Raw genomic sequence first — 55,294 nt, forward strand, 5'->3', positions numbered from 1 at the left:
TCCTGCGCCCGGGCAGGGCGGTCGGGTTCCGGCAAGGCGGGGCGATGGGCGAAGTCGTGGCTGTCGTCGTCCTGCGGCCGTGCAGGGCGGTCGGGTGTGGGCACGGCTGGGGCACGGACAGGGGCCAGGCTGTTGTCCTCCTGAGGCCGGGCGGCCGGATCGCGCATGCGCAAGACGGGGGCGCGGGCGGAGGCTGGGCCGTCGTCGCCCCGCGCCGAGTCGGTGCCGCCCGCGTCGGCAAGGGCCGGGACGTGTTCGGCGAGCAGGCGGTGGGTCCATTCGTGGCGGGGGGCGTGCCACAGGCGTTGGGTGGGGCCCGATTCGATCACGCGCCCCGAGCGCAGGACGAGGACCTCGTCGGCGAGGGTACGGACCACGTCCAGGTCGTGGCTGAGCAGGACGACCCCGATGCCGCGGGCCGCGACCGACGCCAGCTGGTCGACGATGCCGCGCTTGGTGAGCGCGTCCTGGCCGGTGGTGGGTTCGTCGGCGACGATGACGCGGGCACCGAGGAGGAGGGCCTGGGCGAGCACGACGCGTTGTTGCTGGCCGCCGGAGAGCTGGTGGGGGTGGCGACGCACCAGGGCTTCGGCGTCGGGGAGTTGAGCGGCCGCCAGCGCTTCGCTCACCCGTTCCCGAGCCGCCGCGCGACGCTGTGCGCGGGGCAGGTGACGTACCTGGGCGCGGGCGATGTCGTCGAGCAGCGCGCTGACGCGGCGGGCCGGGTTGAGGACCGCGGCGGGGTGCTGAGGCACGTACCCGACCGGGCCGTCACCGGGCCGGCGCACCTCCCCGGTGACCCGGGCGCCGGCCGGATACTCCCCCAGCAGCGCGAGGCCGGTGGTGGTCTTGCCGCTCCCGGAGGCACCGACCAGGGCGGTCACCCGGCCGGCGAGCACCCGCAGGTCCACCCCGTCGACGATGGCCCGGCCGGCGATCTCCACGCGCAGGTCACGGATCTCGGCGACCAGGTCGGTCTCATGGCTCACGGGCGGCGCCCTTTCTTGTCCAGTGCGGCGTCGAAGAGCAGGTTGGTGCCCGTCGTCAGCGCGACGATCAGCAGGGCGGGCACGACCACGGCCCAGGGCTGGATGAACAGACCCGTGCGGTTGCGGTCGACCATGACCGCCCAGTCGGCGGCGTCCGGGGCGACCCCCACGCCGAGGAACGCGGCCGTGGACACCAGATACAGCACGCCGGTCAGCCGGATCCCGGCGTCCGCGGCCAGGGTGCGCAGGGCGGAGCGGCCGACGTAGCCGACGGCGACGCGCCACCACGACTCGCCCTGCATGCGCAACGCCTCCACTGCGGGCCGGGCCGCCGCCTCGGCCGCCGCTGCCCGTACGATCCGGGCCGCGTCGGGCACGTTCACCAGCGCGACGAGCAGCGCGAGGCCGGCCGCGCCGGGCGAGAACACGGACGCCACCAGCAGGATCAGCAGCAGCGACGGTACGGCGAGCAGCACGTCCAGCGGCCGCATCAGCAGCTCCTCCAGCCACCGTGCGCGGGTCACCGCCGCGGCGAGTCCGGCCGGCAGGGCGACGAGGTAGGCGAGGGACGTCGCGGCGAGCGCGGTCAGCACGACCGTACGGCCGCCGTGCAGCACCTGCTGCCAGACGTCCCGGCCCACGAAGTCGGTGCCGAGCCAGTGGCCGCCCCCGAGCGTGAAGGAGACGCCGCGCGGGCCGGGGTCACCGGCGAACACGGGCCCCAGGAGGGCGAGGAGCAGGGGGACCGCGACGACGGCGAGGCCGAGTACCAGCCGGCGCGGCGCCCTCACGCCGCCACCCCCGCCCGCGGCGTCAGCCGGTACGCCACCACGTCCGCACCCAGGTTCAGTACGACGGTCAGCACACCGAACACCACCGCCAGCCCCTGCACCACCGGCACGTCCCGCTCGGCGACCGCGTTGAGCAGGACCGTGCCCAGGCCGGGGATCACGAAGAGCGCCTCCACGACGATGACGCCGCACAGCAGCCAGTCGACGGTGCGGGCGAGTTGCTGAGCCGCCGGGGCCAGCGCGTTGGGCAGGGCGTGGGCGTAGCGGACACGGGCGCCGGTGACGCCGTAGCGGCGGGCGTGGGCGGCGTAGGGCGAGGCGAGGGCGTCGACCATGCCGGCCCGGACCAGGCGGGACAGGGAGCAGACCGGGCGGGACAGCAGGACCAGCACCGGCAGGACGAGCACGGCCGGGTGGCCGAGCAGGTCCGTGCCGTAGCCCACCGCCGTCGGCGGCAGCCAGGCCAGTTTCAGCGCGACGAGGGTCACCAGCAGCACGCCGAGGGCGAATTCGGGCACCGCGTACACGGCGAGTGTCACGGAGCTGACCAGCCGGTCGATCAGCCGCCCCTCGTGCCGGGCGGCCAGCACGCCGAGCCCGAAGCCGAGCGGGACGAGCAGGGCGACGGTGAGCGCGGCCAGCAGCAGGCTCGGGCCGAAACCGTCCGCGATGTACTGGGCCACCGGACGGCCGGAGGTCAGGGAGGTGCCGAAGTCGCCTTGCAGCAGGCCTGCGGCCCAGCTCAGCAGCCGTTCGTGAGCGGGCCGGTCGAGGTCCATGGCCTCGCGGATCGCCGCGATGCGGGCCGGGTCGGGCTGGTCGCCCGCGAGGGCGACGGCGGCGTCGCCGGGGAGGGCTTCGGTTAGGGCGAAGACCAGAAGGACCACGGCGAGTGTTTGGGCGAGGCCGAGGGTGAGGCGCCGGGCGACGAAGGAGCGGAGGCCGCCGGGCGCCGCGCTCGACGTACGGCTGCCGTGCCGTCGTGGCTTGTCGCGCCCCGCGGCGGAGCCGCAATTGGATTCAGCCCCGCGCCCCTTCACGTCAGTCACGTCAGCCATACTTTGTCGAAGCGGGCCCAGTCGAGGGTGTTGGCGGGGGCTTTGGTCTCGACTCCCCTGACACCGCGGGCCGTTCCGATGATCCAGTCCGCGAAGCCCCACACCAGGAACCCGCCCTCGGCGTACAGCCGGCGCTGCATCCGCTCGTAGACGGCGGACCGCTCGGTCTTGTCGCGGGTGGACTGCGCCTGCTGGTAGAGGGCGTCGAAGTCCTTGTGCCGCCAGTGGGTGGCATTGGTCGTGGAGTCGGTGAGCAGCCGCTGGGAGATGTGGGCCTCGATCGGCATGGCGCCGGAGCGGTAGCAGCACAGGGTGCCACCGTCGAGGATGTCGCTCCAGTAGGAGTCCTTGCTGCCCATCTTCACGTCGATCGTGACGCCGGCCTTGGCGGCCTGGTCGCGGAAGATGCCGGCCGCTTCGGTGAAACCGGCGGCGACGGCGGAGGTGTCCAGGGTGACCTCGAGCTTCTCGGCGCCTGCCTTCTTCAGCAGGGCGCGGGCGCGGTCGAGGTCCTGCTCGCGCTGGGGCAGACCGTCGGCGTAGTACTCGTAGCCCTTGCCGAACAGGTCGTTGCCGGCCTCGCCCGCGCCGGACAGGGCGCCGGCGACGAGTTCCTTCCGGTCGGCGATGAGGAAGAACGCCTCGCGTACCCGCCGGTCGTCGAAGGGCGGCCGGTCGGTCTTCATGCAGAACGCCTGCATGGCGCTGTTGCGCAGCCGCACGATCTCGATCTGTCCCCTGCCCTCGTGGGCGCGTGCGGTGGTGGGGTTCAGTTCGTGGGCGTACTCGACCTGGCCCGCGAGGAGGGCGTTGACGCGCGCGGACTCCTCGTTGGCGACCACGAACTCGAGTTCGTCGAGGTAGGGGGCGCCGTCCCAGTAGTCCTCGTGGCGGCGGAGGACGGCGGAGCGGCCGGGCGCGAAGGAGACGAAGCGGAAGGGGCCGGAGCCGATCGGCCGCCGGTCGAAGTCGGTCGCGTGCTCGGGGACGATGTAGGCGCCGAACGCGGCCAGGACGTTGGGGAATTCGGCCGTGGGGCGCTTGAGGACGAACTCGACGGAGCGCTCGCCGGTGGCGCGGCTGGCGTCGAGGTCGATGGGTTCCAGGGACGCCTTGGCGCGGAACGCTTGCTTCGGGTCGGCGATACGGCGGTAGCTGTGGAGGACGTCCTTCGCGGTGACCGGCCTGCCGTCGTGGAAGGCGGCCTCGCGCAGGGTCACCTGCCAGCGGTCGAGGGTCTTGTTCGGCTCCCACTTGGCGGCGAGGCGGGGACGGGCGGAGAGGTCGGCGTCGTAGTCGGCGAGCTTGTCGTAGAGGGCCTTGGCGCGGGCGACGTCGGCGAACAGGTTGGCCAGATGCGGGTCGAGGGTCTCGCTCGCGCCGCCGCCGGCGAAGGCGGCGCGCAGCCGTCCGCCGCGCTTCGGCTTGTCCCCGCTGCCGCTGTCCGTCTTGTCGTCCGTGCCGCCGCCGCAGCCGGTGAGGGCGAGGGCGGCGGCGCCGGTGGTGGCGGCGAGGAAGCCGCGTCGGCGCAGGCCGGGAAAGTGTGCGTCGTGCATGGCTGGTCCTTCGTGTCCTTCGGGTCAGGGAGTGTGGAGGCGGGCGACGACGTGCAGCCGGTCCCCGTCGGTGGTGGTGCCGGGCAACTCGCCCTGGCGCCAACGGGGTTCGGTGCGCGGGCCGGGGCCGTCGTGCAGTTCGAGCACCTCGAAGCCGTGCGCGGTGAGGAAGCGCCGTAGCTCCTGCGGGAACAGCAGTCGCCAGGCGGAGTGCTGTGCGGCGGGCGGGGAGCCGTCGTCCGTGGTCCAGACGCGGGTACGGCGGAGCAGTTGGGCGGTGCGGTCGACGGTCAGCGTGGTGTCCGACCGGTAGGCCGTGCCCTGCCAGGCGAACTCGTCGACGACCGGCCGGTCGAGCAGGTCGGTCCGGCCGAGGAAGTACGCGCCGTTGCGCATCTCGGCGACCAGCAGGCCGCCCGGGGTGAGGGCGTGGCGGCAGGAGGCCAGGAAGCCGTCGAGCTGGTCGTTGGTGTGGCAGTACAGCAGGGAGCTGTCCAGGCAGACGACCGCGTCGAAGGTGTCACCGCCCAGGTCGAAGCCGTGCAGGTCGGCCCGGACGTACGCGGGGCCGGGATGGCGGGTGCGGGCGTGGGCGAGCATCGCCTCGGAGAGGTCGGCGCCGGTCACGGTCCGGCCGGACCGGCGCAGGGCCGCGGCGTCGCGGCCGGTGCCGCAGCCCACGTCCAGGACGCGCCGCCCGGCCCCGTGGCGGCGCAGACAGTCCTCCGTCCACCGGGCGGCCAGCCGTTCGGGGTCGGGGAAGCGGGCCTCGTAGAGCTCCGGGTGGTCGGTGAGGAGGTTGCCGACCACACCGCCGCGTATGCCGCTCATGCGACGCTCCGCTCGCGCACCGGCTCCGCGGGGGCCGGCATCGCCCCGCGGCGGTACAGCCATGCCACCGCGCCTGCCGAGAGCAGCCCGAACAGCGCGCAGCAGACCCACGGCAGCCACGGATGTCCGTCGCCCTCGCCCGTGTCCATGGCCCAGCCGACGGCCGTGTTGCCGAGGGCGGCGGCAACGCCCGAGACGACGTAGAAGATCCCGAAGTACGTGCCGGTCAGCTCGGGCCGGCCGAAGCGCGGGATCAGCTCCATCACGAACGGCTGCGCGATCATGATGCCGAGGTAGAGCAGCAGCGCGCCCGCCAGCACGGGCACGGCTCCCGCCATGAGGGCCGGCGGCAGGAAGGCGAGCCCCATCACCGCCAGCCCGACGGCTATCCAGCGTGCCCTGTCCCCACGGGACTTGAGACGCTTGGTGATCCTCAGCTGAAGCGCGAGGTTGGCGATCGTACCGACGAGGAAGACGATGCCCGCCGCCCCGTCCCAGCCGGTCGCCTCCCTGGCCCCGGCGGGCAGCAGCAGATACAGCTGGTTCTCCAGGGTGAACATGCCGACCATGGCGAGCGCGAAGGCCACGAAGGGCCGGTTGCCGAGCACTTCGCGCCAGTCCCCGAGGACGCCGCCGCCGCTCGGCTCGACCTTCCGCGCGGGCAGGACGAGGGCCTGTGCCACCGTGAGGACGGCGAAGATCCCGGCCGCGGTGAGCGCGGACGTGCGGAAGTCGACGAGGAGCAGGGCGCTGCCCAGCAGCGGGCCGATGAGCGCTCCGGTCGTGGCGAACACGTTGAACAGCGCGAACGCCTCCGCCTTGCGCTCTCCGGCCTCCTGCGCGAGATACGCCCGCACGGCCGGGTTGAACAGCGCCCCCGCGAGCCCGCTCAGCACGGAGGCGGCGAGCAGCACCGCCAGCCCGTCGCCGAGCGCGAACAGCGCGAACCCGAGGGTGCGCAGGGCGCAGCCCGCGATGATGACGCCGCGTGCGCCGAGCCGGTCGGAGGCGGAGCCGCCGATGATGAACAGGCCTTGCTGGCTGAGGTTGCGGACGCCGAGGACGATGCCGACGACCGCCGCCGACAGGCCCAGGTTCTCGGTGAGGTGGGTGGCGAGGTAGGGGATGAGCAGGTAGAAGCCGGTGTTGACGCCGAGCTGGTTGACCAGCAGGAGCCGCACGGCGAGCGGGAAGCGCCGTATCTCATGCCACGTCCGCACGGGCCGCCACCTCCTCGACGCCCAGGCCGGCGAGGCCACTGGTGCGGACGACGCCCTCGGCGCCGCCGATACCGGTCCACGGGTCGTGGGCGAGCAGCAGATGCCCGTCGAGGTCGGTCCAGCGGGCCCGATCGGCGAGGTGGACGGCGGGGGCGAGTCCGAGGGTGCTGGCGGTCAGGCAGCCGAGCATCAGGCCGGTGCCGCTGCCCTCGATCAGCCCGGCGACGCGCAGGGCCGCGTGCACGCCGCCGCACTTGGCGAGCTTGACGTTGACTCCCTGGACGCGTCCGGCGAGACGGCGGACGTCCTCCAGGGTCACGGCGTCCTCGTCGGCGATGACGGACAGCGGTGCGCGCTCCGCGAGGGCACCCAGGGCGTCCGGGTCACCGGGCGGGACGGGCTGCTCGACGGCCTCGACGCCGAGGTCGGCGAAGCGCGGCAGCAGGGCGCCCGCCAGCGCCACGGACCAGGCGCCGTTGGGGTCGAGGAGCAGCCGGGCCCGGGGAGCGGCGTCGCGGATGACACGGACGCGCTCGATGTCGTCCTCGGGATCGGGGGCGCCCGCCTTGACCTTGATGACCTCGAAGCCGCTCGCGGCGAGACGCCGGGCCTCGGCCGCCGCCCGGGCCAGGGCGGTGATGCCGATGGTGCGGGCGGTCGCGGCGACGGGCGGGGCGGTGGCCCCGAGGAGACGGTGCACGGGGACGCCCGCGCGCTTGCCGGCCAGGTCGAGCAGGGCCGACTCGACGGCGGCGGTGACCGCGGGCGGTACGTCACGGGCGGGCGGTTCCCCCGCCCGCAGGGCCTCCAGCGCGCTCTCCGGATCGGCGAAACGGCTCAGGTCCACGGCGGAGAGGAGCCGTACGAGCGTCTTGGTGCCGAGCCCGTAGTACACGCTGGTGACGGCCTCGCCGTGGCCGCGCAGGCCGTCGTGCTCGACGGTGAGCCACACGGCGTCGCGTGCGGTCATGGTGGAACGGGAGATGCGCAGCGGCTCGGCGAGTTCGAGGCGTACGGTGCGCAGGCTGGACTTCACGGGCTCTCTTTCTGCTGCGAGGCGGGGGCGGCGAGCGGGTCGCTGACGCGGGTGCAGCGGACCCAGCCGGCGGCCTCCGCCGCGTGCGGGTGCGGTATCTCGACGGGCCGGGTGGCCGCGGCGGCCGGGTCGAGGCCGTGGGCGGCGGTGAAGTCGTCGTCGTAGACCGTGCCGAGGTAGCGGTGCGGGCCGTCGGGGAAGACGGTGGCGACGACCGCCCCGGGGTGGACGCGGGCGGCCCAGGCGGCGACCCGGGCGGCGGCGCCGGTGGACCAGCCGCCGCTGACGAAGGCGCCCCGCGCGAGCCGGCGGCAGCTGTCGACGGCCTCGGCCGGGCCGACCCAGTGGACCTCGTCGAAGGCGTCGTAGGCGACGTTGCGCGGGTGGATGCTGCTGCCCAGGCCGCGCATCAGCCGGGGCCGGGCGGGCTGGCCGAAGATGGTGGAGCCGGTGGCGTCGACGCCGATGAGCCGCAGGGCGGGCCAGTGCCGGCGCAGCGGGCCGATGATGCCGGCGCTGTGGCCGCCGGTGCCGACGCTGCACACCAGGATGTCCAGATGGTCGAGCTCGACGGCGATCTCGGCCGCCAGGGAGGCGTAACCGGCGGTGTTGTCGGGGTTGTTGTACTGGTCGGGCCAGTAGGCGCCGGGCAGTTCGGCCAGCAGTTCCCGCAGCCGGGCGAGGCGCGCGGCCTGCCAGCCGCCCCGCTCCGCAGGACGGTCGGCGATCTCCAGCCGCACCCCGTGGGAGCGCAGCAACTGGCGCATGGAAGGCTCCAGTTCCCGGTCGCCGACGAGCACGACGGGATGGCCGAGGGCCTGTCCGGCGAAGGCGAGCCCGATGCCGAGGGTGCCGGAGGTGGACTCCACCACCGGGGCGCCTGGCAGCAGTTCGCCGCGCTCCCGGGCGCCCAGCAGCATCGACACGGCGGCCCGTGCCTTCATCCCGCCCGCGGCGAGCCCTTCGAGCTTGGCCCAGAACCCGGGGTGCGGGCCCGGCAGGTCGGAGGTGATGCGGGCCAGGGGGGTACGGCCGACCAGGGAGAGTAGCTCCCGTCGCGCGGCCGGTCGCAGCGCGGTCGCGGTCATCGCCCGCCTCCCGGACAGGAGCCGTCGTAGCGGTGCAGGACACCGGGGCCGCCGTCGAGCCAGAAGAAGGGGTACGGCTCCGCGCACACCGCGCTGACGCCCTGCCCGAGGAAGCGCGGCAGCACGGCGCTCCCGGTCTGGGCGAACATCACCAGCTGTTTGCCGTGCTCCAGGGCGTGCCGCCGCAGCGGTTCGAAGGTGCCGTTGCCCAGGGTCATGCCGGAGACGAGCAGCGCGTCACACCGGCCCGCCTCGGCGAGGGCGTCGGCGACGACCGGCTCGTCCCACTCGGTCGCGCCGCCCTTGAGGTCACACGGGACGTAGCGCAGGTCGCGCGAACGCAGCGCCTCCAGGAGGGAGTTCACCACCCCCACCACGAGCACGGTGGCACCGGGCGGCAGGTCGAGCAGGCCGACGACCACCTGAGCCCGGGCCCGGGACTTCGCCAGGGACGACCCTGCGGGCAGCGGGACGGGGTCGGCCCCGTTCTCCGGGGTGTGCGGCAGGACATGCGTCAGATAGGCGTCGAGGGCCGCCACCCGCACCGCCGGAAGGGGATGGTCCAGCAGCCGGGCCACGTCGGCGCCCACACATTCCTCGACCGCGCTGTCGGGCAGCGCCCCGGGTTCGACCGCGCAGGAGCCGACCGCCTCGGCGAGGCGCAGGCTGAGCACCTCGTTGCGGTAGCCGGTGCCCCGTCCGGCGTGCCGGACGGCCTGCCGGGTGGTGAAGGCGACGGCGACGCGCAGCGTGCCCGGGTCGGGCCCGAGGGCCCCGGCGCGCACCTGGTCCACGAGGCCGTCGTACGAGGCGCGGGTGCCGGTGAGGGCGGTCATCGGATCACCAGTCCCGCCCGCAGCCCGTCCAGCAGGGTCTCGACGCGCGCGCGGGCGCCCAGTCCGTCGGCGTCGCCCGCCATGACGTGCCCCAGGTACTCGTTGTTGCTGCCCGCCTCCTGCACCGCCCTTCCTGGTTCGGCCAGTTGCGCCTCCAGCACACCCGGCAGGTCGCGCACGCCCTCGCCGTCCAGGGCTTCGAGGGTGCCCGAGGAGTCCGGCACCAGGAAGCCGACGGCGGCGCTGCGCAGCCCGGTGTCCGTGTGCCGCAGGTCGGGTGCGCGCCCCAGGGCGACGTCCACGAAGGCGGCGGCCAGGTCGATCCCGGTGACGTGCCGGACGAGCTCGGTGATGCGGTTCCCGGCGGGCCGGGGGTTGACCTCGACCACGCGCGGCCCGGCGGAGGTCAGTTTGATCTCCGTGTGCGCCACGACCCCGTCGGTCAGCCCGAGGGCCTTGAGGGCGGCCAGCGCGGTCTGTTCGGCGGCCTCGGCGTCGGCGAGGGGCAGCGCGGCCGGGAACATGTGCCCGGTCTCGACGAAGGCGGGCGCTCCGCCGACGCTCTTGTCGGTCACGCCCACCACATGGACCGCGCCCGCGTACGACACCGTCTCGACGCTCACCTCGGGGCCGTCCAGCAGCTCTTCGAGCAGCACCACGGGCGTCCGCCGCTGTCCGCGGGCATTGACCGGGAAGTCGGCCAGGGCCCGGCAGGCGGCGGCGAGCTGCGCCTCGTCGTCCACGCGGCGCACGTACATGCCCGCGCACAGGTCGACGGGCTTGACGACCAGCGGGTAGCCGATGTCCCGCGCGGCCCGCGCGATGTCGGCCCACTCCTCCCGGACGGCGAAGCGCGGGCCCGGGACTCCCGCGTCGGCGAGGACGCGGCGGGTGGCGTCCTTCCGGCAGGCGTTGCGCACCGCCTCGGGCCCGGGGCCGGGCAGACCGAGGCGCTCGGCGATCCGTGCCACAGCCGGCAGGTAGTAGTCGCAGGACGTGACGACCCCGTCGAAGCCGAGCACCCCGTGCAGCCGCTCGACCTCGGGCAGCAGCGCCTCGACGTCGTTGGTGTCGGCGGTGATGACGTTGCGGGCGCCGAGCAGCGGATGGGCCGTTCCCTCCGGGGCCGAGCGCAGGTAGTGGTGCAGGTCACGGGTGAGGAACGTGAACGCGTGCCCGTTCTCCCGGATCGCCCGCGGCAGCAGCCGGCTCATGGACCCGACCCAGCTCTCGACCACCAACAGATGAGCCACAACTCCCCCTTTCAAAAGGTTGCCACCCACAGACGCTATCGATAATCATTTTCATTGTCATCTTCTTGAGTGAAGTTTCCCGGAGACCCTCTTGACTCGTTCTCTGCGCCGCACCGCACTGCTGTGCGCCCTCACGGCCGCCACAGGCCTGCTCCCCGCGGGCCCGGTCCGGGCGGCCGAGCCGCCCACGCCCCTCCGCTTCTCCGCCTGCCCGGACTCCGTCCCCCGCCCGGCGGCACCGGACCGTGTCGAGTGCGGACGGCTCACGGTGCCGCTGGACTGGCACCACCCCTCCGGGCCGCGCATCGAGGTGGCGGTCTCACGGGTCCGCGCCTCGGGCACCGCCGCCGAACGGCGCGGCACCCTGCTGGTCAACCCCGGTGGCCCGGGCGGCTCCGGCCTCCCCTACGCGGTCACGAAGCGGGCCAAGCTCCCCGAGAGCGTGCGGCGTGCGTACGACGTGGTCGGCTTCGACCCGCGCGGCGTCGGACGGAGCACCCCGGTCTCCTGCGGCCCGATGGGCGGCCTCTTCGACAGCCCGGGCAGCGACCCGGTGCCGGCCGGGCCCCGGGCGGAGCGGGCGTACCTGTCGTCCCTGCGCTCCCTGGCCGACGACTGCGCGACCCACGCGGGCCGCCTGCTGCCCCACCTGTCCACCGAGCAGACGGCGTACGACATGGACGCGATACGCCAGGCCCTCGGCGAACCACGGACGAGCTTCCTCGGCGTCTCCTACGGGAGCTGGCTCGGCGCCGCCTACACCGCCCGCTTCCCGCACCGCGTCGGCCGGATGGTGCTGGACAGCGTGGTGGGGCCGTGGGGCTGGTACGACTTCGACGTGATCCAGAGCCGGGCCCTGCTGCGGCAACGTGACACGTTCTTCGCCTGGGCCGCCGGGCATTTCGGACTGGGAGAGACTCCTGCCGAGGTGCGTGCGTCGTATCTGCGGGTGCGCCGGGGGCTGGCCGCGCGGCCCGTCGCGGGCTTCGGCCCGGCGGAGTTCGACCGGGCCGTGTACCGCGCGCTGGGCCGCACCGAACGCTGGGAGGGCCTCGCCGACGGACTGCGCGGCTACCTGGCCGACGGCGAACCGGACGGGCTGCGCCCGGCCGGCGCCTTCGACAGCCCTGAGTCACAGAACTACGAATCGGCCAACCGCGTCGTCAAATGCGCCGACGGGCCGGGCCCCAGCCCTCGCGACATCGTCACGGACATCCGCCGCACCCGGCGTCTCGACCCGCAGCCGATCCTGACGGGCATGGAGGCGAGCGCCTGCGCCTACTGGCACCACCGGCCCGGCCACCGCACCCCGCTCGGCAGTCCGGACGCGCCGCCGGTCCTCCTCGTCGCCTCCGCGCACGACCCCGTCACGCCCGTCGAGGGTGCCCGCGAGCTGCGGCGCCTGCTGCCCGGCGCACGCCTGGTCACCCTCGAGAACGACTACTCCCACGGCGTGTTCGCGAGCCGGGGCGACACGTGTGTGGACGACGCCGTGGCGGCCTATCTGGTGCGCGGAACCGTGCCGTCGGCGGACGTGCGCTGCACGGGCCCGGGTCTGCCGGCGGTCCGGTAGCGAGCGCCGGCCTCAGGACTCCTTCCACACCAGCACGGTCAGCACCGCGTTCGCGACGGTGACCGGCGCGGCGGCCTGGCTCAGCAGCCGCACCCGCATACTGCGCCCCGAGGCGAGCCGCTTCGTCAGGGGCACGACGACGAAGCTGCCGCCGCCGGTCCCGGCGATCTCGTGGATCGGATGGTCCGCCCGGTGCTCGTCGCCCTCGTACTCCGACATGCGCGCCTGCACGACCGCACCCGCCGGCAGATCGCCGATCTGGAGGCTGAGGGTCCCGCTGAAGCGGGCCGGGCCACGGGCGAACACGCTCCCGCCGGTGGCGTGGTGACCGGTCTCGTCGGTCCACTCCGTGGTGAACTCGACCGAGTCCCAGGCGCCGGGCGCGAGCTCGTACTCCCCGGCGACACCTAAGTTGACGTACTGGGGCATGGGGTCCTCTCCTTCCCACCGGCCCGCCGGGAGGGCCAGGGCGTCGGCGACATCACGGCGGAAGTCGGCCATGTCGAATCCGCGCGGGTCGACCTTCCAGTCGCTCCATTCCAGGTGGCCGATCGCGCTCTTGTGGCCCCAGCCGTGCGCGCGGCAGACCGCGGCGGTGGCCTTGACCATGGCGAGGTACTGCTCGGGCGGCCACGGGTCCTTGCCGTCGCCCTTGTTCTCGCATTCCCAGCCGTAGAACCGGGCGTTGCCGTCGACCGCGCCGGCCGAGCCGTCGTGCTCGTGCGTGGCGGGCGGGTATGTGCCGTACGACTCTCCTATGACGGCGTTCAGCACGTCACCGTCACCGCCGCCGGCGTGGTTGGCACGGCCGTTGCCGGTCAGGTGGACGACACCGTCCTTGGTGATGCACCCGGTGGCGAGCGGACCGGGCAGGGCGCTGTGGCCGTGGTAGATCAACTCGACGACGTCCGTACCGGGCCCGGTGACGGTGTGATGGATCATCACACCGTGCACGGGACCCCAGGGGCCCTTGTGATTACGGTTGTTGGTGCGCCAGCCGCCGACCTCGTGGACGGCGCAGCCCTCGGCCTTCAACGCGGCGACGAGCCGGGTGGCGGTGAGTGGTGTGGCCATGCGTCGGTCCTCCGTTTCGGCGCGCTCGCGCCGGTCCGAAGACTGCGGGCCCGGCGGCGGAGCGTGCCTGCGGAACGCTTCGCCCGAACCTGCCCTGGAAACTCGCCAGGCCCTCACTCACCATTGTTCCGCCGCTCGCTGCCTCCCTCACCTCGCCGTGCCCCCGCACACAAATTCGGCGGGATTACGCCCCTGCCGCGGCAGGGGGCAGGGGCTCTGTCAGTGGCCCGGCGTAGGGTCCGCTGCCATGAGCATCCCCGCCGCCGAGGAGTCCTGGGCCCGCATCGACGCCTGGCTGACCCGGCACGCTCCCCTCACCGACCGTGAGGACGGGCTGCCCATCACCCCGGGCATCGCCGGGAGTTCCACGCTGCCTCGTGTTCTGGCCGACTTCGCGGATGCGCTGGAGGGCGGCCTCCCGTTCCAGGGCCGGATCCCCCTCGCCGTGGACGGAAAGCTGCTGTGGGAGGAGGAGAGAACCGTGCCCGCCGACCCGGTCTCCCCGCTGAGCCACGCAGGCGGGCTCGCCGAGCCGGAGTCGGACCCGCCCTTCCCGCACAGGCCGGTCTTCCCGCACCAGGCCGAAAGCGCGGGGCCGGCACCCACGCAGGCGGTCGCCGAGAGTGGGACGCAGAGACTCTTCTTCGTCCGCACCGGCCGTCCGCGTCCCGAGCCGCTCCCGGACCAGCCGGACGTGGCGTTCTGCGCGGGGCTGACGCCGGGCGAGATGCTGCGCCGACTGGGCGCTGTTCCCGACACCGTCCGGCCGCGCGACCGCCGGCAGGCCCAGCGGGCGGTGGGGTCGGCCTGGGCCGCGCACCGGCCGCTGGTCCGTGCGGGCGCCGTCGACGGATGGGCGTACGCCACGATCGAGGGCGGCGCCGCGCAATTCGCCCGGCCCGAAGTGCTGCGCGCCCTGTCCGCCGGCACACGGGCGGTGATCCTGACCAGGCGGGGCCCCGAGGTCGCTCTCACCTTCGCGGAGGACGGCATCCCGTGCCCTGAGGAGGAAACCCGGCGCGTCATGTCACCACGAGAGGGCAACCACGTCGGCGGACCGTGGGCGCGGCGCCTCGGTGTGGACCTCTGGCCCGGATCCACCGCCGCCTACACCGGCTTCCTGGCCGTCCTGGAAGGGGAGTTCGGGATCGCCTACGACCCTGACGCGGAGGGGCCGCAGGAGCTGACCAGCGCTCTTGTGCTGCCCCTCCTGGACGACCTGCCGGAGCGTGAACCCGAGGCGTGCGTAAGGGACTTCGACCTGTCCGGGCTCGTGGAGCGCACCCCGCCCCGGCGGCTGCGCACCGCCGTCGCGGCCCAGCTGGCCCGGCTGGCGGCCGAGACGCACCTCGACACCCACCCGGAGGTGACGGAGGCCCTCGACCGGATCCGGCTCGGTCTGCCGGTCGACTGCGACCAGCATGATCCCCTGGCCCTGCGGATCCGGACCCTGGCCGCGGAGGTGCACGCGACCAGGGCGCTGCTGTCCGGCGGCGACGGCGGGCCCGTGTCCGAGGACGACCTCACCGCATGGGTCGCGCGAAGCGACGCGGCCGACGCGCTACGGGCCTTCCTCCGGCTCCCGTTGCCCGTCGCCGCCGAGGCGGTCCTCCAGCGGCGGATCTCCCTCCACTGGCGGGACGAACTAGCCGCCGACCTCGTGCCCGCCGTCCCGTGAGACCAGGGAGAGTCCGGCGATGTCGGCGGTGTCGCTGAGCCTTGCAGGCGGCGCGTCTTGGCTCCGCCCTGTACCGCCGCGGTCAGACCATCTCGGGCTGGGGTTCCGGCTTGGGCGCCGGTGCGGCTGCGGGCTCCCACACCCGCGTCGTCCGTATGTAGCCGTAGATCACGGAGCCCATCGCCGCTATGAGGAGGGGCCCGAACACCTGAGGGTGCGCGGCCATCTCCACCGGCAGATAGCGGTACGACACCAGGAGCGCGGCGAACACCGTCGTGCCGTAGGTGACCAGCTGGATTCCGGACCGGTCCCAGCCACGTGCCTGTGCGCGCAGGGCCACCTCGATGGTGAGCGTGAACACCACGCCGGCGACGAGGTCCACGCCGTAGTGGTAGCCGAAGCCCAGCGTCGCGGTGAGCGTGGCGATCAGCCAGAACGTGCCCCCGTAGCGCAGCAGGCGCGGGCCCCGGCGGGAATGGAGGTAGATCGCGACGGCCCACGCCGTGTGCAAACTGGGCATGCAGTTGCGCGGGGTGATCCCGTCGAACGGCATCGACTGCGGGGCGCCGATCGGCGGCGGCAGGTCGGGCCACAGGTTGGCCAGGGCCCAGTGCCCGCCGTCGGCACCGTAGGCGTAGACCGGCCCGACCACCGGGAAGATCATGTAGATGCCCGGTCCGAGGAGGCCGATCACCAGGAACGTGCGCACCAGGTGATGCTTCGGGAAGCGGCGCTCGGCCGCCACGTTGCGCAGCTGGTACAGCGCGACGACGACCGCGCCCACCGCGAGCTGCGCGTAGACGACGTCGAGCAGGAGGGTGCCGACCGGGTCGGTCGCCATGACGATACGGCCCACCAGCCACGACGGGTTGCCGAGCGCGTGATCGGCGGACGCCAGGTACTGGTCGAGAACCGTCGGGCGGGTCTTCGACGTGATGAGCAGCCAGGTGTCACCGGTCTTACGGCCGGCCACCAGCAGCAGGCCGAGCCCGACACCCTTCAGCAGCAGAACGCGCTCCGGGCCGGTGCGGCGTGTGACGGCCATGACCGCGATCCCCAGGATCACCCACAACGCGCCATTGCCGAAAGGGTGTCCGTCGGCCAGGAAGGGCGCGCCGATCGCCCAGCGCACCAGCTGGAAGACGGCGTCGATGCCGACCGCGATGCCGACCGCGATGAAGCGTTGCCGCCGGGTGAGCACCACCAGCGCCATGGCCAGGCAGGCATACAGCAGCCAGCCCGATTTGGGCGGGAGTATCACCTCTTGCACCTGGCAGGTGATCGGCCCCGGAACGCCGTAGCGACGCGCGGCGATCTCCAGCACGATGAGGAATCCGAGGGTGATCACCCCCGCCATGGCCCATAGCAGCACACGCGGTTGACGCCATGCGGCGAACGTCGTTCTGCTGCCTATTCGCGCAAACAAGCGCGATGCCATGGATATCAATTTTTTAGTCTGTTTTCCGGTGAAGAAGGGCGATGGGTGCTCATCACAAGCTCGAACATGCTAGCGGAGCGATGCGGATGAGTCTCGGGATTGCGGGTGATTCGAGCCGACTCAGGGCCGCTCGTGCCCGTAAGGGGGACGGCGTGCAGAAGCACACCGGCTCGGCACGCCATCTCCTTCGAGCCGCACGCACCTACTGGGTCAGTCCGTTCGTGCAGGCGGCACCCGGCTCGGGGGTCTGCGAGCCCTGAACGTACTTGGTCAGGAACTGCTCGACTCGCGGGTCCGATGCCTTGTCCACGGTGAGCTGATAGCCCCAGGCCGAGAGCATGATCGTCCCGGACTGGTCGTCGACCGGGCTCATCAGCGTGTAGGGAGTCTTGGCGACCTTGTCGGCGAGCGTCTTGACGTCGGCGTCGGCCGCCTTGTCGTTGTACGTCACCCAGACCGCCCCGTGTTCGAGGGAGTGGACGGCGTTCTCCTTGCCTATGGCCTTGGTGTAGACGGTGCCGTCGCAGGTCATCCAGGCCTGGTTGTGGTCGCCGCCGACGGGCGGGTTCATCGGGTAGTCGACGGCTGCCTGGACGTGGTTACGGCCCAGCTTCTTCGCGTCCCACGTCTTCTCGCCGCGTACGGGCTTCTTCGCGGCGGCGGCCTGCTGCTCGTCCTTCTCGTCCGCCTTGTTCAGGGCGTAGGCGCCGAAGCCGGCCAGCCCGGCGACGATGACCGCGCTGAGGGCGATGGTGATGACGCGGTTGCGACGCTCGCGGGCTTTTTCGGCGCGGCGCATCTCCTCGATCCGGGCCTTGCGGGAAACGGCGGCGGCCTTTTTGCTGGTCTTGCTCATGGCTGGGTGTCCTTCTTCCTTCGCGCCGTACGGCGGTCGCTGCGGGGAGGGCAGGGATGTCTCGGGTCGCCGCGCGTGGGCGCACGGCGTCATGGCATCCGGCTCAGGTCCGCAGCACCTGAAGGACGTGCAGGTCGGGAGCGCCGCTCGCGGGAGGAGGCTGGGCGAGGAGCGCGGGGCCGCTGTGCCACCTGGGGAGGTCCGGCATGCGGGGCAGCAGCGCCGGCATCGGTTGTACGGGGGCCGCGAGCACCCCCGCCGCCGGGTGTACGGCCGGAGCGCAGCACGCGTCGCCGGCGGGGCAGTCGTCCAGATGCACGGCCGCCACGGTGTGATGCACGGCCGCCACGGTGTGATGCCCGGCCCGGCCGTCGCCGGCGCCGTGTTCCGCGTATCCCAGGCACACCACCACCGTCGCGAGCAGGACGGCGAGAACAGGGCAGAGGACCCGGGGCCACGTGGTCCACCACGCTCCGCGGGATCTGCGCTGCGTCAGCGGCGTCCTGCTCGTCATCACGGTGATGTTAAGCGCTTTCTGGGAATGCGGGGCGGTCAGTCGCCGAGCCTGTCCTCGATGAGCGTCTTGAACTCCTCGTAGGAAGCGGGAGGTTGGATCCTGGTTCCGTCGACGAGAAAGGTCGGGGTGCCCTGGACACCCAGGCCGAGGCCGTCGCGCTGGTCGGCCTGAATCCGTCCGGCCGTCTCCGGATCGGCGAAGTCGGCGTCGAACTTCTCCATGTTCAGGCCGAGTTCCTTCGCGTAGCCGCGGAAGACGGGCTCCTTCCACTCCTGCGACTCGCCCCACTCCTTCTGCGTGGTGAAGAGCTTGGTGTACATCGCCTCGAACCTGCCCTGGCGGGCGGCGGCCTCGGCGGCGCGTGCGGCCGGCTCGGCGTTGCGGTGTCCTGGCATGGGGAAGTAGCGGGCGACGAAGGTGACCCTGTCGCCGTACTCCTCACGCAGCCGCTCCACGACCGGGTAGTACGCCCCGCACGCCTCGCACTCGAAGTCGAGGAACTCGACGATCGTGAGCTCGCTCCGCTCCGGCTCGGTCAGCCGGTGGCTGGAGCCCCGGACGGGCAGCGCCTCGGCGGCGGGCCGCACGTCCGCCCCGGCGCTGCCGGGTTCGTCGGGCCGCAGCAGCAGGTAGGAGCCAAGGGCCAGCGCAAAACCGGCCACGAGGACAGCGGCGATGATCAGGTGCTTGTACAGCTTCTTCATGATTCCTCGGTGGGATTGGTCGTGGTGGAGCGGCGGGACGCACATCGCGGGCGTGCGGGCCGGCCCGGCAGGCGTCGGGAGCGGCGAGCCGGTCGCTTCCGTCACCGCGGTCGAGACGCGGGTCCACGCGGCGTGCTTCGCGCCGGTCGGAGCGGACCCGCCGGACGGCCGGGATGATCGTGGTGATCGCCGCCGGGAGACAGGACCCCGGCCCACCGGGCGGCAATACCCGCCGCGTGCCCGTCAGGGCAGGCAGGGACCACCGATCGGCATCGGCCGGAGAAGGGGCGGGACGAACGGACCGCGCCCGTGACGCGGGGGCGCCCTGCCCTCGTTCAGCCGCACCAGCAACGCCGACACCGGTGGGGCGGAGCTCTCGCGCACCGGGACCAGAGGGCCGTTGCCGTGGCGGCCGCCGAGCAGCAACGGCCACAGGAACAGCAGCAGACGTCGTACGACCGCCCAGAGCGTCCCGCTCTGCCACAGCAGCCGCTCGGTGAGCCCCAGCAGACGGGCGGCGAGCAGCAGCGTGACCGCGTGACCGGCCTGCGTCACCGGAGCACACCCGCCGGGCAGGGAGTACGCGGCGTGACAGGCCAGTTGCGCGGCGGCGAGCACCGCGAGCACCTGGGTGTCCGTCAGTCTCCGCCGCGTCAGCGCCGTCGCGCCCGGCACCGCCACCGCGGCCGTCCCGGCCACGATGATCCACCGAGGGGCGTGGCACTGCGCCAGCACGTGCCCGGCCAGCGGCAGCAGCACACACAGCACGGCGAGCACACCCGCCCTGAGCACGCGCGGCACACCGGACGCCGGGGAGGCGGTTCCTCGCGGGCGGTGCGGTCGCATCAGGTTCGGGCCTTCGGGAGCCGTCCGGGACCGGACGGACGGGGGGCGTCAGGCTGCGAGGGCTCGGTTCCCCGCAGGTGCCTCGGCAGCGTACCGGGCGACGGCCGGCGCTCCCGCGGTGCCCGCCCCTACAGCCAGTCGTGCTCCCACGCGTAGCGCGCCGCTTCGTGCCGGGTCCGGGTCTGGGTCTTCTGCATGGCGTTCGAGAGGTAGTTGCGTACGGTGCCCTCCGCCAGGTGGAGGCGGGCGGCGATGTCGGCGACGGGATAGCCGTCGCGGGTGACGCGCAGTACGTCGATCTCCCGGTCGGTGAGGGGACAGTCGTCGACGACGGCGAGCGCGGAGACGTCCGGGTCGATCCAGCGCTTGCCGGCGTGCAGCGTGTTGATGACCGCCGTGATGTGGGCGGGTTCCGCCGACTTGCTGACGAAGCCCTGGACGCCCAGTTTCAGGGCCCTGCGGAGCACTCCGGGCCTGGCATGGCGGGTCAGCATGAGGATCACCTGCTCCGGCCGGGCGCGGCGGATCTCCGCGACAGCTCCCAGTCCGTCCACCCCGGGCATCTCGAGATCGATGACGAGCACGTCGGGCCGGTGCTGGAGCGTGGCCCGCACCGCCGATTCGCCGTCCTGTGCCTCGGCGAGCACGGTGATCCCGTCCTCGAGGCTCAGCAGCGCCGCCAGCGCCTTGCGGAGCAGCGCCTCGTCGTCGGCGAGCACCACGGTGGTCATCGGCCGGTCCTCCCGTACGAAAAGGCCGCGGCCGTGAGGAAGCGCCCGTCCGTCCGCTCCACCGTCAGCTCACCTCCGTTGTCGCCCACGCGCTCCCTGAGGGTGGACAGTCCGCTGAGCCCGGAGAGGGGAGCCGTCCCCGCGCCGTCGTTGACGATGGTGATGCCCGACTCCGCGAGGGTGATCCGCACCTGTGTGGCTTGCGCGTGGCGCAGGATGTTGGTCGTCGTCTCCCGCAGGACCTGGCCGAGCAGTTCGTTGACCCGCTCGTCGACGTCGGCCTCACGGTCGACCCGCACACGGATGCCCGCGGCTTCGAAGAGGTTCTTCGCGTTCTCCAGTTCCACGGACAGATTGAGCCGCCGCTGTGCGTACGCCAGCTCCTTGGTCTGGGTGATGGTGTCGCCGACCAGGGCGCGCACCTCCCGCAGTTCCTCCTCCACCCGCCCGATGTCACTGCGCACCAGCTTCTCGGCCAGCGCGATCTTCAGCTTCACCACGTGCAGCGTGTGGCCCTGGATGTCGTGCAGATCACTGGCGAAGCGCACGCGCTCCCGGACGACGGCCAGCTCCGCTTCGCGTTCCCGAGACTGCTCCAACTCCTCGACGAGGTCGTAGAAGACCTGCCCGGCGAACATGCTGCCGGTCACCACGACCGTGACGCCCACCGGGATGAGGACGTAGAGGATCAGGACCTCCGCCACATCCGCCGGCGCGACCAGCAGCCGGGCCGCGCCCACGGCGGCGACGAAGACGATCAGCCCGACGGCGGCCAGGATGCGGTGGCGCGGCAGCTTGGGCGCGTACAGGGGGCCCAGGACGGAGATGCCGTAGAACGCCGTATGGCCGCCCACCACCAGCACCCCGGCGATCCACACCAGCGCGGTGACGATCAGGCACGGCAGGACGACCCGGGGAATGCCGCTCGCCGTCCACCGCGCGGAGGCGACCAGCGCCGCGGCCACGCCCAGGCTCAGGATGACGGCGTCCCACCACGTCCGGGCATCGACGGCCACCAGCAGTGCCCCCGAGGAGACGGTCACCGTGACCATCGTCCTGACGTTCAGCCGGCGCAGCCGTTCCCGTGTTCCCTCACGGTCCGGTGGCCTCACCGCCGAGTCCGCACGCTGAGGACCGGGATCGCCGGGGCGCTCGCCGCGGTGAGGGCCGCGGCCGTCCACATCAGCCACTGGTTGTTCTCGAGCCAGGACTCCATGTCGTCAGGGTAGAGACCGGCGCCGAGGTGGTGGGCGAAGAAGACCGCGCAGACCAGGAGGAAGACGGCCGTGTTGGCCGTCAGCAGTATGCGCAGGGGTCTGGTGTCCATGTACGGCGCTCCGGGGTCGAACAGCAGAGTGTCCCTCGTAGTGTTCTGCCTGGTCAGGGGCGGCACCAGTGACACCGTGTCATGGGTTCACCCCCCCTGGATGTCACCCCGCGGCGATGACGCCACGGCACTGCCGGACGAGCGTGACGACGGCTGAGATCGACGCATGACCTCGACACCAGTCATCGACGTTGAACGCCTCAACCTCAGCTACGGCGACTTCCACGCCGTGAAGGACCTGTCGTTCCAGGTGCGGAAGGGGGAGCTCTACGCGCTGCTCGGCACGAACGGGGCCGGCAAGACCTCGACCCTGGAGACCGTCGAAGGACACCGCGCGGCCACCTCGGGAACCGTGCGGGTCTTCGGGCAGAGCCCCCGCGACCGGCGGTCCGTTCGGCCCAGGATGGGCATCATGCTCCAGGAGAGCGGGTTCTCCCCGGACCTGACGGTGAAGGAATCCGTCCGGATGATCGGAACGCTCTCCCGGCGCGAAGACAGGGTCGAACGCGTCCTCGACCTCGTCGGCCTCACGCACAAGGCGGGCACCAAGGTGTCGCAGCTCTCCGGCGGTGAGAAGCGACGTCTTGACTTCGCAACGGCGGTGTACGGGAAGCCTGAGCTGATCTTCCTCGACGAGCCCACCACCGGCTTGGACATCCAGTCCCGGGACGCCCTGTGGGACGCCGTGGACAAGCTGCGCGAGGACGGTTCCACCATCGTGCTCACCACGCACTACCTGGAGGAGGCCCAGGCCCGCGCCGATCGCATCGGGCTCATGCACAAGGGCGCCTTCCACCAGGAGGGGACCGTCGCCGAACTGACGCGGACCCTGCCGGCCGTCATCCGCTTCTCCCTCCCGGCCACCGCACCGGCGCTGCCGCTGCGGGCCTCGCGTGGGAGTGACGGACGGTTCCTCGTCGAGACGTTCGGCCTTCAGGAGACTCTCTACGCCCTGCTCGACTGGGCGCACGCGAGCGGGCTGGAGCTGGGGGAACTGGAAGCCGGGCCGACCCGGCTCGACGACGTCTTCCGCGCCATCGGCGACGACTAGCCGCTCGCACACACCATCAGCCCCCCTTCGGAACCTCCCAGGAAGAGGCCTTTCACCATGCTCTCAATCGCTCTCGGCGAGCTGATCCAGATCTTCCGGAACCGGCTGGTGCTGGTCACCAGTTTCATCATGCCCACGGCGGTCAGCGCGTTCTTCATCCGCCGGCACGAGGTCTTCGCGGACCTGGGCAGCCTCGGCTACATCGCGGCGGTGGTGGTGTTCACCGTGGGGGCGTTCGGGCTCTACACGACCACGGTGACGACTCTGGCCTCGCGCCGTCAGAACCTCTTCCTCAAGCGGCTGCGTTCCACCCCGGCGGGCGACGCCGGCATCCTCTCCGGCCTGATGCTGCCGGTCACCGTCCTGGCGCTGCTCCAGGTGGTCGCGATCCTCGCCGTGCTGGCCTCGGTCGCCGGCGGACCGGCCGATGTTCCCCTCCTGGCGGCGGCGGTCCTCTCCACGGTCGTCATGATGCTCGGCCTGGGACTGGCCACCGCCGGACTGACGAACTCCCCCGAGCACGCCCAGGTGACGACACTGCCGGTCAGCCTCGGCACCATCGCCGTCGCCAGCTGGGTGGGGATCAGCGGCACCGAGGAACTCACCCTGCTCAAGCGGCTGCTCCCCGGCGGCTCGGCCACGGAGCTGGTCCTCAACGCCTGGAACGGCGGAGTCCCCGTGGCGGACTCGCTGCCCCTGCTGGCGCCCACACTGGGCTGGGTCGCCGTCGCCATCGCGCTGGCGTCCCGCATGTTCCGCTGGGAGCCGCGCCGGTGAGCGGGAACGGGGGGCGGGCAGGGCTCGGACGGGGGGCGCAAACCGAACCGGGGGCAGGGCTCGGTCGGGGTGAGGCCTCAGGCTGTTGGTGTCGGCCAGGGGAAGCGGTCCAGCAGGCGCCGTAGATGCTTCTTGCGGTTTCCCTCCGGCAGCTCCCCGAAGTACGTGCGGAGCCGGTGGACCACTCCGATACCGACCTGCTCCGGGCCGATGACGTCGATGATGTTCTCCAGGGCGCGGATGCCCCGGCTGACGTTGAAGGCGAAGTCGTCCTTCAGGACCGCGTCGAGCAGTGCGTCCAGACAGCGGGGGTCCGGATCGAGGAAGAGGCGGGTGTAGGCGGCGAGCCGCAGTCCGCCGTTCTCCGACTCCAGCCAGGAGGCCAGCGGCGGGTCGGTGAGACGCCCGGTCTCACGGACCAGTTCTCCGAACACCTGCTGCATCAGGCGCGTGCGCTCCTGGCCGGCGGGCAGGTTCCGGCGCAGGGCCAGGTAGTCGGCGGCCAGGCCGTCGACCATCTCCACCGGATCGGTCTTCTGCTCGCCGGAGGTGCGGTCCTGTGCGGCGGTCAGGGCGACCTGGGAGGTGTCGGCGGCTCCTTCCACCGCCCGTTCCAGGCGGGCTGTGACCGCCTCGGTCTCCTCCATCCGCGCGGTCAGCTGCCGGAACTGCACGCCCGCGCCGCCGGGAAGGGTGATGCTGTCGAAGATCCCGCCCAGCCAGGGGACCACGGCGATCACCAGCAGCGTCACCGTCACCGCGTCCAACTCGATGTGCGGCCACACCAGATGGACGACCGCTGCCACGACCGCGATCGCCGTGACAGCCGCGGCCGTGTACCTCCGTCGGCGAGCCTCGCTCCGCGCCCCGGCTGCCCCCGGTTCCCCCTCCGCCATGGGCCCAGCATTCCAGAGTCGCACGGCTGGGCCGGCCGGTGTGGTCTCCCCCGTCCCAGCACCCCGTTCCAGGCCACCGGCATCTGTGCTGGTCAGACCCTGTTCCAGCGTTCCGGCGTCCCACAATCACCGCCGCCTGTGGCGGGCGGGACGGATCGCGGAACAAGCTGCGGTCGTCCCAGCAGCCCGCTGGACGACCCAACTTCCGCACGATGGAGATCTCGATGCGTTCGCGCTTTGCCGCCCGCCCCGCCCGCCTCGCCCTGGCCGCCGTCGCGGTGGTGGCCCTCACCGCCACCGCGACCGCGACCGCCGCTGCCGCCGCCGACAGCCGAGGCAGCACCGCGCGGGCCTGCGTCACCAAGGACCTGACCTTCAAGATCACCACGGAGACGCAGGCGGGTGGCTACTACCTCCTCACCGCCAAGGCCAAGCCGGGCGTCACCTGCTCCCTGAAGGGTGTCTTCCCCTCCGCGTCGTTCGGCTCAGCCGCCGACACCGAGGTGGCACCGGCCGAGCACGCCGTCAGCGAGGACGTCGTCCTCTCCGGCTCCACCCGGGCCTACGCCGGCATCAACCCCAAGACCACCAACAACGACTACGGCAAGGAGTTCGAGCGGATCCACCTGTCCGTCGCGGGCGACGAGGCCAACTCCATCAGCCTCGACCTCCCCGACACCGCCCTGGTCGACAGGCCCGTCGCCACCAACTGGCACGCCGACCCGGCCGACGCCGTCCCGTTCTCCGGCTGACACGCACACCGGGCGCCTCCGCCGCGCCCTCATGACAAGACCGCACCCCCGGCCGGCGTACGCACCGTCGGCCGGGGGTGTCCAGGTGATGACCACCGACGCGGACGCGGCGGTCTGGGTGGTGGTGCTCGACGGAGAGGCGTACGTCCGCTCGGCGTTCGGGCGGCGCAGTGTCTGGTACCGCCGGGTCCTGCGGCACGCGGACACGGAGGTGGAGGCGGCCGGGGTCCGGCTGCCCGTCACCCTCCGGCCGGTGGACGACCCCGAGCTCGTCGGGCGCGTCTCCGCCGCCTACCGTGCCAAGTACGGGCCGGTCTGGCCCGGCCCTGTGGAGTCCATGAACGGACCCGAGGCCGCGGTCACCACCATGCGGCTAGCGAAGGCCGGGCAGGTCCCGCAGTTGCCTGCGTGAGGTGAGCCCGAGCTTGCGGAAGATGTTGCGCAGATGCGCGTCGACCGTCCGCGGGCTGAGGAACAGCTTCGCCGCCACCTCCTTGGAGGTGGCGCCGTCGGCGACCAGACGCGCGATGTGCACCTCCTGCATCGTCAGCTGATCCGACGCCGTCGACGTACGGCTGCGGGCCTGCTCGCCCGTGGCGCGCAACTCGCCGGCCGCCCGCTCGGCGAACGCCTCCATGCCGAGGCCGGACAGCGACTCATGGGCAGGGCGCAACGCCGCCCGGGCGTCACGCCGTCGGCCCTGACGGCGCAGCCACTCCCCGTACAGCAGTTGTGCCCGGGCGCGGTAGACGACCAGCGCGCTGCCGTCGAGGAGGCCGATCGCCTCCTGGTAGGCGGACTCGTCCCCGGTCACCAGCGCCCGCGCACCGGCCTCGACGCCGAGACCCCAGGCGTGCCCGCCCGCCCGGGTGCGCTCTTGGAGGGAGGCGAGAGCCGCGGCGGCGGCCTCGGTCTCGCCGCACCGCACGGCCGCCTCCACCAGCTCGGGCAGGGCAAGGCGCGCCGTGCCGACGGCGCCGTACTCGACCGCCTGAAGGAAACAGCGGAGTAGCGCCGTTTTGGGCGAGTTACGCATTCGGTCCTGGTTCGTTCAGCAGTGCATGACCAACACGCGACGCACGCTCGCTGCCCTGGCACTCGCAGGAGCCGCCCTGACCACTGCCAGCACAGCCCACGCCGCCGACCCCGGCGACAAGGGCGAGCAGACCAGGGACCACTCCAGCAGCACTGCCGTAAGCACGAGCGGGGACAACATCTTCAGCAAAGCCACCAAGGCCCTCAACCCGCTCACCAGCCTCCTCCCGGTGAACATCAACGACCTGGGCCGCTAGACGCGTCTCTCGCCCGGGAGTACTCGAGCCCCGGGGATCTCATGAAGATCCCCGGGGCCGACCCATGGGCAGAGGAATCGCCGCACAAGCGCCACCACCTCCCCGTCTGCAAGGTACGAACACCAGCAGATCGACGACCTCCTGCGTGACACAGAGGAGACAGAGGAGAGCGGAACCTCCCTCTTCGGCTGGTTCAATGAGCACGCGCGGCGACGAGCACCCGGCGCGGCCCGCAACGGAGGAGTCTTTGTGACACTGCAGGACATCGCGGCACGGCTCGGTTCGCTGCTCCGCGCCGGCGGTCTGTCCGTCAGCACGGCGGAATCCCTCACCGGCGGCATGCTCGGCGCGACGATCACCGGCACCCCCGGCGCGTCGGACTACTACCGCGGGGGCGCGATCACATACGCGACGGATTCCAAGGCGACGATCCTCTCCGTCGCCGAGACGACCCTCGCCTCCGACGGCCCGGTGAGCCCTGCGACGGCCGAGCAGATGGCGCGCGGCGTACGGGAGTTGTTCGGCAGTTCCCTCGGAGTCTCGACCACCGGCGTCGCCGGCCCCACCGGCCAGGACGGCAAGCCCGTGGGACTCGTCTACATCGGCGTCTCCGACGGGGAGCGCACGGTCAGCCACGAGTTCAGAAGCACCGGCTCGACCCGCGACGAGGTGCGCCGCCAGGCCGTGGAGCGGGCACTGACCCTGCTCGCCGACCACCTGGACCGGCACCACGACACACCACCCCTGACGTAACCCTGAGACACCCCCCAGACCTCCCCCATCTGTCCCCCATCCGCCCCCGATATGTGTCAGAAATCTTTGACAGGTATCAGAGGGCGCTGTCAGCCTTTTCTGACAGGTACGACGGAAAGGGGCGCGATGCCCGAGGTCCCGCCTCCGGCACCGACGGGCGACGAGTTGCTGAAGGTGCTCTCCGCCCTGGGCAACCCGCACCGCTTGCGGATCGTCGCGGCGCTGCTGGAGAGCCGGAACTACGTCAGCGCGCTGGCGCGCGAGATCGGGATGAGCCGTCCACTGCTGCACATGCACCTCCAGCGGCTGGAGGCGGCCGGGCTGGTCGTCGGCACGCTCGAACTCTCGGAGGACGGCAAGGCGATGAAGTACTTCGATGTCACGCCGTTCTTCTACGAGTTGACCCCCGGCGTCATCGCCCGGGCGTCCGCGTCGCTCAGCGAGTCCGAGAAGACCGAGGCCGAGAAAGAGGAAGCGAAGTGAATGGGGAACAGGTGACGCTCGCCGACAGCGCCGACGCCGTGAACGCGCTGGTCGGGGCCGTGGCCGCGGGCGGGCTCTTCACTCTGCTGATCGTGATCGTCTGGCAGGCCGCCGCCACCTGGCGGGCCCGGATGCTGGCCGCGCGCGAGCAGCAGTACAAGGACCTCGCGGCCAAGTACGCCCAGCTCCTCGAGGACACCGTGGAACTGCAGCGCCGCACGATCGAGGGACAGCGGCAGACCCTCGACGAGCTGACGCAGACCCGGCTGTCGGTGTCCTCGATGGAGAAGATGATGCGCGAGATCGAGTAGCGCCCCGAGGCGCACCGAGAGAGGCGTACGGCCGGGAGCGGCAACTCCCGGCCGTACAGCGGAAGAACACACCCTTCGGACACACCACCCGTACGCCACGGCAGGTCGTCACACCCGAAAGCGCCGTGGTGCGGGTCCCATGCGCCCTGGTGCCGGTCGTCGAACGACCGGCGGCGCGCTCCCTACCGTAAGGAGACTACTCATGCGTGCGCTGCTCCAGCACGTCGCCCGCGCGCCCGCCGGGCGCCGCGGCAAGTGGCTGGCCCTGGCGGCCTGGCTGATCCTGGCGGTCGCCCTGGGCCCGCTGGCCGGCAAGCTCGGCGACGTCGAGGAATCCGGGCCCAACGCCTTCCTGCCGCGCGGCGCGGAGTCCGCGCTGGTCAACACGGAGCTGGAGAAGTTCCGTACGGACACGGTGATGCCGGCCGTCGTCGTGTACACCGGCGACGGGGCGGAAGCCGCCGCGACGACAGACCGCGACGGCTTCGCCCGGTACGTCCCCGACGGTCAGGAGGTCTCGCGGCCGATCCCGTCCGAGGACGGCAAGGCCCTGATGACGATCGTCCCGCTGGACGGCGAGGACGGCATCACGGACAAGGTCGACGAGCTGCGTGCGGTGGCCGGCGCCAACGCCCCGCCCGGCGTGGACGTCGAGGTCGGCGGCCCCGCCGGCTCACTCGCCGACTCGGTGGCGGTCTTCGACGGCCTCGACACGACTCTGCTGCTGGCCACCGGCCTGGTGGTGGCCGTCCTCCTGCTGCTCACGTACCGCAGCCCGGTCCTGTGGCTGCTGCCCCTGGTGGCGGTGGGCTTCGCGGCGGTCCTCACCCAGGTGGTCACGTACCTGCTGGCCAAGCACGCCGGGCTTCCGGTCGATCCGCAGAGCGCGGGCGTGCTCATGGTCCTCGTCTTCGGCGTCGGCACGGATTACGCCCTGCTCCTCATCGCCCGGTACCGCGAGGAACTGCACCGCCACGAGGACCGTCACGAGGCGATGCGGATCGCGCTGCGCCGCTCCGGACCGGCGATCCTGGCCTCCGCCGCCACCATCGCCGTCGGCCTGTCCTGCCTGGCGTTCGCCGACATCAACTCTTCCCGTTCGCTGGGGCTGGTGGGCGCGGTGGGCGTCGTCTGCGGCTTCCTCGCCATGGTCACCGTGCTTCCGGCGCTGCTCGTCATCACGGGCCGCTGGGTGTTCTGGCCCTTCGTGCCGCACCACGGCACGCCCGTCCGCAAGCCGCGCACCATCTGGTCCCGGGTCGGGTCCTCCGTAGCCCTGCGTCCCCGCTGGTCATGGCTGGCGTCGGTCGCCGTCACCGGCGTGCTCACGCTGAGCGCGGTGGGCGTCAACATGGGCCTGACACAGGCGGAGATGTTCCAGGACAAGCCCGAGTCGGTCGTGGCCCAGGAGAGGATCTCGGCGCACTACCCGTCGGGCGCCTCCGACCCGGCGGACATCGTCACGCGCACCGACCGCACCGCCGAGGTCAGGGCGGCAGCGTCCTCGGTGGCCGGCGTGGCCCGGGTCGAGAACGAGACCGCCCGCACGCCGGGCGGCGAACTCACCACGCTCTCGGTGGTCTTGAAGGACGCCCCGGACAGCCGGGCCGCCAAGGACACGATCGACGCCCTGCGCGACGCGGTACACCCGATGAACGCTCTGGTCGGTGGTACGACCGCGGAGGCCCTCGACACCCAGCGGGCCGCCGGCCGCGACCTGACGACGGTCGTTCCGATCGTGCTCCTCGTCGTCCTGGGCGTCCTGATCCTTCTGCTGCGGGCCCTGATCGCCCCGCTTCTGCTCCTGGCCACGGTCGTGCTGTCGTACGCAGCGGCCCTCGGCGCCTCGAATCTCCTCTTCGAACACGTCCTGGACTTCGCGGGCGTCGACTGGTCGATCCCGCTGATGGGCTTCGTGTTCCTGGTGGCCCTCGGCATCGACTACAACATCTTCCTGATGCACCGGGTGAAGGAGGAGACCGGGAAGCTGGGCCACCACCACGGCGTCCTGGAGGGCCTGACCAGCACCGGCGGCGTCATCACCTCGGCGGGCATCGTCCTGGCCGCGACCTTCGCGATCTTCGCCGGCCTGCCGCTGGTGACGATGGCCCAGCTGGGCGTCCTGGTCGGCATCGGCGTCCTCCTGGACACCTTCCTCGTCCGCACGATCCTGGTCCCCGCCCTCGCCCTCGACCTGGGCCGCTGGTTCTGGTGGCCGGGCCGCCTCTTCCACACCCTCCCCACCACACGAACCACCTCCGAGACCCCCCTCTCCCACAACGTGGCGTGAGCCCCCGGCGGCTCCTCCTGACGGAAGACGGGAGGAGCCGCCGAACAGACGGGTCGGGCGCCTGCGACTGCAAGTCCATCAGTGGACGAGGTCTTCTTCCTGCACCACGCCAACGCCGTCGGATCGACGACCCGCTCATCTCGCCCCTCGGCGCGGACGCCACTGAATCGGCACGCCCAGGGGGCCGCCGACACCCATCAGGTGGCTGAAAAACAGCAACAAGGAGGGGGTCGCGGGCGCCGGGAAACCCGTTTCGGCGCGGGCGAATGTGAAGACACACTCCACCGCACCCCATCACTCCAGCGCAGCGGCGGTGCCGAGTGTCACACATTCCGATCCGTGCGATGTTCTGCTTGTTTGCGGCACATCCGAGGCTTCTGTTGTGACTACACTCGCCGCCCATGCAGGAGCTCGCCCCAAAGACAAACCATCAGAAAACGCTTCAACGTTCATCAGGCCTCGACGGCGTCGCCCCGCATGTGAAAAGGGTGTGCCGTATGGCCGAAACCGTCGTCCGCACGGTCAGACGGAGAGGCGGCCCCGCGACAGGCCCTGATGGCGCTGTGATGAACGCCATATCCGGGACGGCTGCGTGAGGCGCTCGGCACATCGTCGGCACGCCCGTTCCCGCGACCCCCGCGGACACTGGCGGCTGCTCGCCCTGACCCTGTCCGTCGTCTTCGTCATCCTGCTCTTCGAGGGCTGGACCGTCCACGAGGTGGACGCCGCCAAGACGCGCCGCCCGTGCACCGAACCCGTGCCCAAGGCCGTGGACAACAGCGGCCCTGTCCTGCGCGGCATCGACGGGGACGACAAGGTGTCCTCCGCCGCCGCGCCCCCGCGCACCGTCGCCCTCACCTTCGACGGCGGCCCCGACCCCGAGTGGACGCCACGCCTGCTGGACCTGCTGCGCGAGCACCACGCCCACGCCACGTTCTTCGTGTTCGGCGCCCAGGCGGCACGCCACCCGGATCTCGTCCGGCGGATCCTCGCCGAGGGCCACGAGATCGGCTCCAGCACCTACACGGGAGCCGACCTCGGTTCCTCCTCGCGCGTCCGCTTCGCAATGGAACTGGGCCTCACCCAGAAGACCCTCGCGGGCACGGCCGGCATCCGCACCGACCTGCTGCGGATGCCGATGACCACCGAGGTGGACACCCTGTGCGGCGCCGAGTGGCAGGCCGCCCGGAAGGCCTCCGACGAGGGCTACGCGCTGGTCGCCGCCGACCGCCCGACCCGTGACCCGGCACGCGGCCTGATCCGGCAGTTCAGCCAGACGGAACTCGCCTACGACGAGACGAAGCAGCTGCTCGACCACCCGCACGCCGACCGGTTCACCACCGTGACCGACGCGGTCGGCATGCCACCCGCCGACTCCCCGGTGCCCACCGCCGAACGATGGCAGGGCAAGGCCCTGAACTGGACCGTGCAGGCCGGGAACGCCTTCACGCACATCATGATCTGGGTGCTGGGCGTGGCCGGAACACTGGGCCTGCTGCGGCTGCTGTCGCTGGCCTTCTTCGCCCGCACCCATGTCCGGCGCCTCACCCGCCTGCGCCCCGGCGCGCCCTGGCTGCGAGAGGTCAACGCCCCCGTGACGGTGCTGGTGCCCGCGTACAACGAAGCGGCCGGCATCGAGTCCACCGTCCGCTCCCTGCTGGCGTCCACACATCAGTACCTCGAGATCATCGTGATCGACGACGGCTCGACGGACGAGACGGCGGACCTCGCCACCTGGATCAACGACCCCCGGGTGCGCGTGATCCGGCAGCCCAACTCGGGCAAGGCGGCCGCGCTCAACACCGGCCTGGCCCACGCCCGGTACGACATCGTGGTGATGGTCGACGCCGACACCGTCTTCGAGCCGGACGCCGTGTACCGGCTCGTCCAGCCGCTCGCGCACCCGGCCGTCGGCGCCGTCAGCGGCAACACCAAGGTCGGCAACCGCCGCGGTCTGCTCGGCAGATGGCAGCACCTGGAGTACGTCTTCGGCTTCAACCTCGACCGGCGCATGTTCGAGGTGCTGGAGTGCATGCCGACCGTCCCGGGCGCCATCGGGGCCTTCCGCCGGGACGCCCTCATGGGCGTCGGCGGGGTCAGCGAGGACACCCTCGCCGAGGACACCGACCTGACGATGGCCCTGTGGCGGGCCGGCTGGCGGGTGGTCTACGAGGAGTCGGCCGTCGCCTGGACCGAGGTACCCACGTCCCTGCGGCAGTTGTGGCGGCAGCGCTACCGCTGGTGCTACGGCACGCTGCAGGCGATGTGGAAACACCGCCGGGCCGTCGTCGAAGTGGGCGCGGCCGGACGTTTCGCCCGCCGCGGGCTGAGCTACCTGACGGTCTTCCAGGTGGTCCTGCCGCTGCTGGCGCCGGTGGTCGACCTCTTCGCGGTGTACGGGGCGCTCTTCGCCGACCCCGCGCGGGCGGCGGGCGTATGGCTCGCCTTCCTGCTGGTCCAGCTGATGTGTGCCGGTTACGCGTTGAGACTCGACGGCGAGCGGCTGCGGGCACTGTGGTCGATGCCGTTGCAGCTCTTCGTCTACCGGCAGTTGATGTACCTGGTGGTCATCCAGTCCGTGGTCGCCTTCCTGCTCGGCACCCGGCTGAAGTGGCACCGCATGCAGCGTTCCGGCACGGCTGCCGCCCAGCAGCTCCAGCAGCCGGTCGCCGAACGACAGCTGTCATCGAGGTGATGGAGGGATGGTTCACCCCATGAGTGACGGACCGGGCATGTGGCCCGGCACCGGCCGGCGGAACGAGGACGGGGAGACCCCGGCATCCCGGGCGGTCACGGGCCGGGTGTGGCAGAACGGCACGGGGCCGCCTCCACCTCCGGCACCCGTCCGGCCTTACGACCCGACGCCCGTCCGGCCGTACGAGGGATACATCGTCGGGCCGTACCCGTACGACGGCCACGACACCGCAGGCCTCGGGCCGTACTCATACGACGCCCCGGCTCCGGCACCGACTCCGGTACCGACACCGGCACCGGCACCGATTCCGTACGACGGTCCTCCAGTCGATGAGCCGGGCCCCGGCCCCGCGCCCGGTACCGGTGCCGGTGCCGCCCGCGGCGGACATAGCACCAGCACCCGCCCCCCTCGGATGCGGCCCGGCCGGTTCCGGCGGGTCGTGCGCCTGCTGGCGGTACTGCTCTGCGCCCTGGTCCTCACCGGCGCGGGCACATACGCCTGGGCCGACTTCGAGCTCGACAGATCGGTCGATCTGGGCGGGGGCACGGACCGCCCGGCGCAGGGAAAGGGCACGAACTACCTCATCGTGGGCTCGGACGGCCGGGACGGTCTGTCCGAGCAGGCCAGGAAGGAGCTGCACACCGGCACGGCCGGAGGCAGCCGCACCGACTCGATGATGATCCTGCACACCGGCGCGCACGGGGCCACGATGGTGAGCCTGCCGCGCGACTCCTGGGTGACCATCCCGTCGTACACCGACCCGGACACCGGCAAGTTCCACCGGGCGGCGAAGAACAAGCTGAACGCGGCCTACGCACTCGGCGGGCCCAGGATGCTGGCGCGGACCGTCGAGCGGAACACGGGCCTGCGCATCGACCACTACGCGGAGATCGGCTTCGCGGGGTTCGTCGGCGTCGTGGACGCGGTGGGCGGTGTGGAGATGTGCGTGGACCGGAACATCGACGACCCCAAGTCGGGACTGAAGCTGAGGAAGGGCTGTCACGACCTGACCGGCGCCCAGGCCCTGGCGTTCGTCCGCCAGCGGCACCAGGAGGCGGACGGTGACCTGGGACGCTCCAGGAACCAGCGCAAGTTCCTCTCCGCCCTGGCCGCAAGGGCCGCTGCGCCCGGCGTCGTGCTCGACCCGTTCCGTACGTATCCCGCCCTGGGCGCGGGGCTGGACACCCTCGTCGTGGACAAGCACATGGAACTGCCGAGGCTGCTCTCGCTGCTGCGGGCGATGCGGAGCGTCTCGGGAGGCGAGGGCAGGCAGCTCACCGTCCCCGTGGTCTCGCCCGGCTTCCGCGCGGCCGGCGGGAGCGCCCTGAAGTGGGACGGGGCGAAGGCACAAAAGCTCTTCGGAGAGTTGCGGACCGACCGGCCCGTGAGCGCCCAGGAGAAGGGCTGACCGGCCAGGAGGGCTGTGGGCGGCCGGGCCCCGCGCAGTGGACGGAACCCGGCCGCCCCGTCCCTCTCCGCCCCACTCCCGGGGGGAGTCAGGAGCGGCACGGAGAGAGCTGTGGGGACGGATCGACGCCGCCGGACCGCCCGGCGCGGACGCTGTACCCACCCAGCGCACTGCAGGTGCGGAACGTCACCCGAGTGACGCATGGTGACACTTCCGCGGGATCGGACGCTGGTCATCATGGGGCTGTCGAAGCGAACGGGGCGCGTCGGGCGGCACTGGCAATGAACCCGGCGCGAACGAGGACGGTCTTGGGTCAGGAACGGCAATCCCGCCACACACACGTCCTCGACGAGGAACTGGGCGCGGCCGTCGCACGGGCCCAGGACGGTGACGAGGCCGCGTTCACGGTGCTCTACCGGATCGTGCAGCCGGGCCTGCTCGGCTATCTGCGCGGACTCATCGGCGAGGACGCGGAGGACGTGGCGTCCGACGCCTGGCTGCAGATCGCGCGGGACCTCGGACGGTTCAAGGGCGACGGGCCCGGTTTCCGCGGCTGGACGGCGACCATCGCCCGGCATCGGGCCCTGGACCATCTGCGTCGCCGGAGCGTGCGCCCCAGGGCGGGGGCGATCGAGCAGGACGTCCTGGACCTGCCCGGCCCGCACAGCACCCATGAGCAGGCCCTGGAGTCCCTCTCCACCGAGCGGGCCCTGGACCTGGTGCGCGGGCTGCCGCGGGACCAGGCGGAGGCCGTGCTCCTGCGCGTCATCGTCGGCCTGGACGGCCCCGCTGCCGCGCGTGTCCTCGGCAAGCGCCCCGGTGCGGTGCGTACCGCCACCTACCGGGGGCTGAAACGTCTCGCCCGCCAGCTGGGCGCCGGGCGGGAAACGGAAGAGGGTGTGACGGATGCGACATCCCCGACGCTGGAGAGTCGACATGAGTCACGACGGCGCCAGTGGACGGGCGGTCCGGTGACACCCGGCATCCCGGACACTTCCAATGGAACGGGCAGGAACGGACAACGGACATGGGTGATCTGAGCCGCGACGGAGTCACGGGCCGTCGACGTGTGCATCCCGGCGAGGCCGTGCCCGGCCCGTGGGTCCTGCGGGACGGGACCGAGCTGCCGACGGCCCTGGCCGCCGCCCTGCTCACGGGTGATCCCGGCCCGGAGGCCGAGCAGCGGGCCGTGGCCGCCTTCCGGACCGCCGTTGACGCCGGGACGCCCCGGGCGCGCACCCGGAGCCGGGACGACTGGCGTCCGGCCGCCGAGCGGAGGGCCGGGCGCCCGGTGAAGACGGTGTTCGCCGCCGCGTTCACCAGCATCGCGCTGGGCGGGGTGGCGGTCGCCGCCATCGGTTCGGTCGATACGTCCACGCCCGGCGCCGGGCAGCGGACCGCGCGCCCCTCCGTGGCCGCCTCCGCAGGGGCGGGCGGCACGGCCTCGCCGACTCCGTCCGGCAGCCCGGGCCACCGGGACGGCTCGTCCTCCGCCCGGGACACCGAGGCCCACTGCCGGGCCTACGAGCAGGTCAAGGACCGCGGCAAGGCCCTCGACGCGACGGCCTGGAAGCGGCTCGTCGCGGCGGCCGGCGGCGAGGGCGAGGTCGACGCGTACTGCGCCGAACGACTGGCGCGCGCGTCGGCCGCGCCGAACGGATCCCACAAGACGAACGACCCCGGCGAGGGCGGCGCGGACGCCGGCTCGGGAACGGGCACGGGCTCAGGAGCGGGCGCCGGTTCCGGGGCGGGCGCCGGCTCGGGAGCGGGTGCCGGCTCAGGTACGGGCGCGGACTCGGGGACGGGTGCCGGCTCAGGTACGGGCGCGGGCTCGGCGGGGAACGCAGGTACGTCGGGCAAGGAGAACACCGGCAGCGGCCGGGCGGGCGGCGGCAAGGGCGAGTAGCCCCCTGCACCCCTTCGCCGGCCGGGCCGGCGCATCACCGCAGCAACCACGCCGTGGCGAGGGCCGTCGGCATGCCCTGTGACGAATGCGGCGCCTCATCCGATGTGTAAGTAGTGAAGGAATTGAGTTCAGCCGATGCCAGCGATGTGGATGAGGCGTGATGAGTTACTCCTTGCGAGCCCGGAGGTTTCGAGTGCGACCGTTCACCCTCAATTACGCCTTCCCCAGGGCGCTTCCGGCCGTGCCGACGCCCTACCGCTTCGACGAGTCACGCCAGTTGAACGTGCTGCCCGACGGCAGCCCCGCCGTCAGTGACCCGGACCTGCTCCTGGCGGCCGGTACGACGGTGTCCACGGCCGGCTCCAAAGCACACTTCGACGACTGACGGTCCGCGATCGCATGACCGTACTGATCCTGACCTCCAAAGAGGACGTCACCGCCGACATGGTGGTGGCCAAGCTGCACGACGCGGCGGTGCCCGTGATGCGGCTGGATCCCGCCGACCTGCCGGACAAGGCCCTGTTGTCCACGCTGTACACCCAGGGCGACTTCGAGGGTCATCTGTCCGCGCACGGACACCTGCTCAGCATGAAAGGTCTGCGGTCCGTCTGGGTGCGCAGACCCGGCGAACCGGCCGCGCACGCGGCGGAGCCCTCCGCGTGGCTGACCGCCGAGACCCGTCAGGCACTGTTCGGGATGCTCTACTCGTCCTCCGCGCGCTGGATGAACGATCCGCGCAACGCGGACCGGGCCCGCCTGAAGCCATGGCAGTTGAGGGCCGCTCACCTCAGCGGGTTCGCCGTACCACCGACCGTCATCACCACATTGCCGCGCCTGGCACGGCAGTTCGCCGAGCAGCACCGGGAGGTGGTGGTGAAGTCCGCCTCCGGGCCGCCGCCCGGTGAACCCACCCTGACCCTGCCCACCACGCTGATCGGCCCCGACTCGGACTTCTCCGGCGTCGCGGCCGGTCCCGCGCTGCTGCAACGGTACGTACCCAAGCGCGCCGACATCCGTCTGACCTGTGTCGGATCCCGGCTGTTCGCGGCACGCAAGACGGCTGAACCACACCAGGTCGACGGGCGCTACGGAGACACCGAGCACACCTGGGAGCCGGTTCCGGTACCGGACCGTGTCGGCACATCCGTGCGCGACTACGTCGCCGCCGCCGGACTGGCCTACGCCGCCTTCGACTTCGCCGAGGACGAGGACGGCCTCTGGTGGTTCCTCGAGTGCAACCAGAGCGGCCAGTACGGCTTCATCGAACTTGAAACGGGCCAGCCGATCTCGGAGGCCGTGGCCCTGTGGCTGTCCCGCCGGGTCGACCGCTGAGGCCGGGAAGCAAGTGCTTCCAGTGCACCACGCGGGACCCTCGTCACCGTGGGCGATTATCGGGATGAAATACCACAAACAACGTATAGGTGGTCCGTGGTCGGATACCCGCCGGGCATGGTGCGGACACTGAGACAGCATGGAAAGCACGGCGGGCACGCCACGGCCGGCCACGAGACCGAGACCGGACAGGGGACGAGTCCCGGGCCGGACGAACAGGTGGAGGAGCGGGCGCCCGACAGGCTGAAGGATCTGCCCAGGGGCTCCTGGAAGCAGGTGCTGAAGGGGTCCCTGAAGGAGTTCAAGAAGGATGAGCTGGCCGACCGGGCCGCGGCACTGACGTACTACGGGATCCTGGCCCTGTTCCCGGCTCTGCTGGCGTTGATCTCGCTGCTCGGGGTCGTCGGCCAGTCGGCGTCCCAGCAGGTGCTGGACAACATCCAAAAGCTCGCCCCGGGCGCGGCGCAGGATGTCTTGCGCAACGCGGTGCAGCAGATGCAAGGCAACGCGGGGCTCGGTTCGATCGTGGCGATCGTGGGTCTGGTGCTGGCGGTGTGGTCGGCGTCCGGTTATGTCGCCGCGTTCATCCGCAGCGCGAATGCGGTCTACGACGTCCCCGAGGGGCGCCCGGTGTGGAAGGTGCTGCCGGTCCGGGTCGGTGTGACCGTGGTTCTGATGGTGCTGGCCGTGGTCAGCGCGGTGATCGTGGTGTTCACCGGCGGCCTGGCCCGCGAGATCGGCACCGCGCTGGGCCTCGGGGACACCTTCTTGACCGTGTGGTCGATCGCGAAGTGGCCGGTGCTGATCATCCTGGTCACGGTCATGATCGCGCTCCTGTACTGGGCGACACCGAACGCCAGGGTCCGCGGCTTCCGCTGGATCACGCCGGGCAGCTTCCTGGCGCTGGCGATCTGGATCATCGCCTCGGCCGGATTCGCGCTGTACGTGGCCAATTTCGCCTCGTACAACAAGACCTATGGCACGTTCGCCGGGGTGATCATCTTCTTGGTGTGGCTGTGGATCACGAACCTGGCGATCCTGCTGGGCCTGGAGTTCGACGCCGAGCTGCAGCGCCGGCGTGCCACGGCAGGCGGCCATCCCCCGGATGCCGAACCGTACGTCCAGCCCCGTGACACCCGGAAGTGGGACGAGGAGGACCACCGCCGGCTTGAATCCTGAGTGGGCGGGATTCCTGGTCATGGGTTGGGAGAGCGGAGCTGCGGGACGGCGATCACCGGCTCGCGGCTGCGGCGGGTGATCGCATGCGGGCCACCGTGGATGCGCCGAGGTTGCGGCAAGCCCTTCGGCCGGGCGCTGGGGCCCCGGAAAACGAGACGCGACTGTAGCGCTGGTTGTGCCAGGCTGGCGGATCGCCCAGGACCAGTTCGACACAGGAGCATCCGATGCCGACACCGTCCCGCCTGTCTCCGTTACTGGAGCAGTTCGACTTCGCTCGCGAGCGCCTCGTCCACCGCATGACAGGGCCCGTCATGGACAGCGGCGACGGGACGGACACCGAAGTCGGCCCCATGACCGACGAGGAATACCTCTGGGAGCCGGTGCCCGACTGCTGGTCGGTACGGCGGCGCGTGAACGGGCCGGGGCTTCGCGCGACTCTCCTTGCCGGCACCGGCGATTGGGGACGCGACGCCGCCTCCTACCCGCACCCCTGGCCCCCGCCCTTCACCACCATCGCATGGCGCCTGAGCCACCTCAGCGAGATGCTGACCTTGCGCGCCGACCACACCGCCGGCACCCACACGCTGACCCGCGACGACTATCCCGTCGTCGCGGACGCCGCAGCGGCGGTCACCGCCTTCGACGCCGGCGCCGCGGCCTGGCGCGAGGCGCTGCTGAGCGCGGACGACGCAGCACTCGACACCGTGGGGTACTGCACCTACCCGCACGGCAGCGACCCGGACGAGCCGTTCGTCGACATCGTGTGGTGGGTCAACCAGGAACTGCTGCACCACGGTGCCGAGATCGCCCTGCTGCGTGACCTCTACCGCGCCCGACATCACTGAACCCCACCAACGCACCCCCGCCGATCACGCCGAGTACCTCGCCACACTCGTCGACCGCTAGGCGGCCGGACCACGTACGGGATCTTGAGAGCACAAGCTGCCCATGGCAGGCTCACGCCGCATGATCGATGAGTTCGCGAAAGACAACCTGCACGGGAGACTGCGCCGGGACCGCGAGGCGCTGCTCTGGAAACTCGACGGCTTGTCCGAATACGACGTCCGCCGGCCTTTGACAGCGACCGGGACCAACCTCCTCGGCCTGGTGAAACACGTGGCCACCGTCGAGGCCAGGTACTTCGGCGAGGTCTTCGACCGCCCCTCCCCGGAACCGCTGTCCCGGTGGCAGGACTACGACGGCAGCGATCTGTGGGCGACCGAGGACGAGACCCGCGATCAGATCATCGGGTTCTACCGGCGCACGTGGGAGCACTCGGACACGACGATCAACGAGCTTCCCCTCGACGCCCCCGGCCACGTGCCGTGGTGGCCGGAGCCTTATCTCAACACGAACCTGTTCGCCATCATGGTCCATGTCCTCGGCGAGTCCATCCGGCATGCCGGGCACGCCGATATCCTGCGCGAGGGCCTCGACGGCCGGACCGGGGTGCGCGCCGAACACGAGACGCAGATCGACGAGGAAGCCCGCGCGGCCTACTGCGCGAAGATCGAGCAGGCCGCCAGGTTGGCCGCACCGGTCAAGGCTTAGAGGTTGTCTCACGTGACGTGATGTGCGTGCGTGCGTGCGTGCGTGCGTGCGGCATGATGCCCGTCGGCCTGTGACATCGGCTGCACCGGGCGGTGCTGGGCGAACTCGGGGCCCGGGGCGAGCTGGAGTGGACCTCGGCGATCGTCGACGGGCCCGGCGCGAACATGCACGACAGCCTCGCCCTCAAGCCGCTCATCCGCGGCATACCCGCCGTCCGATCCCGCCGGGACCAGAGTCCGGCGAACGCCTCGGTCGGCACCGCTGGAAGATCGAACGGTCGATCGCCTGGCTCTTGCCCCCCGGGGACGTAGCGGTCGGCTCGCCACCGCGTAGGGGTGGGGCTCCGTGTGTCGCCCCACCCCCAGGCCGAAGGGTCGATGTCAGACGGTGGCGTGGAGTGGCTCGGAACCGGAAGCCGCCACCAGGCGGCCGGTGCGGTGCAGGCCGTAGAGGGCGGTCGCACATGCGAGGCCGAGCACGAACAGCGTGATCCACGGCAGCGCGGGAACCCCGGCTGCCCGTGCCGCGTCGAGTGCGGCGCCCGTAGCCAGGTTCCCGACGGTGATGCCGACACCGCAGATCGTGTTGTACAGCCCGTAGTGGGTGGCGACCAGGCGGTCACCGGAGAGGCGGACGATGGTGTCCATCTCGAACGGGTAGGCGATCATGGTGCCGATGGCCAGCATCAGCGCGGCAAGCGTCGGTGGCACTGCCGCGAGCAGCCACAGCCCGATCCGGGACTCCGGTACGGGTACGGCGGTGGCGAGCAACAGGGGAACGAACGCCAGCCCCATGACCGCCAGGCCGCGCACGAGCGCTTGGCCGGGCTCGTAGCGCGCCTTGCACCATGCGGTCACGCGCGTCTGTCCGAGGATCGTGGTCAGCCCGGAGACGGCGAAGAGCATCGCCACCGCGGCCGTGCCGAAGTTCCCGTCGCCACCGAGCCGGCGCACTTCCAGCGGAAGCGCCAGGTAGACCTGGAAGGACAGGACGTACGAGCCGATCATGGCGAGGGAGAAGAGCAGGAACGGCCGGTTGGCGAGGATGCCGCGCCACTGCGCGAGTACGCCCTGGCCGCCGTCGCCGTCCTGCGGCTTGGCGTCCTCGCCCCGCCGGGCGGGCAGCGCGCGGATCTGCACGACGCTCAGCACCGCGAAGATGCCGGCCGACACCAGGCAGGTGATGCGGAAGTCCACCCCGGTCAGCACCATGCCCGCCAGCGGGCCCAGCAGGATGCCGGCCTGGTAGAACACGTTGAACAGGGCGAACGCCTCAACCCTGCGCTCCCCCGCATCGGCCGCGAGGTAGGCCCGAACGGCCGGGTTGAACAGTGCCCCGGCCAGCCCGGTCGCCGCGGAAGCGGCGAGCAGCGCGGGCAGCGAGTCGACCAGTCCGAGTGTCGCGAAGCCAAGGGTGCGCAGCACACACCCGGCGACGATCATCGGCTTGTAGCCGAGCCGGTCGGCCAGCGTCCCGCCGACCAGGAACATGCCCTGCTGGCTGAAGTTGCGTACACCGAGGACGAGTCCCACGATCCAGCCGGCCAGCCCGAGCGTTCCCGAAAGGTGGGCGGCCAGGTAGGGCATCAGCATGTAGAACCCGAGGTTGATGGTGAACTGGTTCACCATCAACAGCTGGACGCTGCGTTCGTACGACCGGACCTGGGTGAGCAGCCCCTTCACCGGCCCACCTCCGACGAGTCGGACTCCACGCCGGCGACGTCCTCGGCCACGGTCGGGTCCGCGTCCTGCAGAGTGAGCGGATCGACCACAGTGGTGCACCGGGTCCAGCGAGTGGCCTCCTTCTCGTCCAGGCGGCCGATGAGCTCCGGTTCGGGCGCGGGTGGTGAGTTCAGCAGGCCGTGGGCGGCGCAGAAGTCGTCGTCGTAGACCGTCCCCAGGTAACGCTGCGGACCATCAGGGAAGATCGCGACGATCCGAGCGTCCGCGGGCATCGTTCGCGCCAGCCAGCCGGCCACCAGCGCGACCGCGCCGACGCTCCACCCTCCGGTGGCGTAGTGGGAGGCCGCCAGTTGGCGGCACGTCGACACGGCCTCGTGCGGGGCCACCCAGTGAACCTCGGAGAACTGCTGGTAGGCGACGTTGCGGGGGTAGATGCTGGAGCCGAGTCCACGCATCAGCCGAGGGCGGGCGGGCTGGCCGAAGATCGTGGAACCGGTCGTGTCCACCCCTACGACGGTCACCTCCGGGTAGAGCTGCCGCAGAACTCGAGAGACACCGGCCGAGTGACCGCCGGTGCCGACGCTGCACACCAGCACGTCGATGTGGCCCATCTCCGAGGCGAGTTCGAGCGCCAGCGGGGTGTAGGCGGCGACGTTGTCCGGATTGCTGTACTGGTCAGGGCACCAGGATCCGGGGTGCTGCTCCAGCAGCCGCTGCACGCGCTCGCGGCGGGCCTGCTGCCAGCCGCCCGTGGGATGAGGCTCGGAGACGACGTTGACCTGGGTGCCGTACGCGGTCAGCAGCCGGGTCATGGACGACTCCAGTCCCGGGTCGGTGACCAGGATGACCGGGTGGCCGTACACCATCCCGGCCAGAGCCAGCCCCAGTCCCAGGGTGCCGCTCGTGGACTCGATGATCCGCCCACCGGGCCGCAGGTCACCACGGGCACGGGCCCGCTCCACCATGTGCAGCCCCGGGCGGTCCTTGATACCGCCGGGGTTGAACCCCTCAAGCTTGGCCCAGAAGCCGCGCCCGGCCGGGGCCAGCGGCTCTGACACCCGCAGCAGGGGCGTGTTGCCCACCAGCCCGGACAGGGCGGGCTGGCCGGACTCGGCCTTGGTCAATGACTGCATGTCTGTGTCTTCACTCTCGCTCGATGAATGCAGGTGCAGGTTCATCTCGCGCCCCACGGCGACAGGGCGGACCGAGGTCCGCGCTCAGACGTCGGGTGCGCGGCAGCGACGGGGTCCGTCAGCTGCGAGCGAGTGGTCTAGATCCGCCACCGGGACGTACGGACGAGTGCCACACGCCCGGTGCGTGTGTTGCGGCGTCTGCGCAATCCATGCCGGGCCGGCGGTCCTCCCACCACAGCGGACACGGCGACCAGGACGACCATGGCCATCGCGCCGACGGGAAGCTCCTCCACCGCCTGCGCCGCCGCACGGACGACCACGCTCGGCTCGCAGCCCTCGGAGCCGTGGGGGACGTGGGGCTCGTGGGGCTCCCCGCCCACGGCCGTCGTCGAAGCAGCAGCGGGAACGGGTCCCGAAACGTGCGTCTCCTCGACGGCGCCATGTATGACGGCGCACAGCATGAGGGCCATCACGAGGGCACCGCGGATGGCCGAGGCCAGTCGGCGTGACCAGGATGAGCCGCCTGGGGCCCAAAGGCCATCAGCGGTCATTCGAAAGTGGGTCGGCACAGGTCCTCCGCGCTGCTGCCGCGTCTCCAAAGAGCTGGAGTGAGGCGCAGGCATGGGTGGGGGGCAGGACGGCATCGACGAACGTGACGGCCCATCATGAGTACGGGACGACACTCGTCTCGCGGTACCAGCCGAACCGGTGACAAACGGCGGGCTGGTCGGAGGGTTGCGTCCTTCTAGACCTGCTGCACTACGGAGGCCGCTCTCAAAGCCGCGGGTGGGGCACCGTCCATGGGCCTGCCAGCCGCAGGAAATCTCGTGGCTGAGACATCATCAGTGCCGGCTGATTCGCGAACCGACGCTGCAAAGCAGGGCGGCACCAGCACAGAACCCTGCTGAGGCTGCCCCGATGCACACTGCTCACCAGGATGTGACGGCTCATGACCGCCGTGGTCATCATCCGAGGGTGCAGCGGGTGCGGTTGCACTGATGGAGAGGTGTCCAGTGACGCTTTCGACGTGCGCGCCGTGTGTCACGACGACCCCGAACAGCAAAACGGCCAGGGCCAGCACGCGCAGCACCGGGCCCGCGGAGCGGACCCTGAGCATGCATGGAGGCGACCAGGCCGTAATCATGCCGTGATCCTAACGGCTTGCCTGCAGTCCTCGACCACCACTCTGGAAACACCGGACCAACTCGTCAGGCGAATGGCTTGTTTGCTGTGGCGAGCGCACTCGGGCCATCGCTGGCCGCACAGGTCAGGCGGCCTCTTCGACCTCCGGTGGCTCCGCCGGCTTCCGCCCGTTCAAGACCTGGCGCACCCACCCCTCCGACAGGCACAACCGGGCCGCCAGGTCCGGCACCAACACCCCACGCCGGTAGGCACCGCGCAGTGCCGCATTCCTTCGCCCCTGCCACCGCTCCCGCGCCCCCCTGCTCGCCACCGTCCGGTGCAGCAGCACCGCCGCAGTGAGCAGCAGCCGGCCCGCCATGTTGTCCAGCCTGCTTCGCATGCAGATCCCCCTGTCGTCGCGGCACGTCCCTGCTGACAGACCACGGTCAGCTGCCGACGGTGCGGCCACAAGGGCGCGAAAGCTCCATGCGCAAGCGCCCCCAGCAGAATCGGCCGCGTTTCGCCATACCGTCAGGCGTGCGAAACCTCGAGCGCGCGCTGTACGCAACCGGGTCTGCGGGTCAGAACGTCGGGCGGCGTACTGACTCTGTGGGCTCGGAGCGTCAACGAGCGTCACGACCCGGTCGACTCCTGCCTTGCGCACCGGGGCAATCACTGATGACGTCGTGCACCCTTCCAGGGTGCGGGGCCAGCCCGTGGCGGAGCGACCTTGTTCTGCTCCGGTCCGCTCAGCGGCTCAGGCAGCCGCCGGCTTCCGGATGCGCGGGTGGTTCTCCAGAGCCCATCGCACGGTCTTCGGCGGGCGTCCGAGCAGGGTTTCCAGCTCGTCGGTGATGCCGCCGTATCCTCCACGGCCGATGATCCGGGTCAGGGTCTTCAGATGCTCCGCGATGTGCGGGTACGCGGACATGTTGGTGTCCACGTACGTCTTGTTCCAGGTTTCGATGTCTTCGGGGACATACTTGACCGGGCGTCCCAGCACGGCCGCGAAGTCCTCTGCGATCCCGTGCATGTCCTTCAGCTCCGGGCCGGTGAGCGCGTAGGACTTGGAGGCGCAGGAGAGGCGCGACAGCGTCATCCGCGCGGCGATCGCCGAGTTCGCGATCGCCGGCCTACCACGGCACCACCACCGCGACGATCGCCAAGAGGCTCGGCGTCACGCAGCCGTATCTCTTCCGGCTCTTCCCGGACAAGAAGGCGATCTTCGCTCTTCGCCTGCGGCATGCTCGGCACCACTCTTGCGGCTATGGGGCTCTCGCCGAACGCCGGGCGGTAGGGAAGCGTTCTGGAGGGGCGATGCGTCAGCGCATGCCTGCCGCGTCGAGCAGGGTGATCACCGTGGGCGCGACGAGCCCCGTCAGCTTGTCCGCGCCGATGCCCGCGCGGGCGCTGGCACCATCGAAGACCAGACTGAGCTGCCGGGCCAGCAGACCGGGATCGCCCGCCCCGCCCTGCTCGGCCTCGGCACGGAAGAAGGCGGTCAGGTTCTCCTTGACCTGATGGGCGACCCGGCTCGCGGGGTGACTCTGGTCCTTGAGCTCGATCTGCGCGGCCAGGAAGGGGCAGCCGTAGAACTCGGGCGCACCCGACTGCGATTCCACCTGCTCGAAGACGTGCAGGATCCGCTCCCGGGGTGAACGGTCGTCGTCCACCGTGGGCAGGAGCACTGCCACGTAGGCGGAAGTGCGCCGCTCCAGACTCGCCGCCAGCAGTTCGTCCTTGCTCTCGAACAGCTGGTACATGGAGCGCTTCGACACCCCCGCCGCCTTGCACAGCGCCTCGACGCCGATGCCGACACCGTCTCGGTAGGTGAGCGTGGCCGCCGCCTCCAGCAGCCGCTCCCTGGGGGTCGGTTTCACTTCTGTGGTCATGCTGTGAGGTTAACTCGATTCCGACAGAATGAAAACTGATCGGTTTCCAGGGGCTCCCGCTATGCCGGGACCGCCGTCTGCTCGGGCGTCGTCTCCACCGGCATGCGGTGCAGTCCCTTGGGGTCGTACCACCCAAGTACGCCGAAGCCGAACAGTGCTGCGGCCACGAGGCCGGCTGCCATCATGACCCAGCCACGGGTCAGACCGGCGTCGCCCTGGGCGTCGTAGTAGAGGATCGAGAGGATGCCGCCGGTGATCTGCCGCAACGGCTCGAACTCCGCGAGGAAGCGGTAGAAGCCGGGCAACGCCTCGATGGGGGTGGCCCCGGCCGTCGGCACCGCCATCCCGATGAAGACCAGCGTGACCACCAGCATGCCGGGCGTGCCGCAGACCGCGAGGAGGGTCAGCGCGCCGATCCCGGAGACCGCGATGGCGCACACCGAGAACAGCCACAGCAGCGGCAGGTGAGAGGCGTCCATGCCCATGAGGGCGACCGCGCCCACCATGACCAGGGTGCCCATCAGCAGGGACAGTCCGGCCATGAGGGTGCTGCTGATGGCGAGGGTCTGCACCCGGGTCGCCCGGATCAGTGGGCGGTGCAGGCGCCGTGGGCCCAGGTCGTTGTGGGTGTAGCCGAGGGCGTGGTCGACCTGGCCGCTGATGACGTTGGCGGAGAGCATGCCGACGACCACGAGGGTGAGCGCGTAGTAGAACGCCGTCAGGCCCAGGCCGCTGTGCGAGTCGAGCGGGCCGCACCGGGCAGCTTCGCCTGCTGCGCGCCGGTCCGCGCGGTCAGTTCCTTGCCCACCTGGAGCGAGGCGTTCTCGGCCGCCTGTGTCGTCGCCGTCCGGGCCAGGCCGGAGCCCAGACCGCCGGCGGACTGATTGGCCAGCACCGTCAGCGTCGGCCGGGCCGGGGTCCCGGTGGCCGCGGTGCTGGTCAGTGCGGCGGTGGAGGAGGTGAAGTCGGCGGGGACGACGAGCGCGCCGAACAGCTTGCCCTCGCCGAGTTCCTCCTTACGTACGTCACTCTCGCTCGGGGGACGCAGAACGCTTCGCCGGGGGCTGCCAGCCGCCGGTGACTTCCTTGACGGGCTTGTGGGGGAATCGGCGCTGGGCGTACTCCTGCGCATGTGAGCCCGGCAGCACGTAGAGCGTCTCCTTCTTGTCCCGGAGCGGCCGCAGCACGGTGTCCATGAACGACTTGCGGTCGTCCAGGTACGGGCCCAGGACGTCCTCGCCGGCGGGACAGACGGCCACGCAGTAGCCGGACTTGTAGCCAGGGGGCGAGCTCAGGCTCTGCCACATGGAGGCGCTCTCGGAATCCGTGACCCGGGAGCGATAGTCGGCGGCGTCCTCGCTGTCGGCCACGGTCTGCGCCCAGTCGGTGAACCCGCTCATGAACTCACGGTAGTTGTGCGTGGTGCAGGCCAGCGCGTCGAACGCTCCGTCCTTGGCGATGGCGCCGACCGGGCAGGCCGCGACGCACAACTTGCAGTCGATACAGGGGTTGTAGTCCAGCGCCTGCCCGTACTCGCTCACCTCCGCGTCCACCAGAACGGTGACCAGCAGGATGAAGCTGCCGAACTTCGGGTGGATGACGTTGCGGTGCAAGCCCATCACGCCGAGCCCGGCGGCCACCGCGACCGTCTTGTGCGCCACCACCCAGATCCGCTCGCTGGGGAAGCGGTCCATCTCCTGGGGGAAGCCGACGGACGGATTGAGTGCGCGGTAGCCGGCGTCCTGGAGCGCCTGGGTGACGCTGCGCGCGGCATGGTTGGCCTGCTCGTCGGCCTGGTGGAACTCCTGGTTGGCCACGCTGCGGGCCGGGGAGCGGCAGTTGTCGCGGTTCATCCTGACCGCCATCGCAATCAGGGTGCGGGTGCCGGGCAGCGCCGACTGCGCGTACTCGCGCTCGCCGGCCAGGTCAGGGTGGTCCAGGCTGACCGCGGCGACGTCGTCCGCACCGGCCGCCAGACACAGCTCGCGCAGCCAGGCCGCGTCGATCACCGCCGGCGGGCGCACCGCGTCACCGGCCCTGCGCCGGGCGAGTACGGCCTGTACAGACGGGTGGGCGGCCAGCTTCGCCGGAAGCCTGGGACCGGGCAGTTGCCCCTCGGCGTCGCGCGCGGCAGTCATCCGTGCTCCTAGTGACTCGGGGTCGGGACTCGCCTGCTGCACGGCGAGAAACCGATCAGTTTCACCACCGTAAACTGATCGGTTTTCGCATGCAAGCCCGAGCCGCGGGCCCGAGTCGCGGACCACCCCGCCCGACCGCCCTACGGGGCTGCGAGCCCCTCAACCGGCTCCTCGCTGACCCACCACCCCGTCACCAACGCCCGGAGCGCTCGCTCGCAGCAGTCGGCGTTCCACCTCAGGTGAGTCCTCCGCCTGTCTGGGGATCCACGGATACGGAACGCCACACCGAGGCCGGCCCCACGCGACTGTTCCCCTGACATGAGCTTGCGCTTGGAAACCGATCAGTTTACGGTGATGGAAACCGATCGGTTTCTCATTCTGTGGAGGCAGCCATGACCGCTTTGAAGGACGCACACGTCTTCGTCACCGGCGGCAGCCGGGGCATCGGCAAGGCGCTGGTGGAAGAGCTGTACGCGCGCGGCGCCGCCAAGGTCTACGCCACGGCCCGCGACCCGCGCAGCGTGACGCACCCCGACGCGATCCCAATGGCCCTGGAGGTCACCGACCCGGCCTCCGTGGCGGCGGCCGCCGCACAGGCGCAGGATGCCACCGTGCTGATCAACAACGCAGGTGCCGCGGTCGGCGCCTCCTTCCTCGACTCCCCGGTCGACGACGTACGCCGGGAGTTCGAGACCAATTTCTACGGCCCACTACTGGTCACCCGCGCCTTCGCGCCGATCATCGAACGCAACGGCGGCGGCCACATCCTCAATGTGCACTCCGTGCTCTCCTGGCTGGCCCTCGGCGGCTCCTACAGCGCCTCCAAGGCCGCCCTGTGGTCGCAGACCAACTCCCTGCGCCTGGAACTGCAGCCGCGCGGCATCGCCGTCACCGGACTGCACGTGGGGTACGTGGACACGGACCTGGCGGCGGACGTCGACGCACCCAAGTCCGACCCTCGTGACGTCGCCGCACTCGCCCTCGACGGCATCGAGACGGGCGCGTACGAGGTGCTCGCCGACGACATCACGCGTCAGGTCAAGGCGGGCCTGGCCGGCGATCTGGCCGGGCTGTACGCCCAGCTTGCCAATTAGGACAGGACAGGGAGACGGCGAGATGCCCAGCCAGGAGTCACGTCCCAGGATTCACATTCCGGGGACCACCACCCACACCATCGCCCCTCGCACAGGACTCGACGGCCGCGAGGGAACGCTGCGCTACCTCAAAGCGGGCAGCGGTGCCCCGCTGGTGCTGCTGCACACCGTGCGCACCCAGGCCGAGCACTTCCGTCTCCTCATCCCGTTGATCGCGGACCAGTACACCGTGTACGCCCTCGACCTGCCGGGGATGGGCTACTCCGAGATCGTGCCCGGGGCGTCGTACGACGAGCCGGCCATGCGCGCGGGCGTCGAGCGGCTCCTCACCGAACTCGACCTGCACGACGTGACGTTGGTCGGGGAGTCCATGGGGGCGGTGCTCGCCCTGACCGTCGCGGCCGATCTGCCGGAGCGCGTACGGCGCGTCGTCGCGGTGAACACCTACGACTTCCGCGGCGGGATCGCCCGGTCCAGCCTCCTCGCCCGCGTGGTGGTCAGCGGCGTCCTCACACCGGGAGTGGGCCCGGTGATCGCCGGAGTGGAGCCCAAGCCCGCCCTCAGCAAGATCCTTCAGGGCGGCCTCGGCGACAGGAGCGCACTGCGCGAGGACTACGTGGACGAACTCCTCCAGGTGGGCAAGCGCCCCGGCTACCCGACCGTCGCCCGGGGCGTGTACCAGGCTCTGCCCAGCCTCATCGCGGCCCGCGCGCGCTACCCCGAGGTCAAGGCACCCGTCCACCTCGTCTACGGCGAGAAGGACTGGTCCCGCCCCTCGGACCGGGAGGCCAACAAGCGCCTGCTCCCGGCCGCCGACTTCACGCAGGTGCCGAAGGCCGGCCACTTCATCGCCCTGGAACGGCCCGACGTGCTGGCCGACCTGCTGAACGCGGTGGCGTAAGCGTCCCGAGACGGCCGCGGTCACCCCCGATCGGGTGTGTTGCGTCGAAGGAGACCCGATCAACATGTTTTCGAGAAGGCGTCGTGCCAGGCAAAGGGGCAGCACATGACGGAGATCCGGATCGAGTCGACTACCCGCGGAGATGCGTGACGGCACGGTGCTGCGCGTGGATGTGTACCGGCCCGTCGGCAGCGGATCGTGGCCGGGCCTGCTGAGGAGCCCCCGCGAGAAGCAACAGACCTTGGAGCGGCCTTGAGCACAGCCGCGAGGTGGTCCTGACCGAAGACGACGGTGGCACGGCGGCACCCACCCGACGTGTCGACAACAGCACCCGCCCGCTGCACATCGTCGTTTTTTCGGTTTCGCTGAGCAGCCCGGCGGACGCCCAGAGCGTCAGACCGTCCTGGAGGAAGCCCCCCACCTGGCGAGGCCGGAGGAGCCGCTCAGCGTAGCCAACCTTCGACGCCCCATCGATACCCACCCCCCTGACAGGGCATGAACTGCTCGACAGGTCGCCTGGCACCCCATCAGAACGAGCGTCGAGGTATCGCCCGCGACGCCCACACCCCACATAATGCGCGCCCACAGAACCGCAGTTCAGGTCCCCTTCGCGGCAGGTTCAAGAATCGCCACACACTTCACATGATGAGTCCAGAGCGTCAAACGAGCGTCAAGGCCACGTTCCTCCGCCGACTGCCGGACTCGACGAGCTGCTCGGGCCGACTCACGGTGTCGTTGATCTGCCGCTGCACATGGCCTGGTCCGGGCCGACCTTGCCAGTGACGCGCCCCGTCGGCCGCACCGTGCGTGCCTGATGGGCAGGCGCCGTCTCCTGCTCGCCTCCCGCACCCGGGCAGCCCATCGGCGGCGGAGCGGAGGGCCCACCGGCCACTCAGTGGTGCCGAGGGTGCTGGTCGAGAGCGTCGGGGTGGATGGATCCTCGCTGCAACTTCGCGTCGTGGGGTGCGGTGAGTCCGGCGTTGGCGGGTGCCCTTCCGCGCCCGGTGGGACCGACTCTCGGCAGGTCAACGTGCGGTCAACACCGCGCATACCCGCATCCGGGCCTTCGGCGAGCAGGCCATGGCTTGGGCACAGCGACATCCTTCCCACCAGCCCCACAGGGCACGCCAGTTCAGATGTCACCCGATCGTGCAGCAGACCCAAACTCGGGACAGCTCAGCTTTCAGCCTTGAAGGTCGACTTGTCGCGCAGCATGGCGCACAGCTCTGATCGTGGGTTCGGAACGTCTTCGCCGTAGCCAGGCGAGAGCGGATGTCGAGGGCGGGAGGTCAACCACCGTGCTGTATCGGATACCTGGGCGTGGGAAGTATTCGCGGGCGGCCGCCGGCAAAAAGTACATTGCTTCTCCGGTAGCCACCGTGTGCATCAGCGATTCCATGTCGGTGACCACGGGACCATATCGAACGCGACTGCCGTCAGGGCGTGGGTCAACCGCCCAGAAGTCCCGCCACAGCCGTGGAACCTGCTCGGGCATGCCGACCACCGGGATATCGGCGAGTTGGGCCAGAGTGAGCTGGGGCAAGGCTGCCAATGGGTGGTCGGCGGGGAGGCAGGCCACTCGCGGTTCGGTGGCCAGGTGCTGCAGTTCTATGTCGTCCGTCGCGGGAGGACGGAGGAAAACCACATCGACCTGCTGATGTGCCAGCGCCGCCATATGATCGGCGAAACTGAGGTTCATCAGATGCAGGGTCAGTTGAGGGTGGCGATCTCTGAGTAGGCTCAGCACTGCGCGGGTGTGCGCCATTGAGGCCTCAGCACCGATCGTTCCCACTATGACTCGGCCGGAGATCTGTCGCTGCTGTGCACCGGCGACGCGCTTCAGTCGATCGACAGCTTCGACCGCGGCACGGGCTTCAGGAAGCAGGGCTCTTCCTTCCTCGGTCAGGGCGAGCGTCCTACTCGTCCGCTCGATCACACGCACCCCCAGGCGCTTCTCGAGCTCCCTGATCTGCTGGCTGAGCGCCGGCTGAGTGATGAACAGGCGCGCCGCGGCGTTTCCGAAGTGAAGCTCCTCGCTCAGTGTGAGGTAGAGCCGAAGCTGATGGATGCTCGGTTCCCTTGCCAGGGACGCTCCCATTGACGTGAACCCTTTCGCCGGTTCGACTTGCGGCTATAACCAATTCCTTATCGATCAGCAGACATCACGCCTCCCGGCATCGGCGACATGACTGAGTCGACCATGTGATAGTCAATGCGCGGGGAAGAGCACTCTGTCATCAGTCGAAAGACGGTTGCCGAAGCGCGACTGCTTCCCGCAACCAAGCGAATGTCCCCCGACCGATCCGGGGATGGTGACACAGGGGGGCACCACTAATGTCCGCGCAACTTCGCCTGCACAAAGCCCATGACCGCGCATACCGGCATGCCTTAGGCAACAGCGACGCAACCTGGCGCGCCCATCGCATCAGGCATTCCGGCCGAAAGGCGTGCCTTGCCGCGCTCCTGTCCGTGGTGGTCACATGGATTACGGCCTGCGCACCCAGCGGCTCGCAGACAGCTCAGGGTCAGCAGGAATCGCCACGACACCTCACCATCGCGGAACGAGAGGTTCTGGCCCGGGCGGAGAAGATCCTCACGCGTGACTGTATGAGAAAAGAGGGTTTCTCTTTCTGGGTCACCCCGGAACTCCCCGAACCTCTGGAGCGCCGGTTCCCGTACGTCATCGACGACAAGCAGTGGGCCGCCGCGAATGGTTACGGCCGCGGCATCCGAGAACGCCGGGAGGCATCGGCTCGCAACGACCCCAACCGCCGCTATTTCGACCGGCTCTCCACCGACCGCAAAGCGGCCGCGATCACGGCACTCAACGGGCCGGCCCCGGAAGGGCTGGAAGCCGACGTCCCCGGGATGGGCAGGATCCGGCACAGCGACAAAGGATGCGTCTCCCACGCCCAGCGTGAGCTCTACACCGACCTGCCTGCCTGGTACCGGGCCAAGAAGGTCACCGACGCCCTTGACCGAACGGCCAGGGTGGCGGTCGTAGGCGATCCCAAACTTCTTCCCGCAACCCGGCAGTGGGCCACCTGCATGCATGAACGGGGCCTCCCCTACGACATGCCTCAGAAGACACGCGAACACTTCGCGCTCCGCCCTGAGGCCGGTGAGTTCGCCACGGCTCAGGCCGAGGCCGAGTGCGCGCGATCAACAGGCCTGGCCGCAACGCTCCGAGAGCTGAGCCGTGCGCATCGCCAGCGGATGGACTCCCGCCATCCCACTGAGGTGAAGAACCGCGCCTTGCTCGAACACAAGGCGCTCAGCCGTGCCCGCGACATCGTCCGCCGCGGCTGATCAACCCGACAGCACACAACAGAACGAGAGGACAGGACATGAGCAAGTTCGCTTCACTCGCCGGCGTGGTCGCCCTGACGGCCGTCGCACTCGCCGCCCCCACGGCTCAGGCCGCTGAACCGAGCCCGGCGGAGGCCCGCGCGCTCACCGCGGCCGCGGCAGACGGCAAGCTCCACGCCTGGATCGACCCCTACCGAGGCGGCGGCCACTGTGCATGGGAAGGGAACAACCGTAACTGGGACTATCCGGGCCCTGGGTGCCCGCACATGCGCAACCTCGCTTCCTCGGTGGAGAACCGGGGATACGCCGGCGGCTACGACGACGTCGACCTGTACTACAACGAGGACCAGAGCGGTGTGTACGCCTGCCTCGGCAACGGCGACATGTGGTTGGACCTGACACTCGGACGCGAAGTCTTCAGCCACGGCTTGCCTTGGTGGGACGGCTATGGCGAGTCCGTGAACGACAACATCTCCTCCCACAGCTGGACGGACAGCTGCTGACTGTTCATCCGAACAACGGAGGGCCCTCAGGGCCCTCCGTTGCCCTGCGCACCCGCCGGACCGCCGTGGCGGACCAGCGGTCCGGCGGAACACCCTGGACGCGATCATCTTCACCTCTGTAGAAAGAGCACCGATCGGCTCGTTGTGGGTCACGCCTGCAACCGTTCCGCAGCCGAAACCGAGCGCGAGCGTAGTGACGAACCGCGTCCACCGGTCCTGACACATGTCTGGGCAACCTTGCTTCCGAGGGCCGGGCCGCGCGCGGTGGGCGGAGCGGGTGCCGCCGGGTTTACGCCAGCGCGCACAAGGTCGGCGTGACCGCCGGGTGGGTCTCACAGAGTGGTCGTTATCGGGCCACGCATCCCGTCGAGTCAAGCCGAGGTCGACGGCCCCTCGTTCGCGAAATACTCGTCAGCGGTGTCGCCCTTGAGACATGTATCGACCGGCGGCCGTAATGCTGAGGTGCCCTATGGCTGCCTCGGCGAGCTCTTGAGGTCCCCGCTCGGCGCCCACTCTCTCGGCAACGATCACGCGTCGGAGATCGCGGGGAACTTTCATTGCCTAGTACAACTGAAGGACGCGACTGTCGCCCAACAACATCATCATCGACATACAGGGCAACGCGAAGCTCATCGACCTGGGCGTCAACCACCTCTACAGCCGACAAGTAGGAATCGCCGAACACGACGACGCCGTGTACGTCGCTCCCGAGATCAAGAACAACAAGAAGGCATCACAGACCGCCGACGTCTACTCCCTCGGCATCATCCTCATGCAGATCCTGGCCGGCGCACCGCCGCGCGACGGGCGGACACCAGAAATCATCTGGTCCACCAGCCCCAATCTGGGACGTTTGCTCGAGGATCTGATCGAAGAACGCCCCGAGCGTCGGCTGCTCGCCGTACCCCACGCACACGGCCTTGAGTACGACGCTCTCCGCCAGCGGCTCTCCTTCTGTTTCCAGCTCGTCCGGCAAGAACCGGTGGCCGAGGAGAGCTCCCCGAAGTACCTGGCTTCCCGTGTAGCACCCACCTCACGCGAGTTCTCCACCCAGTTCGAGCAGTGGCGACAGTGGCGCGACGAGTCCCAATTCCGGGGGCCTTACGAGAGATACCTGCTGTTCTTCACCGCCCTGTCCTCACTGGCGTGGTGTCCCAAGGGCTGGTGGCGGCCAAGTTCTACCAGACGGTCCTGGCCCGGGTGACGACGCGTGGAATACCGGGTCTTCGGGCCGCCCGCTGCACCGAGGTCGTGATGCGCTCCATGGCACTGGTGGCAGTCCCCACGACCGTGCTCTCCACATTCAGCCCCGACTGGTACTGGGTGTGGCCCTGGACCTGTACGGGAGGTGCCGTGGCCGTCGCCTTGAGTAATTGGGCCACATGGTCGACGGCCAACGACCTCCTACAGAAGTCGGAGGACGTCCTGTCAACCACACCTGA

The 55,294-nt window shown here is 70.8% G+C and carries 55 protein-coding genes and 4 pseudogenes; 28 read left to right on the plus strand and 31 right to left on the minus strand.

What is annotated here, in order from left to right; genetic code table 11:
* The 10 genes from AC07DF_RS31055 to AC07DF_RS31100 form a co-directional block, all read right to left on the minus strand.
* On the minus strand, positions 1-989 hold a 989-nt coding region (locus AC07DF_RS31055; RefSeq protein ID WP_478978760.1), incomplete at its 3' end, for an ATP-binding cassette domain-containing protein.
* Complete coding sequence (locus AC07DF_RS31060) at positions 986-1,780, minus strand: ABC transporter permease (protein ID WP_478978763.1); 795 nt, start codon at positions 1,778-1,780, stop codon at positions 986-988. The genes AC07DF_RS31060 and AC07DF_RS31055, both read right to left, overlap by 4 nt.
* Positions 1,777-2,667 carry an ABC transporter permease gene (locus AC07DF_RS31065; protein WP_478979280.1) on the minus strand — a complete coding sequence of 297 codons (891 nt, stop codon included), beginning with the start codon at positions 2,665-2,667 and terminating at the stop codon, positions 1,777-1,779. The genes AC07DF_RS31060 and AC07DF_RS31065 overlap by 4 nt, the downstream gene beginning before the upstream one ends.
* Positions 2,668-2,825: 158 nt before the next feature.
* On the minus strand, positions 2,826-4,394 hold the full coding sequence (locus tag AC07DF_RS31070; RefSeq protein ID WP_478978766.1) for an ABC transporter substrate-binding protein: 1,569 nt from the start codon (positions 4,392-4,394) through the stop codon (positions 2,826-2,828).
* Positions 4,395-4,418: 24 nt separating this feature from the next.
* A complete protein-coding gene (locus AC07DF_RS31075; protein ID WP_478978769.1) occupies positions 4,419-5,225 on the minus strand; it encodes a class I SAM-dependent DNA methyltransferase in 807 nt (268 codons plus the stop codon).
* Entirely contained in the window at positions 5,222-6,445 is a 1,224-nt protein-coding gene (locus AC07DF_RS31080; RefSeq protein WP_478978771.1) for an MFS transporter, read from the minus strand. Before AC07DF_RS31080 ends, AC07DF_RS31075 begins: the two co-directional genes overlap by 4 nt.
* Complete coding sequence (locus tag AC07DF_RS31085) at positions 6,429-7,481, minus strand: enolase C-terminal domain-like protein (RefSeq protein ID WP_478978774.1); 1,053 nt, start codon at positions 7,479-7,481, stop codon at positions 6,429-6,431. The genes AC07DF_RS31080 and AC07DF_RS31085 overlap by 17 nt, the downstream gene beginning before the upstream one ends.
* Positions 7,478-8,569 (minus strand): PLP-dependent cysteine synthase family protein, encoded by a 1,092-nt coding sequence (locus AC07DF_RS31090; RefSeq protein WP_478978777.1) that lies wholly within the window; start codon positions 8,567-8,569, stop codon positions 7,478-7,480. The genes AC07DF_RS31085 and AC07DF_RS31090 overlap by 4 nt, the downstream gene beginning before the upstream one ends.
* Positions 8,566-9,405 carry a hypothetical protein gene (locus AC07DF_RS31095; protein WP_478978780.1) on the minus strand — a complete coding sequence of 280 codons (840 nt, stop codon included), beginning with the start codon at positions 9,403-9,405 and terminating at the stop codon, positions 8,566-8,568. The genes AC07DF_RS31090 and AC07DF_RS31095 overlap by 4 nt, the downstream gene beginning before the upstream one ends.
* Entirely contained in the window at positions 9,402-10,658 is a 1,257-nt protein-coding gene (locus tag AC07DF_RS31100) for an ATP-grasp domain-containing protein (RefSeq protein ID WP_478978783.1), read from the minus strand. The genes AC07DF_RS31095 and AC07DF_RS31100 overlap by 4 nt, the downstream gene beginning before the upstream one ends.
* 91 nt (positions 10,659-10,749) lie before the next feature.
* Here AC07DF_RS31100 and AC07DF_RS31105 point away from each other — a divergent pair, with 91 nt between their 5' ends.
* A complete protein-coding gene (locus AC07DF_RS31105) occupies positions 10,750-12,231 on the plus strand; it encodes an alpha/beta hydrolase (RefSeq protein ID WP_478978786.1) in 1,482 nt (493 codons plus the stop codon).
* 12 nt (positions 12,232-12,243) lie between these two features.
* Here the strand turns inward: AC07DF_RS31105 and AC07DF_RS31110 are convergent, their stop codons facing one another.
* Positions 12,244-13,305 (minus strand): peptidoglycan recognition protein family protein, encoded by a 1,062-nt coding sequence (locus tag AC07DF_RS31110; RefSeq protein WP_478978789.1) that lies wholly within the window; start codon positions 13,303-13,305, stop codon positions 12,244-12,246.
* A 247-nt stretch (positions 13,306-13,552) separates the two neighbouring features.
* Here AC07DF_RS31110 and AC07DF_RS31115 point away from each other — a divergent pair, with 247 nt between their 5' ends.
* Positions 13,553-14,983 (plus strand): SMI1/KNR4 family protein, encoded by a 1,431-nt coding sequence (locus AC07DF_RS31115; RefSeq protein WP_478978792.1) that lies wholly within the window; start codon positions 13,553-13,555, stop codon positions 14,981-14,983.
* Positions 14,984-15,065: 82 nt separating this feature from the next.
* Here the strand turns inward: AC07DF_RS31115 and AC07DF_RS31120 are convergent, their stop codons facing one another.
* The 8 genes from AC07DF_RS31120 to AC07DF_RS31155 form a co-directional block, all read right to left on the minus strand.
* Positions 15,066-16,340 carry a phosphatase PAP2 family protein gene (locus tag AC07DF_RS31120; protein WP_478978795.1) on the minus strand — a complete coding sequence of 425 codons (1,275 nt, stop codon included), beginning with the start codon at positions 16,338-16,340 and terminating at the stop codon, positions 15,066-15,068.
* Positions 16,341-16,623: 283 nt separating this feature from the next.
* Positions 16,624-17,277, minus strand: a complete 654-nt coding sequence (locus AC07DF_RS31125; protein ID WP_478978798.1) for a DUF3105 domain-containing protein — start codon at positions 17,275-17,277, stop codon at positions 16,624-16,626.
* 103 nt (positions 17,278-17,380) lie between these two features.
* Positions 17,381-17,791 carry a hypothetical protein gene (locus tag AC07DF_RS31130; protein ID WP_478978801.1) on the minus strand — a complete coding sequence of 137 codons (411 nt, stop codon included), beginning with the start codon at positions 17,789-17,791 and terminating at the stop codon, positions 17,381-17,383.
* 38 nt (positions 17,792-17,829) lie between these two features.
* Positions 17,830-18,498 carry a DsbA family protein gene (locus AC07DF_RS31135; RefSeq protein WP_478978804.1) on the minus strand — a complete coding sequence of 223 codons (669 nt, stop codon included), beginning with the start codon at positions 18,496-18,498 and terminating at the stop codon, positions 17,830-17,832.
* 243 nt (positions 18,499-18,741) lie between these two features.
* Positions 18,742-19,344 (minus strand): hypothetical protein, encoded by a 603-nt coding sequence (locus AC07DF_RS31140; RefSeq protein ID WP_478978807.1) that lies wholly within the window; start codon positions 19,342-19,344, stop codon positions 18,742-18,744.
* Positions 19,345-19,472: 128 nt separating this feature from the next.
* Positions 19,473-20,075 carry a response regulator gene (locus AC07DF_RS31145; protein WP_478978810.1) on the minus strand — a complete coding sequence of 201 codons (603 nt, stop codon included), beginning with the start codon at positions 20,073-20,075 and terminating at the stop codon, positions 19,473-19,475.
* Positions 20,072-21,127 (minus strand): sensor histidine kinase, encoded by a 1,056-nt coding sequence (locus AC07DF_RS31150; protein WP_478978813.1) that lies wholly within the window; start codon positions 21,125-21,127, stop codon positions 20,072-20,074. The genes AC07DF_RS31145 and AC07DF_RS31150 overlap by 4 nt, the downstream gene beginning before the upstream one ends.
* 56 nt (positions 21,128-21,183) lie before the next feature.
* The gene (locus AC07DF_RS31155) at positions 21,184-21,402 is read right to left on the minus strand and encodes a hypothetical protein (RefSeq protein ID WP_478978816.1); all 219 of its coding nucleotides are present in this window, start codon (positions 21,400-21,402) and stop codon (positions 21,184-21,186) included.
* Positions 21,403-21,568: 166 nt separating this feature from the next.
* On the opposite strand from AC07DF_RS31155, the gene AC07DF_RS31160 reads away from it, so the two are divergent.
* Both AC07DF_RS31160 and AC07DF_RS31165 read left to right on the plus strand, forming a co-directional pair.
* Positions 21,569-22,453, plus strand: coding sequence for an ABC transporter ATP-binding protein (locus AC07DF_RS31160; RefSeq protein WP_478978819.1), 885 nt, complete (start codon positions 21,569-21,571; stop codon positions 22,451-22,453).
* A 57-nt stretch (positions 22,454-22,510) separates the two neighbouring features.
* A complete protein-coding gene (locus AC07DF_RS31165; protein ID WP_478978822.1) occupies positions 22,511-23,230 on the plus strand; it encodes an ABC transporter permease in 720 nt (239 codons plus the stop codon).
* 77 nt (positions 23,231-23,307) lie between these two features.
* Here the strand turns inward: AC07DF_RS31165 and AC07DF_RS31170 are convergent, their stop codons facing one another.
* Positions 23,308-24,126, minus strand: coding sequence for a hypothetical protein (locus AC07DF_RS31170; protein WP_478978825.1), 819 nt, complete (start codon positions 24,124-24,126; stop codon positions 23,308-23,310).
* A gap of 224 nt (positions 24,127-24,350) precedes the next feature.
* On the opposite strand from AC07DF_RS31170, the gene AC07DF_RS31175 reads away from it, so the two are divergent.
* Together AC07DF_RS31175 and AC07DF_RS31180 are read left to right on the plus strand one after the other, a co-directional pair.
* A complete protein-coding gene (locus AC07DF_RS31175) occupies positions 24,351-24,878 on the plus strand; it encodes a DUF4232 domain-containing protein (RefSeq protein WP_478978828.1) in 528 nt (175 codons plus the stop codon).
* A gap of 88 nt (positions 24,879-24,966) precedes the next feature.
* Positions 24,967-25,290: a DUF2255 family protein gene (locus AC07DF_RS31180; RefSeq protein ID WP_478978830.1), complete on the plus strand. Its 324-nt coding sequence runs from the start codon at positions 24,967-24,969 to the stop codon at positions 25,288-25,290.
* On the opposite strand, the gene AC07DF_RS31185 is transcribed toward AC07DF_RS31180, so the two are convergent.
* A complete protein-coding gene (locus tag AC07DF_RS31185; protein ID WP_478978833.1) occupies positions 25,252-25,914 on the minus strand; it encodes a helix-turn-helix transcriptional regulator in 663 nt (220 codons plus the stop codon). The genes AC07DF_RS31180 and AC07DF_RS31185 overlap by 39 nt on opposite strands.
* Positions 25,915-25,939: 25 nt before the next feature.
* On the opposite strand from AC07DF_RS31185, the gene AC07DF_RS31190 reads away from it, so the two are divergent.
* The 15 genes and pseudogenes from AC07DF_RS31190 to AC07DF_RS31260 all read left to right on the plus strand — a co-directional run.
* The gene (locus AC07DF_RS31190; RefSeq protein WP_478978836.1) at positions 25,940-26,170 is read left to right on the plus strand and encodes a hypothetical protein; all 231 of its coding nucleotides are present in this window, start codon (positions 25,940-25,942) and stop codon (positions 26,168-26,170) included.
* A gap of 249 nt (positions 26,171-26,419) precedes the next feature.
* Positions 26,420-26,923 (plus strand): CinA family protein, encoded by a 504-nt coding sequence (locus tag AC07DF_RS31195; protein WP_478978839.1) that lies wholly within the window; start codon positions 26,420-26,422, stop codon positions 26,921-26,923.
* A gap of 126 nt (positions 26,924-27,049) precedes the next feature.
* The gene (locus AC07DF_RS31200) at positions 27,050-27,406 is read left to right on the plus strand and encodes an ArsR/SmtB family transcription factor (protein WP_478978842.1); all 357 of its coding nucleotides are present in this window, start codon (positions 27,050-27,052) and stop codon (positions 27,404-27,406) included.
* Positions 27,403-27,717: a hypothetical protein gene (locus AC07DF_RS31205; protein WP_478978845.1), complete on the plus strand. Its 315-nt coding sequence runs from the start codon at positions 27,403-27,405 to the stop codon at positions 27,715-27,717. Before AC07DF_RS31200 ends, AC07DF_RS31205 begins: the two co-directional genes overlap by 4 nt.
* A 202-nt stretch (positions 27,718-27,919) precedes the next feature.
* The gene (locus tag AC07DF_RS31210) at positions 27,920-30,007 is read left to right on the plus strand and encodes an MMPL family transporter (RefSeq protein ID WP_478978848.1); all 2,088 of its coding nucleotides are present in this window, start codon (positions 27,920-27,922) and stop codon (positions 30,005-30,007) included.
* Positions 30,008-30,599: 592 nt separating this feature from the next.
* Positions 30,600-32,702: a bifunctional polysaccharide deacetylase/glycosyltransferase family 2 protein gene (locus AC07DF_RS31215; RefSeq protein ID WP_478978851.1), complete on the plus strand. Its 2,103-nt coding sequence runs from the start codon at positions 30,600-30,602 to the stop codon at positions 32,700-32,702.
* 19 nt (positions 32,703-32,721) lie between these two features.
* Complete coding sequence (locus AC07DF_RS31220) at positions 32,722-34,110, plus strand: LCP family protein (protein ID WP_478978854.1); 1,389 nt, start codon at positions 32,722-32,724, stop codon at positions 34,108-34,110.
* A 308-nt stretch (positions 34,111-34,418) separates the two neighbouring features.
* Positions 34,419-35,150, plus strand: a complete 732-nt coding sequence (locus AC07DF_RS31225; RefSeq protein WP_478978857.1) for an RNA polymerase sigma factor — start codon at positions 34,419-34,421, stop codon at positions 35,148-35,150.
* A complete protein-coding gene (locus tag AC07DF_RS31230; protein ID WP_478978860.1) occupies positions 35,138-36,016 on the plus strand; it encodes a hypothetical protein in 879 nt (292 codons plus the stop codon). The genes AC07DF_RS31225 and AC07DF_RS31230 overlap by 13 nt, the downstream gene beginning before the upstream one ends.
* Positions 36,017-36,209: 193 nt before the next feature.
* The gene (tgmA, locus tag AC07DF_RS31235) at positions 36,210-36,401 is read left to right on the plus strand and encodes a putative ATP-grasp-modified RiPP (RefSeq protein WP_478978863.1); all 192 of its coding nucleotides are present in this window, start codon (positions 36,210-36,212) and stop codon (positions 36,399-36,401) included.
* 14 nt (positions 36,402-36,415) lie between these two features.
* Positions 36,416-37,348, plus strand: coding sequence for an ATP-grasp ribosomal peptide maturase (gene tgmB, locus AC07DF_RS31240; protein ID WP_478978866.1), 933 nt, complete (start codon positions 36,416-36,418; stop codon positions 37,346-37,348).
* 117 nt (positions 37,349-37,465) lie between these two features.
* Positions 37,466-38,527 carry a YihY/virulence factor BrkB family protein gene (locus tag AC07DF_RS31245; protein ID WP_478978869.1) on the plus strand — a complete coding sequence of 354 codons (1,062 nt, stop codon included), beginning with the start codon at positions 37,466-37,468 and terminating at the stop codon, positions 38,525-38,527.
* Positions 38,528-38,751: 224 nt separating this feature from the next.
* The gene (locus AC07DF_RS31250) at positions 38,752-39,372 is read left to right on the plus strand and encodes a DinB family protein (protein ID WP_478978872.1); all 621 of its coding nucleotides are present in this window, start codon (positions 38,752-38,754) and stop codon (positions 39,370-39,372) included.
* Positions 39,373-39,493: 121 nt separating this feature from the next.
* Positions 39,494-40,078 carry a DinB family protein gene (locus tag AC07DF_RS31255; RefSeq protein WP_478978875.1) on the plus strand — a complete coding sequence of 195 codons (585 nt, stop codon included), beginning with the start codon at positions 39,494-39,496 and terminating at the stop codon, positions 40,076-40,078.
* A gap of 77 nt (positions 40,079-40,155) precedes the next feature.
* Positions 40,156-40,370: pseudogene (locus AC07DF_RS31260) on the plus strand (hypothetical protein); the annotation flags it as partial.
* An 88-nt stretch (positions 40,371-40,458) separates the two neighbouring features.
* On the opposite strand, the gene AC07DF_RS31265 reads toward AC07DF_RS31260, so the two are convergent.
* The 5 genes from AC07DF_RS31265 to AC07DF_RS31285 all read right to left on the minus strand — a co-directional run bounded on the left by AC07DF_RS31265 (position 40,459) and on the right by AC07DF_RS31285 (position 45,114).
* Entirely contained in the window at positions 40,459-41,760 is a 1,302-nt protein-coding gene (locus tag AC07DF_RS31265; protein WP_478978878.1) for an MFS transporter, read from the minus strand.
* On the minus strand, positions 41,757-42,893 hold the full coding sequence (locus AC07DF_RS31270; RefSeq protein WP_478978881.1) for a PLP-dependent cysteine synthase family protein: 1,137 nt from the start codon (positions 42,891-42,893) through the stop codon (positions 41,757-41,759). Before AC07DF_RS31270 ends, AC07DF_RS31265 begins: the two co-directional genes overlap by 4 nt.
* A 137-nt stretch (positions 42,894-43,030) precedes the next feature.
* Complete coding sequence (locus tag AC07DF_RS31275; RefSeq protein ID WP_478978884.1) at positions 43,031-43,363, minus strand: hypothetical protein; 333 nt, start codon at positions 43,361-43,363, stop codon at positions 43,031-43,033.
* 797 nt (positions 43,364-44,160) lie between these two features.
* On the minus strand, positions 44,161-44,415 hold the full coding sequence (locus AC07DF_RS31280) for a hypothetical protein (protein WP_478978887.1): 255 nt from the start codon (positions 44,413-44,415) through the stop codon (positions 44,161-44,163).
* Positions 44,416-44,772: 357 nt separating this feature from the next.
* The gene (locus tag AC07DF_RS31285) at positions 44,773-45,114 is read right to left on the minus strand and encodes a hypothetical protein (protein WP_478978890.1); all 342 of its coding nucleotides are present in this window, start codon (positions 45,112-45,114) and stop codon (positions 44,773-44,775) included.
* On the opposite strand from AC07DF_RS31285, the pseudogene AC07DF_RS31290 reads away from it, so the two are divergent.
* Positions 45,083-45,242, plus strand: a pseudogene (locus AC07DF_RS31290) (TetR/AcrR family transcriptional regulator); the annotation flags it as partial. The gene AC07DF_RS31285 and the pseudogene AC07DF_RS31290 overlap by 32 nt on opposite strands.
* 95 nt (positions 45,243-45,337) lie before the next feature.
* Here AC07DF_RS31290 and AC07DF_RS31295 read toward each other — a convergent pair.
* From AC07DF_RS31295 to AC07DF_RS31305, 3 genes and pseudogenes are all read right to left on the minus strand, one after another.
* On the minus strand, positions 45,338-45,907 hold the full coding sequence (locus tag AC07DF_RS31295) for a TetR/AcrR family transcriptional regulator (protein WP_478978893.1): 570 nt from the start codon (positions 45,905-45,907) through the stop codon (positions 45,338-45,340).
* Between the two features lie 59 nt (positions 45,908-45,966).
* Positions 45,967-46,925 (minus strand): annotated as a pseudogene (locus AC07DF_RS31300) (DUF3533 domain-containing protein); the annotation flags it as partial.
* A gap of 7 nt (positions 46,926-46,932) precedes the next feature.
* Positions 46,933-48,045, minus strand: coding sequence for a 4Fe-4S binding protein (locus AC07DF_RS31305; RefSeq protein ID WP_478978896.1), 1,113 nt, complete (start codon positions 48,043-48,045; stop codon positions 46,933-46,935).
* Positions 48,046-48,437: 392 nt separating this feature from the next.
* On the opposite strand from AC07DF_RS31305, the gene AC07DF_RS31310 reads away from it, so the two are divergent.
* The 3 genes and pseudogenes from AC07DF_RS31310 to AC07DF_RS31320 form a co-directional block, all read left to right on the plus strand.
* On the plus strand, positions 48,438-49,139 hold the full coding sequence (locus AC07DF_RS31310; RefSeq protein ID WP_478978899.1) for an SDR family oxidoreductase: 702 nt from the start codon (positions 48,438-48,440) through the stop codon (positions 49,137-49,139).
* 22 nt (positions 49,140-49,161) lie between these two features.
* Entirely contained in the window at positions 49,162-50,040 is an 879-nt protein-coding gene (locus AC07DF_RS31315; RefSeq protein WP_478978902.1) for an alpha/beta fold hydrolase, read from the plus strand.
* A gap of 984 nt (positions 50,041-51,024) precedes the next feature.
* Positions 51,025-51,126, plus strand: a pseudogene (locus AC07DF_RS31320) (IS5/IS1182 family transposase); the annotation flags it as partial.
* Positions 51,127-51,223: 97 nt separating this feature from the next.
* Here AC07DF_RS31320 and AC07DF_RS31325 read toward each other — a convergent pair.
* Positions 51,224-52,138, minus strand: coding sequence for a LysR family transcriptional regulator (locus AC07DF_RS31325; RefSeq protein WP_478978905.1), 915 nt, complete (start codon positions 52,136-52,138; stop codon positions 51,224-51,226).
* 236 nt (positions 52,139-52,374) lie between these two features.
* Here AC07DF_RS31325 and AC07DF_RS31330 point away from each other — a divergent pair, with 236 nt between their 5' ends.
* The 3 genes from AC07DF_RS31330 (at position 52,375) to AC07DF_RS31340 (ending at position 55,056) form a co-directional block, all read left to right on the plus strand.
* Positions 52,375-53,349: a hypothetical protein gene (locus AC07DF_RS31330; RefSeq protein WP_478978908.1), complete on the plus strand. Its 975-nt coding sequence runs from the start codon at positions 52,375-52,377 to the stop codon at positions 53,347-53,349.
* 38 nt (positions 53,350-53,387) lie between these two features.
* Positions 53,388-53,852, plus strand: coding sequence for a hypothetical protein (locus AC07DF_RS31335; RefSeq protein WP_478978911.1), 465 nt, complete (start codon positions 53,388-53,390; stop codon positions 53,850-53,852).
* Between the two features lie 583 nt (positions 53,853-54,435).
* On the plus strand, positions 54,436-55,056 hold the full coding sequence (locus tag AC07DF_RS31340) for a protein kinase domain-containing protein (protein WP_478979283.1): 621 nt from the start codon (positions 54,436-54,438) through the stop codon (positions 55,054-55,056).
* Here AC07DF_RS31340 and AC07DF_RS31345 read toward each other — a convergent pair.
* Complete coding sequence (locus AC07DF_RS31345; protein WP_478978914.1) at positions 55,031-55,249, minus strand: hypothetical protein; 219 nt, start codon at positions 55,247-55,249, stop codon at positions 55,031-55,033. The genes AC07DF_RS31340 and AC07DF_RS31345 overlap by 26 nt on opposite strands.
* Positions 55,250-55,294: the final 45 nt, after the last annotated feature.

The organism is Streptomyces sp. NPDC044719, assembly GCF_056433405.1.

Excerpts from the sequence above, each read along its gene's own strand:
- AC07DF_RS31070 (WP_478978766.1), bottom strand. The coding sequence starts at position 4,394 with ATGCACGACGCACACTTTCCCGGCCTGCGCCGACGCGGCTTCCTCGCC.
- AC07DF_RS31075 (WP_478978769.1), bottom strand. The coding sequence starts at position 5,225 with ATGAGCGGCATACGCGGCGGTGTGGTCGGCAACCTCCTCACCGACCAC.
- AC07DF_RS31090 (WP_478978777.1), bottom strand. The coding sequence starts at position 8,569 with ATGACCGCGACCGCGCTGCGACCGGCCGCGCGACGGGAGCTACTCTCC.
- AC07DF_RS31095 (WP_478978780.1), bottom strand. The coding sequence starts at position 9,405 with ATGACCGCCCTCACCGGCACCCGCGCCTCGTACGACGGCCTCGTGGAC.
- AC07DF_RS31110 (WP_478978789.1), bottom strand. The coding sequence starts at position 13,305 with ATGGCCACACCACTCACCGCCACCCGGCTCGTCGCCGCGTTGAAGGCC.
- AC07DF_RS31115 (WP_478978792.1), top strand. The coding sequence starts at position 13,553 with ATGAGCATCCCCGCCGCCGAGGAGTCCTGGGCCCGCATCGACGCCTGG.
- AC07DF_RS31120 (WP_478978795.1), bottom strand. The coding sequence starts at position 16,340 with ATGGCGGGGGTGATCACCCTCGGATTCCTCATCGTGCTGGAGATCGCC.
- AC07DF_RS31125 (WP_478978798.1), bottom strand. The coding sequence starts at position 17,277 with ATGAGCAAGACCAGCAAAAAGGCCGCCGCCGTTTCCCGCAAGGCCCGG.
- AC07DF_RS31130 (WP_478978801.1), bottom strand. The coding sequence starts at position 17,791 with ATGACGAGCAGGACGCCGCTGACGCAGCGCAGATCCCGCGGAGCGTGG.
- AC07DF_RS31135 (WP_478978804.1), bottom strand. The coding sequence starts at position 18,498 with ATGAAGAAGCTGTACAAGCACCTGATCATCGCCGCTGTCCTCGTGGCC.
- AC07DF_RS31140 (WP_478978807.1), bottom strand. The coding sequence starts at position 19,344 with ATGCGACCGCACCGCCCGCGAGGAACCGCCTCCCCGGCGTCCGGTGTG.
- AC07DF_RS31145 (WP_478978810.1), bottom strand. The coding sequence starts at position 20,075 with ATGACCACCGTGGTGCTCGCCGACGACGAGGCGCTGCTCCGCAAGGCG.
- AC07DF_RS31150 (WP_478978813.1), bottom strand. The coding sequence starts at position 21,127 with ATGGTCACGGTGACCGTCTCCTCGGGGGCACTGCTGGTGGCCGTCGAT.
- AC07DF_RS31155 (WP_478978816.1), bottom strand. The coding sequence starts at position 21,402 with ATGGACACCAGACCCCTGCGCATACTGCTGACGGCCAACACGGCCGTC.
- AC07DF_RS31160 (WP_478978819.1), top strand. The coding sequence starts at position 21,569 with ATGACCTCGACACCAGTCATCGACGTTGAACGCCTCAACCTCAGCTAC.
- AC07DF_RS31165 (WP_478978822.1), top strand. The coding sequence starts at position 22,511 with ATGCTCTCAATCGCTCTCGGCGAGCTGATCCAGATCTTCCGGAACCGG.
- AC07DF_RS31170 (WP_478978825.1), bottom strand. The coding sequence starts at position 24,126 with ATGGCGGAGGGGGAACCGGGGGCAGCCGGGGCGCGGAGCGAGGCTCGC.
- AC07DF_RS31175 (WP_478978828.1), top strand. The coding sequence starts at position 24,351 with ATGCGTTCGCGCTTTGCCGCCCGCCCCGCCCGCCTCGCCCTGGCCGCC.
- AC07DF_RS31180 (WP_478978830.1), top strand. The coding sequence starts at position 24,967 with ATGACCACCGACGCGGACGCGGCGGTCTGGGTGGTGGTGCTCGACGGA.
- AC07DF_RS31185 (WP_478978833.1), bottom strand. The coding sequence starts at position 25,914 with ATGCGTAACTCGCCCAAAACGGCGCTACTCCGCTGTTTCCTTCAGGCG.
- AC07DF_RS31190 (WP_478978836.1), top strand. The coding sequence starts at position 25,940 with ATGACCAACACGCGACGCACGCTCGCTGCCCTGGCACTCGCAGGAGCC.
- AC07DF_RS31200 (WP_478978842.1), top strand. The coding sequence starts at position 27,050 with ATGCCCGAGGTCCCGCCTCCGGCACCGACGGGCGACGAGTTGCTGAAG.
- AC07DF_RS31210 (WP_478978848.1), top strand. The coding sequence starts at position 27,920 with ATGCGTGCGCTGCTCCAGCACGTCGCCCGCGCGCCCGCCGGGCGCCGC.
- AC07DF_RS31220 (WP_478978854.1), top strand. The coding sequence starts at position 32,722 with ATGAGTGACGGACCGGGCATGTGGCCCGGCACCGGCCGGCGGAACGAG.
- AC07DF_RS31230 (WP_478978860.1), top strand. The coding sequence starts at position 35,138 with ATGGGTGATCTGAGCCGCGACGGAGTCACGGGCCGTCGACGTGTGCAT.
- tgmB (WP_478978866.1), top strand. The coding sequence starts at position 36,416 with ATGACCGTACTGATCCTGACCTCCAAAGAGGACGTCACCGCCGACATG.
- AC07DF_RS31245 (WP_478978869.1), top strand. The coding sequence starts at position 37,466 with ATGGTGCGGACACTGAGACAGCATGGAAAGCACGGCGGGCACGCCACG.
- AC07DF_RS31250 (WP_478978872.1), top strand. The coding sequence starts at position 38,752 with ATGCCGACACCGTCCCGCCTGTCTCCGTTACTGGAGCAGTTCGACTTC.
- AC07DF_RS31255 (WP_478978875.1), top strand. The coding sequence starts at position 39,494 with ATGATCGATGAGTTCGCGAAAGACAACCTGCACGGGAGACTGCGCCGG.
- AC07DF_RS31270 (WP_478978881.1), bottom strand. The coding sequence starts at position 42,893 with ATGCAGTCATTGACCAAGGCCGAGTCCGGCCAGCCCGCCCTGTCCGGG.
- AC07DF_RS31275 (WP_478978884.1), bottom strand. The coding sequence starts at position 43,363 with ATGGCCCTCATGCTGTGCGCCGTCATACATGGCGCCGTCGAGGAGACG.
- AC07DF_RS31280 (WP_478978887.1), bottom strand. The coding sequence starts at position 44,415 with ATGCGAAGCAGGCTGGACAACATGGCGGGCCGGCTGCTGCTCACTGCG.
- AC07DF_RS31285 (WP_478978890.1), bottom strand. The coding sequence starts at position 45,114 with ATGACGCTGTCGCGCCTCTCCTGCGCCTCCAAGTCCTACGCGCTCACC.
- AC07DF_RS31295 (WP_478978893.1), bottom strand. The coding sequence starts at position 45,907 with ATGACCACAGAAGTGAAACCGACCCCCAGGGAGCGGCTGCTGGAGGCG.
- AC07DF_RS31305 (WP_478978896.1), bottom strand. The coding sequence starts at position 48,045 with ATGACTGCCGCGCGCGACGCCGAGGGGCAACTGCCCGGTCCCAGGCTT.
- AC07DF_RS31310 (WP_478978899.1), top strand. The coding sequence starts at position 48,438 with ATGACCGCTTTGAAGGACGCACACGTCTTCGTCACCGGCGGCAGCCGG.
- AC07DF_RS31315 (WP_478978902.1), top strand. The coding sequence starts at position 49,162 with ATGCCCAGCCAGGAGTCACGTCCCAGGATTCACATTCCGGGGACCACC.
- AC07DF_RS31325 (WP_478978905.1), bottom strand. The coding sequence starts at position 52,138 with ATGGGAGCGTCCCTGGCAAGGGAACCGAGCATCCATCAGCTTCGGCTC.
- AC07DF_RS31330 (WP_478978908.1), top strand. The coding sequence starts at position 52,375 with ATGTCCGCGCAACTTCGCCTGCACAAAGCCCATGACCGCGCATACCGG.
- AC07DF_RS31335 (WP_478978911.1), top strand. The coding sequence starts at position 53,388 with ATGAGCAAGTTCGCTTCACTCGCCGGCGTGGTCGCCCTGACGGCCGTC.